The sequence below is a fragment of the Stackebrandtia soli genome (assembly GCF_965137155.1).
Lineage (GTDB): Bacteria > Actinomycetota > Actinomycetes > Mycobacteriales > Micromonosporaceae > Stackebrandtia > Stackebrandtia soli.
This window is the reverse complement of the sequence record NZ_CBCRZX010000022.1, coordinates 35,360-77,255: the sequence shown is the minus strand read 5'-3', so window position 1 is coordinate 77,255 and position 41,896 is coordinate 35,360. Positions and strand designations below refer to the sequence as shown.

37 protein-coding genes, 3 tRNA genes and 2 pseudogenes are annotated in these 41,896 nt (G+C 67.2%); 23 read left to right on the top strand and 19 right to left on the bottom strand.

The window, feature by feature from the left end:
• The first annotated feature begins 101 nt into the window (after positions 1-101).
• From ACM9NP_RS14380 to ACM9NP_RS14370, 3 genes are all read left to right on the top strand, one after another.
• On the top strand, positions 102-308 hold the full coding sequence (locus ACM9NP_RS14380; RefSeq protein WP_415647184.1) for a PspC domain-containing protein: 207 nt from the start codon (positions 102-104) through the stop codon (positions 306-308).
• Positions 309-440: 132 nt separating this feature from the next.
• Positions 441-1,391: a DUF2332 domain-containing protein gene (locus ACM9NP_RS14375; RefSeq protein WP_415647183.1), complete on the top strand. Its 951-nt coding sequence runs from the start codon at positions 441-443 to the stop codon at positions 1,389-1,391.
• A 50-nt stretch (positions 1,392-1,441) separates the two neighbouring features.
• The gene (locus ACM9NP_RS14370) at positions 1,442-2,110 is read left to right on the top strand and encodes a ribonuclease FAU-1 family protein (RefSeq protein ID WP_415647182.1); all 669 of its coding nucleotides are present in this window, start codon (positions 1,442-1,444) and stop codon (positions 2,108-2,110) included.
• Positions 2,111-2,292: 182 nt separating this feature from the next.
• Here the strand turns inward: ACM9NP_RS14370 and ACM9NP_RS14365 are convergent, their stop codons facing one another.
• Positions 2,293-2,712 carry a hypothetical protein gene (locus ACM9NP_RS14365; RefSeq protein WP_415647181.1) on the bottom strand — a complete coding sequence of 140 codons (420 nt, stop codon included), beginning with the start codon at positions 2,710-2,712 and terminating at the stop codon, positions 2,293-2,295.
• Between the two features lie 109 nt (positions 2,713-2,821).
• Positions 2,822-4,903, bottom strand: a complete 2,082-nt coding sequence (locus ACM9NP_RS14360) for a RecQ family ATP-dependent DNA helicase (RefSeq protein ID WP_415647180.1) — start codon at positions 4,901-4,903, stop codon at positions 2,822-2,824.
• A gap of 135 nt (positions 4,904-5,038) precedes the next feature.
• Here ACM9NP_RS14360 and ACM9NP_RS14355 point away from each other — a divergent pair, with 135 nt between their 5' ends.
• Positions 5,039-5,452 carry an SRPBCC family protein gene (locus tag ACM9NP_RS14355; protein ID WP_415647179.1) on the top strand — a complete coding sequence of 138 codons (414 nt, stop codon included), beginning with the start codon at positions 5,039-5,041 and terminating at the stop codon, positions 5,450-5,452.
• A 65-nt stretch (positions 5,453-5,517) separates the two neighbouring features.
• Here ACM9NP_RS14355 and ACM9NP_RS14350 read toward each other — a convergent pair whose 3' ends face one another.
• Both ACM9NP_RS14350 and ACM9NP_RS14345 read right to left on the bottom strand, forming a co-directional pair.
• Complete coding sequence (locus ACM9NP_RS14350) at positions 5,518-5,733, bottom strand: hypothetical protein (RefSeq protein ID WP_415647178.1); 216 nt, start codon at positions 5,731-5,733, stop codon at positions 5,518-5,520.
• 143 nt (positions 5,734-5,876) lie between these two features.
• On the bottom strand, positions 5,877-6,671 hold the full coding sequence (locus ACM9NP_RS14345; protein ID WP_415647177.1) for an exodeoxyribonuclease III: 795 nt from the start codon (positions 6,669-6,671) through the stop codon (positions 5,877-5,879).
• Positions 6,672-6,796: 125 nt separating this feature from the next.
• On the opposite strand from ACM9NP_RS14345, the gene ACM9NP_RS14340 reads away from it, so the two are divergent.
• Positions 6,797-7,252 carry an NUDIX domain-containing protein gene (locus ACM9NP_RS14340; RefSeq protein ID WP_415647187.1) on the top strand — a complete coding sequence of 152 codons (456 nt, stop codon included), beginning with the start codon at positions 6,797-6,799 and terminating at the stop codon, positions 7,250-7,252.
• Positions 7,253-7,257: 5 nt separating this feature from the next.
• Here the strand turns inward: ACM9NP_RS14340 and ACM9NP_RS14335 are convergent, their stop codons facing one another.
• Positions 7,258-7,695 (bottom strand): SRPBCC family protein, encoded by a 438-nt coding sequence (locus ACM9NP_RS14335; RefSeq protein ID WP_415647176.1) that lies wholly within the window; start codon positions 7,693-7,695, stop codon positions 7,258-7,260.
• 122 nt (positions 7,696-7,817) lie between these two features.
• On the opposite strand from ACM9NP_RS14335, the gene ACM9NP_RS14330 reads away from it, so the two are divergent.
• The gene (locus ACM9NP_RS14330) at positions 7,818-9,935 is read left to right on the top strand and encodes a hypothetical protein (protein ID WP_415647175.1); all 2,118 of its coding nucleotides are present in this window, start codon (positions 7,818-7,820) and stop codon (positions 9,933-9,935) included.
• On the opposite strand, the gene ACM9NP_RS14325 is transcribed toward ACM9NP_RS14330, so the two are convergent.
• A complete protein-coding gene (locus tag ACM9NP_RS14325; protein WP_415647174.1) occupies positions 9,915-10,730 on the bottom strand; it encodes an APH(3') family aminoglycoside O-phosphotransferase in 816 nt (271 codons plus the stop codon). The genes ACM9NP_RS14330 and ACM9NP_RS14325 overlap by 21 nt on opposite strands.
• Positions 10,731-10,787: 57 nt before the next feature.
• Between ACM9NP_RS14325 and ACM9NP_RS14320 the strand changes: the two genes are divergently transcribed.
• The 10 genes from ACM9NP_RS14320 to ACM9NP_RS14275 all read left to right on the top strand — a co-directional run bounded on the left by ACM9NP_RS14320 (position 10,788) and on the right by ACM9NP_RS14275 (position 17,626).
• A complete protein-coding gene (locus ACM9NP_RS14320; protein ID WP_415647173.1) occupies positions 10,788-11,456 on the top strand; it encodes a hypothetical protein in 669 nt (222 codons plus the stop codon).
• A gap of 39 nt (positions 11,457-11,495) precedes the next feature.
• Positions 11,496-11,981, top strand: coding sequence for a glutathione peroxidase (locus ACM9NP_RS14315; RefSeq protein ID WP_415647172.1), 486 nt, complete (start codon positions 11,496-11,498; stop codon positions 11,979-11,981).
• Positions 11,982-11,996: 15 nt separating this feature from the next.
• A tRNA-Met gene (locus tag ACM9NP_RS14310) sits at positions 11,997-12,070 on the top strand.
• Positions 12,071-12,137: 67 nt separating this feature from the next.
• Positions 12,138-12,210: transfer RNA gene (locus ACM9NP_RS14305), tRNA-Ala, on the top strand.
• Positions 12,211-12,286: 76 nt separating this feature from the next.
• Positions 12,287-12,362 (top strand) — tRNA-Arg (locus ACM9NP_RS14300).
• A 21-nt stretch (positions 12,363-12,383) separates the two neighbouring features.
• Complete coding sequence (locus tag ACM9NP_RS14295; RefSeq protein WP_415647171.1) at positions 12,384-13,712, top strand: SDR family NAD(P)-dependent oxidoreductase; 1,329 nt, start codon at positions 12,384-12,386, stop codon at positions 13,710-13,712.
• A complete protein-coding gene (locus ACM9NP_RS14290; protein ID WP_415647170.1) occupies positions 13,709-14,848 on the top strand; it encodes a leucine-rich repeat domain-containing protein in 1,140 nt (379 codons plus the stop codon). The genes ACM9NP_RS14295 and ACM9NP_RS14290 overlap by 4 nt, the downstream gene beginning before the upstream one ends.
• A complete protein-coding gene (locus ACM9NP_RS14285) occupies positions 14,845-15,744 on the top strand; it encodes a phosphotransferase (protein ID WP_415647169.1) in 900 nt (299 codons plus the stop codon). The genes ACM9NP_RS14290 and ACM9NP_RS14285 overlap by 4 nt, the downstream gene beginning before the upstream one ends.
• 261 nt (positions 15,745-16,005) lie before the next feature.
• Positions 16,006-16,965 (top strand): SDR family NAD(P)-dependent oxidoreductase, encoded by a 960-nt coding sequence (locus tag ACM9NP_RS14280; RefSeq protein ID WP_415647168.1) that lies wholly within the window; start codon positions 16,006-16,008, stop codon positions 16,963-16,965.
• On the top strand, positions 16,955-17,626 hold the full coding sequence (locus tag ACM9NP_RS14275) for a TetR/AcrR family transcriptional regulator (RefSeq protein WP_415647167.1): 672 nt from the start codon (positions 16,955-16,957) through the stop codon (positions 17,624-17,626). The genes ACM9NP_RS14280 and ACM9NP_RS14275 overlap by 11 nt, the downstream gene beginning before the upstream one ends.
• Positions 17,627-17,894: 268 nt before the next feature.
• Here the strand turns inward: ACM9NP_RS14275 and ACM9NP_RS14270 are convergent, their stop codons facing one another.
• The 9 genes and pseudogenes from ACM9NP_RS14270 to ACM9NP_RS14230 form a co-directional block, all read right to left on the bottom strand.
• On the bottom strand, positions 17,895-18,512 hold the full coding sequence (locus ACM9NP_RS14270; protein ID WP_415647166.1) for an NADPH-dependent F420 reductase: 618 nt from the start codon (positions 18,510-18,512) through the stop codon (positions 17,895-17,897).
• A gap of 45 nt (positions 18,513-18,557) precedes the next feature.
• Positions 18,558-19,538 (bottom strand): tyrosine-type recombinase/integrase, encoded by a 981-nt coding sequence (locus ACM9NP_RS14265; protein WP_415647165.1) that lies wholly within the window; start codon positions 19,536-19,538, stop codon positions 18,558-18,560.
• A gap of 59 nt (positions 19,539-19,597) precedes the next feature.
• Positions 19,598-20,089 (bottom strand): GNAT family N-acetyltransferase, encoded by a 492-nt coding sequence (locus tag ACM9NP_RS14260; protein WP_415647164.1) that lies wholly within the window; start codon positions 20,087-20,089, stop codon positions 19,598-19,600.
• A 113-nt stretch (positions 20,090-20,202) separates the two neighbouring features.
• Positions 20,203-20,655, bottom strand: a complete 453-nt coding sequence (locus tag ACM9NP_RS14255; protein ID WP_415647163.1) for a YiiD C-terminal domain-containing protein — start codon at positions 20,653-20,655, stop codon at positions 20,203-20,205.
• Between the two features lie 258 nt (positions 20,656-20,913).
• A complete protein-coding gene (locus ACM9NP_RS14250) occupies positions 20,914-21,564 on the bottom strand; it encodes a VOC family protein (RefSeq protein ID WP_415647162.1) in 651 nt (216 codons plus the stop codon).
• 156 nt (positions 21,565-21,720) lie between these two features.
• A complete protein-coding gene (locus ACM9NP_RS14245) occupies positions 21,721-24,084 on the bottom strand; it encodes an ATP-binding cassette domain-containing protein (RefSeq protein ID WP_415647161.1) in 2,364 nt (787 codons plus the stop codon).
• A gap of 394 nt (positions 24,085-24,478) precedes the next feature.
• The gene (locus ACM9NP_RS14240; protein WP_415647160.1) at positions 24,479-25,729 is read right to left on the bottom strand and encodes an MFS transporter; all 1,251 of its coding nucleotides are present in this window, start codon (positions 25,727-25,729) and stop codon (positions 24,479-24,481) included.
• A 136-nt stretch (positions 25,730-25,865) separates the two neighbouring features.
• Positions 25,866-26,468, bottom strand: a pseudogene (locus ACM9NP_RS14235) (glyoxalase); the annotation flags it as partial.
• 119 nt (positions 26,469-26,587) lie between these two features.
• Positions 26,588-26,944, bottom strand: coding sequence for a VOC family protein (locus ACM9NP_RS14230; protein WP_415647159.1), 357 nt, complete (start codon positions 26,942-26,944; stop codon positions 26,588-26,590).
• Between the two features lie 139 nt (positions 26,945-27,083).
• Between ACM9NP_RS14230 and ACM9NP_RS14225 the strand changes: the two genes are divergently transcribed.
• Positions 27,084-29,882: an ATP-binding protein gene (locus tag ACM9NP_RS14225; protein ID WP_415647158.1), complete on the top strand. Its 2,799-nt coding sequence runs from the start codon at positions 27,084-27,086 to the stop codon at positions 29,880-29,882.
• A gap of 126 nt (positions 29,883-30,008) precedes the next feature.
• Here the strand turns inward: ACM9NP_RS14225 and ACM9NP_RS14220 are convergent, their stop codons facing one another.
• Complete coding sequence (locus ACM9NP_RS14220; protein ID WP_415647157.1) at positions 30,009-31,502, bottom strand: MFS transporter; 1,494 nt, start codon at positions 31,500-31,502, stop codon at positions 30,009-30,011.
• Between the two features lie 242 nt (positions 31,503-31,744).
• Between ACM9NP_RS14220 and ACM9NP_RS14215 the strand changes: the two genes are divergently transcribed.
• Both ACM9NP_RS14215 and ACM9NP_RS14210 read left to right on the top strand, forming a co-directional pair.
• Positions 31,745-32,116 (top strand): YciI family protein, encoded by a 372-nt coding sequence (locus ACM9NP_RS14215; RefSeq protein ID WP_415647186.1) that lies wholly within the window; start codon positions 31,745-31,747, stop codon positions 32,114-32,116.
• Positions 32,113-33,324, top strand: a complete 1,212-nt coding sequence (locus ACM9NP_RS14210; protein ID WP_415647156.1) for an RNA polymerase sigma factor — start codon at positions 32,113-32,115, stop codon at positions 33,322-33,324. Before ACM9NP_RS14215 ends, ACM9NP_RS14210 begins: the two co-directional genes overlap by 4 nt.
• A 186-nt stretch (positions 33,325-33,510) precedes the next feature.
• Here ACM9NP_RS14210 and ACM9NP_RS14205 read toward each other — a convergent pair whose 3' ends face one another.
• A complete protein-coding gene (locus ACM9NP_RS14205) occupies positions 33,511-33,927 on the bottom strand; it encodes a VOC family protein (RefSeq protein WP_415647155.1) in 417 nt (138 codons plus the stop codon).
• Positions 33,928-34,209: 282 nt separating this feature from the next.
• Positions 34,210-35,562 carry a tetratricopeptide repeat protein gene (locus tag ACM9NP_RS14200; protein WP_415647154.1) on the bottom strand — a complete coding sequence of 451 codons (1,353 nt, stop codon included), beginning with the start codon at positions 35,560-35,562 and terminating at the stop codon, positions 34,210-34,212.
• Positions 35,563-36,408: 846 nt separating this feature from the next.
• On the opposite strand from ACM9NP_RS14200, the gene ACM9NP_RS14195 reads away from it, so the two are divergent.
• The gene (locus ACM9NP_RS14195) at positions 36,409-37,494 is read left to right on the top strand and encodes a coiled-coil domain-containing protein (RefSeq protein ID WP_415647153.1); all 1,086 of its coding nucleotides are present in this window, start codon (positions 36,409-36,411) and stop codon (positions 37,492-37,494) included.
• Positions 37,495-37,944: 450 nt separating this feature from the next.
• The gene (locus tag ACM9NP_RS14190; protein ID WP_415647152.1) at positions 37,945-38,781 is read left to right on the top strand and encodes a class I SAM-dependent methyltransferase; all 837 of its coding nucleotides are present in this window, start codon (positions 37,945-37,947) and stop codon (positions 38,779-38,781) included.
• Between the two features lie 156 nt (positions 38,782-38,937).
• Here ACM9NP_RS14190 and ACM9NP_RS14185 read toward each other — a convergent pair whose 3' ends face one another.
• Entirely contained in the window at positions 38,938-40,125 is a 1,188-nt protein-coding gene (locus ACM9NP_RS14185) for a GyrI-like domain-containing protein (protein WP_415647151.1), read from the bottom strand.
• Positions 40,126-40,490: 365 nt separating this feature from the next.
• Between ACM9NP_RS14185 and ACM9NP_RS14180 the strand changes: the two genes are divergently transcribed.
• Both ACM9NP_RS14180 and ACM9NP_RS14175 read left to right on the top strand, forming a co-directional pair.
• Positions 40,491-41,345, top strand: a complete 855-nt coding sequence (locus tag ACM9NP_RS14180) for a methyltransferase domain-containing protein (RefSeq protein WP_415647150.1) — start codon at positions 40,491-40,493, stop codon at positions 41,343-41,345.
• Positions 41,346-41,403: 58 nt separating this feature from the next.
• Positions 41,404-41,896 (top strand): annotated as a pseudogene (locus tag ACM9NP_RS14175) (GNAT family N-acetyltransferase); the annotation flags it as partial.

Here is a 41,896-nt window from a genome sequence, read left to right as displayed (position 1 = left end):
GTTCTTAGGGGAGGTTTGCGGGTGATCCCCGATGGCGGGGGTGGTGGGTTCGAGCGACGATCGAATCACGTATTCACGGTTACCGGAGGGGAGCAGCCGATATGACACGTTTGAGAAGGCCGCGTTCGGGTCGCATGATCGCCGGGGTTTGTGCCGGCGTGGCGAATCATTTCGACATCAGCGCGACGAAGGTGCGGGTGGTGTTCTTGTTGTCCTGTCTGTTGCCGGGGCCGCAGGTCGTCGCGTATCTGGCGTTGTGGATTTTGATGCCGAGGGAGGAGCGCTTCACGGCGGCGTACGCGCCGTGAGCGTCTCGGCGGCTTGGTGGTCGCCGGTGGACGGTTCCCGCGATGTTGTACGCGGGGGCCGTGTTCGGCGGGGTGGTCGGTTTCACGTCCGTGACGTGATGACGTGGCGGGTGTCCGCTGGGACGATGAGTCATGGACACTTCGACGTCGTACCAGCGGTTCGCGGACATCGAGGTGCGTGGCAAGTCGCCCACGTGGGCGATGATCTGTTCGGGGATCGCCGCTGACGGTGATGTCATCGCGCGGGTGGACGCGCTTCCGGCGCCGAAGCGACAGCCGAATCTTCTGCTCGCGGCGGCTCGATATCTGGGTTTGCCGATCGAGGACTATCCGTCGTTTCGTCGCGTTCTTCTTGATCGGTGGGACGAGGTTCGTGCAGTGATGTCGGCGCGTTCCACTCAGACGAACGAGGCTGGTCGTTGTGCCGTTTTGCTGCCGCTGTTGGCGGGGTTGCCGGGCCCGCTCGCGTTGATCGAGGTCGGTGCGTCGGCGGGTCTGTGTCTTCAGCCGGATCGGTACCGGTACCGGTATGACGACGGGGTGGTGTTGGGCGACGCGGGGCCGATTCTCGACTGTGCGACGGCCGGTCCGGTTCCGTTGCCGTCTCGTCGTCCGGAGGTCGTGTGGCGGGCGGGTCTGGATCTGTGTCCTCTCGATGTGACCGACGCCGACGATGTTCGCTGGTTGGAGAGTCTGATCTGGCCGGGGCAACCGCACCGTCTCGACCGGCTGCGTTCTGCGATCGAGGTGACTCGCGCGGACCCGCCGACTCTTGTTCGTGGTGATCTCACGACCGATCTCGACGCCCTCATTGCCACGGCTCCGGTCGATGCGACCGTCGTCGTGTTCCACAGCGCCGTTCTTTGTTATCTGCCGGTCGATGGGCGTGACGCGTTCGTGTCGACGATGACTGGGCATCCTCGGGTGCGGTGGATCAGCAATGAGGCGCCGGGTGTTTTCCCGGCCGTTGACGCCCGCGTGCCCGTTGTCGACCATCCGGGTGGCTTCACGATCGCTCTCGACGGTGAACCTGTCGCCGCCGCCGATCCGCACGGTGCGTGGTTGCGGTGGTTCGAGCGGTGACGTTGACGACGCGCTCTCCTGGCGACCCTCGGGGCGGGTAGCCTCGTCCGGTGCGTTTTCAACCGGGACAGACCGCCCTGCGGCGGTATATCAAAGGTGACGGCCGTATCGGCTTGGTTCACAGTGGTCGCGTCGTCGCCGACGACGAGAACGGCCTGTTGACGTGGGTCGGTGGTGGCTCGGGCGTCGCCGATCGGGTGACGCTGGCGGGGGAACCGACTCGCAAGATGCCGTTCGAGGAGCAGCTGCACACCGCGACGACCTTGCGGGCGACGTATTGGCACGGCCAGGGCGTCCTTCAGTTGACGCCGGTCGCGACCGCGCATTCGGTGTGGTGGTTCTTCGCCGACGACATGTCCTTCCGTGGCTGGTACGTCAACCTCGAACTGCCGGAGCGCCGCTGGGACGGCGGAGTCGACACCGTCGACCAGGCTCTCGACGTGTGGATCGGCGCCGATGGGTCGTGGCAGTGGAAGGATGAGGACGAGTTCGCCGAGCGCACCGGTCATCCGCTGTATTGGGATGAGGAGACGGCTGCGGGGGTGCGGGCCGAGGGTGAGGCGATGATCCGACTGGCCGAAGCGGGCGCGTATCCGTTCGATGGGACGTGGTGTGATTTCCGTCCGGGGCCCGATTGGGAGCCGACGCCGTTGCCGTGGTGGTGGGATCGGCCGCCGGCGGGTGACGCCCCCACCCGTGTCGACCATATAGGACGATAGGGGTCGTCGGTTGCGGCAGTGTCGTGGCGCTGGTGTGGTCGGACCGACGGTGAAGTGCAGCGGTGTGTGGCGAACGTTCCTCCATAATCGACTCGCCGTGTCCGTTGCCGGCCGCGGTTGATGAACGAGCCGCCGAGCCGATCGTTGTCGACCGCCCGGTGTTCGTGCGTCGCGCCGACGGGCTACTGGCGTGCGGCCCACCAGGTGGCGAGTGACGTCGGCACGACCGGTAGAAAACCGATGATCCAGTGGCCGACGGTCGGCGGGTCGGGCAGGACCCACGCCGACAGCGCCGCGCCGATCCCGGCGGCGACGGTGAGACCGACTATCACGGCGATCTCGATGCGTCCGTATCGGCGGTCGTACACCTTCGCGACGGCGGCGATTCCCAGGAGGAGCGCGCAGGTCACGCCGAGGAGGATCAGGTCCCACGCGTCGAGGAAGGCGGGGAACAGCGCGCGGCCGAGGATGACGGTGCAGGCGAACGCGGTCACGATCCACCAGCCCGCGATCCGCCACAGGTCCGCGCGGCGGACGGTGTCGGCGAAGGTGTCGGCCCGTCGCAGGGTGGCCTCGGGTGAGAGGGGCTGTGGTTCCGTCATGTCGATTCCCTTGTGTTCGCGAAAGGCCACGTGAATCGTGTTCAGGTGGACCGGGCCCGGTCACGGTACCCGGTCGTGAAGTGTTGTGGCCCAAGCGATGGTGTGGTCGTCAGCCGGTGACCGCCAGCGCGAACGGGTAGACCGACGTCGCGCCCGCTCGGCGTAGTGTCGCGGCGGCGGTCGTCATGGTCCAGCCGGAGTCGTAGAGGTCGTCGACGAGGAGCACCCGCGCTCCGGTGACGTCGGTGTCGACGGCGAAGGTGTCGACGACCTCGCGCAGTCGCTGTGCGCTGTTGGTGCCGTCGGGGCGCCGCCGTGTGGGGTCGCCGATACGACGGAGGATCCCGGCGTCGGTCATGCGGCCGGTCGCGGCGATGCGGGTGGCGAGGCCGTTGACGAGCGCTCCGCGGGTTCGTGAGCCCATCGAGATCACGGTGTCGGGGCGTTCGTTCCAGTCCCAACCGGCGAGGACCTGCACGATCGCGGCGTACATGGCGTCGCTGACGGGTTCCGCGCCGTCGATGACTCCGCGCAGTGGGCCGCCCCAGCCGATGTCGCTGAGGCGTCCGAGGGCGCGGCCGGGTTCGGCGGTGATGTCGGCGGCGAGACGTCCGGCGAGTTCGACTCCGATTGATTTCATCGCGGTCGGCCACATGCGTCGGGGAGGGAGGGCGACGCCGGGTCGGTGCATGGCGTCGCGTGCGGCGTCGACGGCCGCGGTGGAGACGGCGTTGTCGGTGGTGACGCCGGTGCAGTTGTCGCATCGTCCACAGGCGACGGCGGTGTCGTCGTCGAGTTCGCGGCGTAGGAACTCCAGGCGGCATCCGGTGTGGTCGATGTAGGCGAGCATGCGGTGTTGTTCGTGGTCTCGGGCGGCGGCGACGCGTTCGTAGCGGGGGGCGTCGTGGTGCCATGGGCGTCCGGTGGCGGTCCATCCGCCTTTGACGCGGCGGACGGCGCCGTCGACGTCGAGTACTTTCAGCATCATTTCGAGGCGGGCGCGGCGCAGGTCGACGCGGGTCTCGATCGCGGCGGTCGACATCGGGCCGTCGGCGGCGGACAGGACGCGGAGGGTGTCGTGGACGGCGTCGGGCCCGGGGAACGACAGTGACGCGAAGTATCGCCAGATCGCGGTGTCCTCGGCGCCCGGCAGGAGGATGACCTCGGCGCGGTCGCAGGCGCGTCCGGCGCGTCCGACTTGCTGGTAGTACGCCACGGGTGACGAGGGCGCGCCGACGTGAACGACGAAGCCGAGGTTGGGTTTGTCGAATCCCATGCCGAGGGCGCTTGTCGCGATGAGGGCCTTGACGCGGTCGGCGAGGAGGTCGGCTTCGAGTTGTTCGCGTTCGGCGCCTTCGGTTTTGCCCGTGTAGGCGGCGACGGTGTGGCCGCGGGAGGTGAGGAACGCGGCGATCTCCTCGGCGGCGGCGACGGTGAGCGTGTAGATGATGCCGGATCCGGGGAGGGTGTGGAGGCGTTCGTCGAGCCACGCGATTCGGGCGTCGTTGTCAGCCAGAGACGCGACGGACAGGTGCAGTGATTCACGGTCGAGGCCGCCGCGTAGGACGAGACTGGGCGCGTCGTCGCGGTCGAGCTGTTCGGCGATGTCGGCGCTGACGCGGGCGTTCGCGGTGGCGGTGGTGGCCAGGACCGGGACGGACGGGGGGAGTTCTTCGAGGAAGGTCCGCAGGCGCCGGTAGTCGGGGCGGAAGTCGTGGCCCCAGTCGGAGATGCAGTGCGCTTCGTCGACGACGAGCATGCCGCACTCGGTGGCGAGTTTCGGTAGGAGTTCGTCGCGGAACTGGGGGTTGTTGAGTCGTTCGGGGCTGACGAGGAGGACGTCGATGCGTCCGTCGGCGATCAGCGCGGCGACGTCGTCCCACTGTTCGATGTTGCCGGAGTTGATGGTGTGCGCGGTGATGCCGGCCGCTTCGGCGGCGGCGATCTGGTTGCGCATCAGCGCCAGGAGTGGCGAGACGATGAGGGTCGGGCCGGCTCCGGCACGTCGCAGCAGCGCGGTGGCGGTGAAGTAGACGGCTGATTTGCCGAAACCGGTGCGCTGCACCAGGAGTACACGCCGGTGGTCGTTGACGAGCGCGTCAATGGATGTCCATTGTGCGTCTCGGAGGGTGGCGGTGTCACCGGCGAGGCGGCGCAGGATGGTCTCGGCGTCGGCGCGAGTGGCACTCATGCGTCATGTCTACCGCACGGCTTCGCGGGCGAACGGCGTGGCGTGTGAGGTGTGTCGGTGGCGTCTGCTATATTCAACCTAGTCGTTAATTAACGAGACGGTTTAATAAGTCTCGTCATCGAGGAAGGCTCCACTATGACCGACACGACCATCACCATCGAACGCGACTTCCGCGCCCCGCGCCAGCTCGTCTTCGACGCGTGGACCACCGCCGAGCAGTTCGCACAGTGGTTCGGGTCGCTGCCCGCGCGCACCAGCCTCGACGTCACCGTCGGCGGCAAGTGGAGCGCCATCATGGAGTACGAGGGCAAGGAACTGACGTTCTACGGCGAGTTCCAGGAGATCGTCGAGCCCGAACGGCTCGTCCTGAGCTTCACCGACGGCTCCGGCCCGGGCTTCGCGACCGTCACCGTCGACCTGACGGAGAACGACGGCGTGACGCACATGACGTTCTCCCAGGTCGGGCCGCTGCCCGCCGAGCAGGTCGACGCGGCCACCGAAGGATGGAAGCTGTTCTTCGACGAGCTCGAGAAGATCGTCACCGCCTAAGAACGACGACGGCGGGCCGTCACCGGGCACCCGATGCCCGGCACGCGCGGCCCGCCTCTGGTCTGTCACTTCTCGGGTTTGCGGCTCTGCCCGACGTCGAACGCCAGACCGATGGTCACTCCGATGCCCAACCCGGCGGCCAGGCCCAAAGCGATGTTGTTCAACAGGGTCAACCCCAGGACGATCCCGATGATCATCCCGAGCGCCAAGCCCTGCGCCAATCCGCTTCCGGCCATGCTCTCGGATTCCGGCTTCGGTTGTCGTTGCTCATCCTCAGCCATGACGCCAGTATCGCTGTCACTGATCGCGACGACCCGGGTTGCGCGAAAACGGCCGATCCGCCGCCGCGCGGGGCCGTCACGTCGATCGGTCGCGTCGGGCCCCAGCGGTCGCGGCCGTCACACCGGCCCCGGCAGCCCCGTCACTACTCGAACGTGACGGTCACGGGCGCGTGATCGCTCCACCGTTCCTCATGCGAGGACGCCCGCTCGACCTGGGCCTTGACGGCCCGCTCCGCCAGGCCCGCCGTCGAGACCACGTAGTCGATCCGCCAGCCCGTGTCGTTGTCGAAGGCGCGACCGCGATACGACCACCACGTGTACGGGCCGGGGCCCTCGGGCTGCAGCTTGCGATGCACGTCGACGTAACCGAGTTCACCGAACAGCGTCGACATCCACGCGCGCTCCCCGGGCAGGAACCCGGCGGACTTGCGGTTCGCCCGCCAGTTCTTCAAGTCGATCTCCTGGTGCGCGATGTTCCAGTCGCCGCACACGACGACCTCACGACCGCGCGCCTCCTCCCGCTTGCGCAGAGCCCCCAGATACTCGCCGAACTCGACGAGAAAACGTTCCTTCTGCTCCTGCTTCGGCGTCTCCGCCTCGCCCGAGGGCAGATAGAGGCTCGCGACCGTCACACCCGGAAGCTCCACCTCCAAATACCGACCCGACGTGTCGAACTCGGCCGAACCGAAACCGACGCGATGGGCGATCGCGGACTCCTTCGAGAAGACCGCGACCCCGGCGCGGCCCTTGTCGGCGGCCGGCGCCCACAACCGGTGCCAGCCCGGCACGTCGATCACGTCCTGCGGGATCTCGGTCTCGGTCGCGCGGACCTCCTGCAGACACACCACGTCGGCGGTCGTCTCTCGAAGCCAGGCGACGAAGCCCTTGCGAGCCGCCGCCCGGATGCCGTTGACGTTGGCAGTGGTGATCGTCAGCATCGAAATCGCCTCTCGTGTCGGTCGCGCCCCGGGGCAGCGTACCCGCCCCGTCCGACGACGCCCACGCGTCACCGCCGCGAGGGCACCCGCGCGCGGGCGTACCCTCGGCGCTTGTGAGCGACGATATGAAACGACCCAGCGTGCGAGTGGTGTGTGTGGACATCGCCGATCGGGTTCTCCTGCTGAGATGGCGCGACCCCTTCGACGGCTCGATCCTGTGGGAGCCACCGGGAGGCGGCGTCGAGGAAGGCGAGACCGACCGTGAGGCGGCCCTGCGCGAACTCGCCGAGGAGACCGGCCTGACCCCGGACGACTTCGAGGACCGGCCAACATCGGTCCACTGTGATCTCTGGTGGAACGGGCGCCACCTCGTCGGCGTCGAGCCGTACTACCTCGCCCGGTTCGGCACGGACCGGCCGCCACTGCAATCCGACGGGCTCCTGGACTACGAGGTCGCCAGCCTCACCGGTCACGAATGGGTGCCGTGGAACGAGGTCGACGACCTGGACGGAACGGTGCAGCCACCGGACCTCGCCGCGGTCCTGCGGCGACTCGACCCGTCGGGACCGTGGAACGCTTGAGGCGGTCAGGGCGTCGCGGTCTCGGCGTAGGACGCCAACCCGGTCACACAGTCGGTGAGGAATCGTCGAACACCGCGTCGCAGCAGCCACCCCGTCAACGGATACCGGGGCGTGAACGAGCTCGACCAGTCGACGCGGCAACCACCGTCGACGGGCGTCAGCGTGACGGTGCCGACATAGCCGTTCACCGGAAGGCCCTCATGGGAGTATCGGAACAACCGCCCCGGCCGCAGCTCGATGATCGTGTCGTAGCCGACCGTGCGCCCCAGACGCTGGCGGCGCACCGACCCGACGCCCTCGGGGTCCCGCTCGCCCGGGCGCTCCAGTTCGCACTCGCTCATCGGCGACCACACGACGACCGCCGCGCGGTCGCACAACAGCCGGTACAACGTGTCGGCGTCCGCCGTCGAGGTCGCGGTGACCGCGACTTCCTGTCGTTTCAAGATCGATGCCCTCCTCGCGTCGCCTCCAGATTAGCGCGATCCCTTACTCGTCAAGCGAAACGCCGCCACGCATGGGACGGTACGCCGAGGCTTCCCCGGCACCGCATACCCTTGTCGACACTATGCGGACTCAACGGCGGTGGATCATCAACGGAGTACGGGCGGCGATCGTGTTGCTGCTGGCGACGATCGCGCCGTTCGTGTCACCGGGCGCGGCGTCCGCCGCCGAGCGCTCCCTCACCATCATCGGCGTACCCGGGCTGCAATGGCGAGACGTCGACGCCACTACGACCCCGGCGCTGTGGGGTCTGGTCGGGCAGAGCGCCGTCGCGTCGATGGCCGCGCGCGCCACCAGCACCGTCTCGTGTCCGGACGACGCGTGGGCGTCGATCTCGGCGGGCAACAGAGCCCGGTCGAACTACGCGATCGGCAAGATCTGCCCACGCGGCTCCGTCATCGGCCCCCCGATTCGGCAGGCCAACGACAACTGGGTCATCGCCGGGAAACCGGAACTCACCCGCTCCAACGCCGAACTGTCGGCCTTCAAGGCGAAACTCGGTCTGCTCGCGAAGACCATCGGCTGCGCGGCGGCGATCGGACCGGGAGCGGCTGTCGCGGCCATGCACCCCGACGGCGCCGTCGACCGGTACCGCAAGGACGTGCCCGAGACCGCCGACGACATGACGTCGTTCACGCGCGACTGCCTCCTGACGATCGTCGACCCCCAGGTCGCCGTCTACGGGACCGGAACCGACCGGAAGGAGGCCGCCGCCGTCGCCGACGCCGCCGTCGCCGCGACGCTCGCCGTCCTCCCCGCAGACGCGCCCGTGATGGTCGTCGGGATCTCGGACGCGACGGCCCCCGCGAACCTCCACCCCATGATCATCCGCGCCGAGGACTACAAGGGACGATGGTTGACGTCGGCTGGCACCCGCCGGGCCGGATACACCCAGCTCGTCGACATCGGACCGACGGCCGTCGCCATGACGGTCGGGGGGCGCGCGCCCGACATGACCGGGCAGCCGGTCTACCCCACCCACCATCGCGGTGGCGACACCGCGCACACCGTGGCCACCAGTGTCAACGCCAACCTGGCCGGGCTGCGCGTACCGCCCCTGTCCGACGGGTACTACTCGACGCTCACCATCATCGGTCTCATCGTCGTCGCGTTGACGGTCGCCCTGTGTCGGCGCCGCGCCGCCCCACGCCGCGGCCGCTTCGGCCGTTTCCTGGCACCCCTGGCGCTCACCGTCGCGGCGCTACCGGTGTCGACGCTCCTCGCCAACGCGTTCCCGTGGTGGCGCACCGACAGGCCCGCGTCCGCCCTATGGGGACTGATTGTCGGCATCAGCGTCGTGCTCGCCGCCGTGTCGCTCGCGGGCCCGTGGCGTCGTTCCCCGATCGGTCCCGCGACGCTACTGGCGGGCATCACCGCCGCCGTCATCGGCGTCGACGCCGTCATTGGCACGCCGCTCCAGTTCAACTCCCTGGCCGGGTACTCCGCGATCGTCGGCGCGCGCTTCACTGGAATGGGCAACTACGCGTTCGGGATCTTCGCCGCGGCGGCCGTCATCTTCGCGATGTTCGCCACCGTACGGCTTCGCGGCTGGTGGCGGATCGCCGTCATGACGGCGATCGCGGGCGCCGCGATCCTCGTCGACGGCTCGCCCGTGTGGGGCAACGACGTCGGTGGCGTCATCGCCATGACGCCCGCGTTCATCCTGGCCGGCCTCCACGCGCTCGGCAAACGCCTGTCCGTCAAGAAGATCCTGTTGAGTCTGCTCATCGGTGGAGCGACGATCACGGTGTTCGGAATCGTCGACTACCTGCGTCCGCCCGAGACCCAGACGCACCTCGGCCGATTCGTCGCCGAAGTGCTGTCCGGCGACGCCGGGGAGACCCTGATCCGCAAGGCCTCGGCGGCGCTGCACACCGTCACCGCCGGGCCGTTGACGCTCCTCGTCATCGGTGTGTGCGTGGCGATCCCGCTGCTATGGCACACCCGCGTCGTCAACGGACTGCTCGCGAAGTACCCGGTCGTGTTGAGCGCCGGAATCGGCGTCGCGACGGTCTGCGTCATCGGCTTCGCGACGAACGACTCGGGTATGGCCGTGCCGGCGTTCGCGCTGTCGGTGGCGGCGCCGCTGTTCCTCGCCATCGCGGCGCGGTACTCCGTCAACACCGCCGCGGAACGCGGTCCCGTCGCCGCCCTGGCGAGCTCAGGCGAAGAAGTCGAGTAGGCGGTACAGCTCGAGACGATGCTCGTCGGCGGGAATCTCGCCGTAGCGGTACATGAACCGCTCGGCGTGCCCCGGCCCGAACTGCTCGTTCAGGTCGGGCCGGGACAGGCTGTACGTCATCAACGCCACATCGACGTACCGGTCCGCGACCCCGAAACGTCCCACGTCGACGATTCCGGTCGGCCGCAAGGTGTCCGGGCAGATCAGCACGTTCGGCAGGCAGTAGTCGCCGTGCGCGACGACGGCCTCCTCCCGACCCGCGATCCGCGCCAGCGACACCAACTCCGTGACGATCCGGCCCACCTGCCAGTCCCGATACGGTCGCGGCAACCGAGACGGATGAACGTCACCGACGGCGGCCGCCTCCTGCGCCGCCGGGACCCGCACACGAAGCCGCCGATCGAACGGGCACGACGCGACGTCGAGCCGGTGCAACTCGGCGGCGAAATCCGCGATGGCATCCACAACGGACATTCGCTGATGCTCGGGCCAGTCATAACTGGCGGGGCGACCCGGCAGCGCCTCCGTCACCAGGTAGTCGTCTTCGTCGATCGTTCCGACGTCGACGACCTTCGGCGCCGGAACATTCTGCTCGGCGAGCCACACCAGGCACTCCGCCTCACGGTGAGGCTGATTCGCCGGATCGGGGTCGCCCGAAGGCATCAACTTGACGTACAAGTCGGTGGGCCCGCTCAACCGGTACACGCGCGCGCCCGAACAACCGAGCTGAATCGTGGTCCAGTCGTAGCCGCCGTACTGGCCGCGCAACGCGGCCTCCGCCGTCTGGTCAAGCATCTTCGTCCCGTCGAAAACTCGTTGAGCGCCACCGTACTGTTTCCGTACCCTGTTCCCGTGGACATTATCGACGGCCTGCCCGAGGCGAACTGGTCAGGGCTCGGTCACCGTGACGCGACGGCGCTCCTGTTGACTCGGGGCTGGAACCTTTGCGGCGTCGGTCAATGGGCCGTCGCCCTGCGATCCCCGTCGGGTCGGTTGGCCGCCCGCGTGTGCCCCTTCGACCCCGCCTACGACGTCTACATGAGACTGTGTCGAGAGCTGCCCGACCATCCCTACCTGCCACGCGTCCAAACGCACCTCGACCTCGACGGCGGCGCCCAACTCACGATCATGGAGTACCTCACCGCGACCGACGACGAAACCGCCGCACTCGTCAAGAAGCAGTGGGACGATCGCGCGAACCCCGAACTCACGCGACTGCGGGACACCGCCGAGCGCGTCAACGACGAGGCCGCCGCCGAGATCGCCTGGTGGGACACGATCGACCTCAACGAAGGCAACGTCATGGCGAGCGCCGACGGTCACCCCAAACTGGTCGACATGTACTGCATGGACGGGCAGGCGCTGTACGCGGCGCTGCTCGACGATCCGGCCGCCATCGCGGCGGCCATCCCACCGGGGAAGCGGCGCTATCTGACCGACATCACGTTCATCGCGGGTCATTCGACGACGGAGGAACTGGCCGCGCTCCGCGCCGCCGCCGCCCGCGTCGACGGCGACTGATACGCCACCCTGTCGCGACGACGACGTACTGTGGATTCCGTGAGCATCTACGACATCGACATCCGCACTCTCGGCGGCGACCCCGCCGACCTCCGCGCGTGGCGCGGCCACCCGGTCCTGGCGGTCAACGTCGCGTCCAAATGCGGCCTGACGCCGCAGTACGCGCAGCTGGAAGAGCTGTGGCGGCGCTTCGACGACCAGGGCCTCATCGTCGCCGGTTTCCCGTGCAACCAGTTCGGCGGTCAGGAACCCGGTACGAGCGGCGAGATCGCGCAGTTCTGCTCGGCGACGTACGGCGTGACCTTCCCCTTGTTCGAGAAGATGGACGTCAACGGTTCCGACCGGCACCCGCTGTACGGCATTCTCACGGAGGCGGCCGACGACGAGGGCAAGGCCGGGGACGTCGCGTGGAACTTCGAGAAGTTCCTGATCGACGGGACCGGTTCGGTCGTGGCGCGATTCCGTCCCCAGGTCACCCCCGACGACCCGGCGCTCGTGGCGGCCGTCGAGAAGCTGCTCGCCTGAGGCGTCGAGTCGCTGGGCCCTCGTAGCGCAGAGGCAGACGCGCCACCCTCATAAGGTGGAGGACATCGGTTCGAATCCGATCGGGGCCAACACTTTCAACCGAGGCACCTATCCACGTATGGCTTTATGTCAGTATGATCGACCGTAGTGCCTCGGGGTCTCGTAGCGCAGAGGCAGACGCACCCACTCTGCAGGTGGGGGGACGCCGGTTCGAATCCGGTCGGGACCACCTCCGGGCAGCGATCGATATCGACGCATGTCGCATCGTTGTTATGATCGGCCACAGTGTCTCGTCTCGCGAGAACGGTTCCGTAGCGCAGAGGCAGACGCACCCGCCTGCGCAGCGGGAGGACATCGGTTCGAATCCGGTCGGAACCACCACGGGCGATCCAAGGCGGAAGCATGAACGACCTCGAGCGTGAACTCGACGCCCTCACCGCGACGATCACGAAACTCCGGGCGCTCCCCGTCGACGACCCCATTCGACTACGGGCGGAACGCGTCGCGGAGTCCTTTGTTCGCGACGGCCGTCACCGACGCCGACGAACCGAACGCGCGCAACGCAGCGCCGCCGACGCGGCCGTCCTCGCCGCGACCGCCACCGGTGCGCGCGACCGCCGTGAGGACGCGCCACTGCGCGCCGCAGGAACGTCCGGTGTCCTCGTCCGGCCCCGCCGCTGCTACGTCTGCAAGGACCGATACCACCGCACCGACGCGTTCTACCACTTGCTGTGCGAAGCCTGCGCCGCCGACAACCACGCGCGACGGACCCTCCACACGGACCTGACAGGTCGCCGCGCGCTGCTGACCGGCGGCCGAGTCAAGATCGGCTTTCAGCTGGCACTCATGCTGCTGCGAGACGGCGCCGAACTCCTCGTCACGAGCCGGTTCCCACGCGACACGATCCGCCGATTCGCGGCCGAACCGGGAAGCGACGCCTGGCTGCCCCGCCTCACCGTCATCGGTATCGACCTGCGAGATCCTCGCCAGGTCATCGGCCTGTGCGACCGACTCCTCGACGAGAACCGGCCACTCGACATTCTCATCAACAACGCGGCACAGACCGTTCGCCGACCACCCGAGTCCTACGCCGCGCTCATCGACGCCGAGCACACCGGCACGACGTCGACGGATCGCATCCTCAGCGCCCCGGGCTACCGGCCGATGTCGCTTCGCGCGTTGCCGTCGACGGCGATCGCCCTGGCACTCGCCGAACCGGACGAGGCGGGTTTGCTGCCCGACCCGTCGCCCACCAACTCATGGTCGACCCGGCTGGGCGGCCTCGACCCGGTGGAGATCCTCGAAACGCAACTCGTGAACGCGTACGCCCCGATACTGCTGTGCGATCGACTGCTCCCACTGCTCCTCGCGTCACCTCGACCCCGCCGGTACGTCGTCAACGTCTCCGCTGTGGAGGGTCGATTCGCCGTCCGGAACAAGACCGCCGCGCACCCGCACACCAACATGGCCAAGGCCGCCCTGAACATGCTCACCCGCACGAGTGGCCCCGCGCTCGCCGAACAGGGCGTCCACATGTGCGCCGTCGACACCGGCTGGATCACCGACGAGAACCCTGTGCCGACACGAGACAGACTGGCGGACAACGGATTTCGCACGCCACTCGACATCGTCGACGGCGCCGCCCGCATCTACGATCCGATCGTGCGCGGAGAAGCGGGCTCGCCCAGCTCCGGCGTCTTCCTCAAGGACTATCGCGAGGCGGAGTGGTGACGGCCGACCGCGACGCGACGGGCCGCTCCATCGACGACCTTCAACCGCTCCTGACCTGGCTGCGCACCGGCGCGCCAGCCCGTTCGCGACTCGACTTCGCCACCGGCACCGCCCTTCCCGACGGCCGCCTCGACATGTGCAAACAGGACATCGGCCCGAACGGCGCGGCCCTGATCGCCGACGCGCTCGCGCCCGGCGCCGTTCGCCACGTACTACTGGGAACCGACAAGCTCGGCGACGACGGTGCCGCCGCCGTCTCCCGCCGCGCGGGCGCGGCGCGCGTCGAGACGCTCTACCTCGGTTGCAACGGCATCACCGCCACCGGCGCGTGCCGCGTCGCCGACAACCTTCGCGCCTCACCGGCGCTCGTGACCGGCGTCTGGCTCAAACGCAACCCGCTCGGCGCCGGGGCGGGCGACGCGGCCGCCGCCCTCGTTGACGCGGCACACCGGCTCCGCACCCTCGATCTCGTCCAAACAGGAATGGAAGCGAACGGCCTGGCGACCCTGTGCGCCGCGATCCTCTCGGCCGCACCGCACGACCGACACATCGACACGCTCTATATCGGAGGAAACCCGCTCGGGCCGGAGAGCGCCGTCGCGCTCGCCGAACTCATCACCGCCGGAACCGTCCGCATGCTCTACGCCTCCGCCGCCGGGATCGGCGACCAAGGCGCGCACGTCCTCAGCGACGCTCTCGTTCGGGCCCCGTACGGGCATCTCACCCGACTCTCGGTCGCCAGCAACGGTATCGGCCCGACCGCCCTCGCGCGTCTCGTCATCTCGGCCGCGAACGCCGGTGTCGAGGTCGTCGACGTCGGCCGGGTCAAGGCCGCCAAGCTGCTCGCCGCGCACGACAACCGTCTCGACCTGACCGCCGTCATCGCCATCGCGACGGCGCTCGCCGCCGCACCGCATCGCCTCGCGCATCTGATCCTGCACCACACCGGCATCGGCAGTCGTGAGGCGCACGCGATCCTTGATCGGGTCGCGCACGCGCATTCGCCCACGCGGTACCTCTTCGGTAAGGGCGTCGCCGACAGCGTCCGACGTCGACTCAACGCCCTGGCGGCCGGGCTGCCGCCGCTTCCAACGCCGCCTCCCGACGCCGCGTCGATCGTGAGCGTGCACCGGTGAGGGTGCCGTCCGATCTCGTCGAACACGTCGCCGAGCGGTGGGGCGTCGACGATCCGGCCTGGGAACCGATCCTCGGCGCCGGGGAGGAGTGCCTCGTCTGGGCGTTGCCGGAGGCCGAGGTCGTCGTCCGGGCGGCGGCCCGTCACCGATCCACGTCCGCGTTGCGTGGTGTGTATCGGACAGTCGCGCGGCTCGGGACCGCCGTCCCGGAGGTCTGCGCGCCGATGCTCGACCGCGACGGCGAATCCGTATCGATGTGGTCGGGTCACCCGGTATCCCTGTGGCCGTTGGTATCGGGGCGACACATCGATCACCGCGACGACGATCGTGTGGCCGCGGCGGCCGCGCTGCTCGCCCGCCTGCACGCCGCGTCCGCCGCCGTCGACGACCTCCATCCCGGGCCGGTCGATCCGCCGATCTGGCCTGAGCCGCTCCGCGACGCGCTACTCGACGAACGCCTCGACGCCCTCTCCGTCGACGCCGCCTACTCTCGCGGCATCGTCCATGGCGACTTCTACCCGCGCAACATCCTGGACGATCCACACGGGATGTTGAATCTGATCGACTGGGACGAGCTCCACACCGACTGGTACGCGGCCGAGACGGCGTGGGCGATTTGGGAGTTCACCCATGACCGCGACACCGGCCTCGTCGACATGAGCCGGGCGCGCCGCTTCCTCGCCGCCTACACCGCCGCCGGTGGGCAGGCCATCGACTGGCCGACTATCACCGTCCTCATCAGACGCCGCCTGCGGCGGGAGATCGCGGACGCGTTCATCGCTGGTACCGCCGACAGCCCGTACACCCGTAAGGAACTCGCCGCCTTCGATCAGCTCGCGAAGTCATCACAGCAGGAGCACGAACCTTCGGTATTACAGCGGATCGTTGCCGTCTGAGGTTGAGGCTGGATTTCGCTCCATGGTAGACCGGCAGTCAGACCGTGAAGATCGATCGGCCATCCGGTTCTGTCGATGCCGTGCGGCGCATGACGTTCACCCGATGGTCTTGCTCGGAATCGATGCCGCGCCCATGCAATGGCGGGCCGCCTGAGGAGCCGGAACCGGACTTGCCCGTTGACGGTTTCGAGACGGTATGGTTCCATAAGTCTATGTCGAAACGAGACGGGCTCGTTTCGGAAGTGCCGAGAGGTGATAGCCATGGCACGGTCCATGACGTCCGATACCGAATCCGGCCGGAAGACCGTCTTGATCACCGGTGGCGCTGGGAGTCTGGGATTCCACACGGCGCAAGCGATTCTGGCCAACAGCGACCGGAACGTGGTGATAGCCGGCCGCACCCCCGACAAGCTCGCCGCCGCCGCCGAGAGGCTGGGCGACCGGGTCACCACATACCGGCTGGACCTCGGTTCGCTGGCAGAGGTCCGTCGAGCCGCCTGCGAATTGCCTCAACTGCACGCGGTCGTGTGCAACGCCGGTGTGCACACCACCTCCGGCGCGAAACGCACCCACGATGGAATCGAGCAGACCTTCGGGGTGAATCACCTCGCGCATTTCCTGCTGGTGCGGGAAGTTCTACCCAAAATGAATGCGCCCGGCCGGGTGGTTTTCGTGTCTAGCGGCACGCACGATCCCGCCAGACGTACCGGCTTTCCGGCTCCCCGATACGCCACCGCGCGTGAACTTGCCTTCCCGGGAACAGACACGACCGAGCGCCCGTTTCTCGTCGGACGTCGCGACTACACCACGTCCAAGCTCTGCAACATACTGACGGCCTACGAGTTCGCCCGCCGGGTCTCGCCGGACGTCGCCACCTTCAACATCTTTGATCCCGGTCAGATGCCGGGCACCGGGATAGCTCGCGACTACCGCGGTCTACGGGCCTTCGCCTGGCGCTACGTGCTTCCGATCCTCACGATCGTTCCCGGTGGCGACATCCGCTCCGCGAAGGAGTCCGGCGCCGCGCTGTCTAGACTCGTCCTCGATCCCGCCCTGTCCGGTGTGACTGGCCGATACTTCTCAGGTGAACAGGAGATCCGTTCCTCGGCCGAGTCCTATGACGTGGCGAAGGCCGCCGACCTGTGGGAGGCCAGCGTCGCCTTGACGGAACCGAAGGGACAGCACCACGGTGCCGGCTTGCGGAACACCGGTGAAGCTTGAGGCGCCGAAGCAGTGGCCATGCGAGCAACGCGCGGTCAAGCATGAAACGAAACGAACATCGGGAGGTCGAGACATCATGTCCGACGCGCTAGCCGCAAAGGGAGGTCGACCGCGCAACGCGAAAGCCGACGAAGCCATTCTCGACGCCACCACTCGGTTGCTTATCGAGGTCGGCTTCGGGCGTCTCAGCGTCGACGCGGTGGCTGCCCGCGCCGGTGTCGGTAAAGCCACGATCTACCGGCGGTGGCGTTCCAAAACCGAGCTGCTGCGTGCGACCCTGGCCAGGTTTAGGGAGACCACCGAGGGCACCGACACCGGTGATTTGCGTAGCGATCTGCGGGCGTTTCTACGCGCGTCGGTCGACCACTTCGCGGGCTCTGAAGCCGGCCAACTCATGCCGCAGTTGTGCGCTGAAGCTCAGTTCGACCCGCAGCTACGTGATCTGCTGTACTCGAATTCCCGTGGGCGGAGAGGCGTTGTGCTTCAGATCCTCGAACGCGCCCGGCAACGCGGCGAACTGTGCGACGGCATTGACGTCGAGGTCGTCGTCGACATGCTGACGGCACCCATCTTTGTTCGCAAACTGATCACCGGGGCGCCGATCAACGCGCGCGCCACCGACGCGGCAGTCGACATGATTCTGCGCGGTATCGCCCGGTGATCCGGGTTGGGCGGACGCTACGCGCCTGTCTGGGAACTGAGTCGCCGAGTCGTCATCGGACGGTAGGGTCGTGGTCGCCCCGCCTGGATCATCCCAACCACCGGCTTCGTACTGATGAGTGCGGGAATGACGGCCGATTCCGACCTGAACGTTCCGGATGCTGGAAGACGCTCCTTCACCCTCGACTATCCACTTCGAACAATGCCGAATGTGGCCCAGCATCGAACACGACGAGGGGGCGCTGCGCCCAGCGCCCCCTCGTCCGGTGTCACCCCTGGTCGAGCGTCAGCCGCGTCGAGAACTGGCCGCCGATCTGCTCCTGCATCTTCATGTTCAGCATCTGGAAGCCCTCGAGATGCCGCGCGTGGTTCAGGTGGCCCACCATCAGCGGCCGCATGTCACCGTCCCGGGCGAGGTCCGCGACCGTCTCACACGCCGACGCGTCATTGCCCGCGATGAACACGTCGAGGGGTTCTTCCTTCACGAGGGTCTTCGCGAACGTCGTGTTGAACGCCTTCACCACTCGCGCGCTCGGCGCCGCGTTCGCGACCTCCTCCGCCGAGGAGTTCCCGTCGCGGGTGACGAGCACGTCGAGCGTCGCGTAGTCCACGGGATTGGCGACGTCGACGACGATGCGCCCGGCGAGCGCGTCCCGGTACTCCGTCGCTATGTTGACGTTCGCGGGGTACGGAACCGCCAGGATGACGATCTTGGCGTCCTCGGGCCCCTCGAACAACTGCCCGGTCGCGTCACCGTCGAGTTCGGCGGCGAGTCGTTGCGCTGCTTGAATGTCGATGTCGGCGATGTGCACGGGGTGGCCACCGGCGAGCATCCTCGTCGCGATGCCACGCGCCATGTTTCCGGCCCCTACGATCATGATGTCCATGCGCCGAATGTAATCGACCCGTCACGTCGACATCGCCGATTCGTGTCACGCCTCGCCCGGCTCAGGCAAGCTCAGCCGGTCGATCGCTTCGCGCCGACGACGACCGGGGCGCCGGTCGTACCGGGCCGTCGTCTCGGGCGAGGAGTGACCGACGATCTGCTGAGCCGTCGACAGGTCGACGCCCGCGTCGAGCAGTTCACCGATGAACGTCCTCCTCAGATCGTGCGGCGTCGCGGCCGGGGCTCCACATTCCTCGAAACGTCGGGAGAGGATGTTCGCGATGGCCTGCCCCGTCATCGGCGCGGGTTCGCCGTCGCGGATCCGGATCCGCCCGGACCGCGCGATGGGTGAGAACAACGCGCCGGGGCCGAGTCCGCGCACCGCCAGCCACAACTCCAGACGCGCGACGGCCTGCTTGTTCAGGTGTACGAGCCGCTGCTTGTCGCGTTTGCCGAGGACGGTCAGGGAACGCTCGCCGCTGTCGTAGTCGGCGAGCGCCAGTCGTGCGACTTCCCCGCGTCGACAACCGGTGGACATGAGGACCGCCAAGAGCGCGGCGTCGCGACGTCCGGCGGGGGAGGTGTCGGCGTCGCAGACGGCGAAGACGGCACCGCTGGTCTCGGACGGCACGTGCCGTCCTCTGGGGAGTCGGACGTTACGAACCGACGAGATGTCGGTCGCCTTCTTCCAATCGTCGGTCGACATGAGACCGAGTCGCATCGCCTCCGTCAGAACGCGACGAAGCGCGACGAGGTGCTTGTTGACGTGGGCGGGCGACCAGCCCTGGTCGGTGAGGAGCGCTTTGATGTCGGTGGTGTCGCGGTATCGGAGAAGGTGCCACGGTTGGCCGTGTCCGGTCGCGGTGTCGATGCCGGTGCGAAGCCGCACGATCCGGTCGAGACACGCGGCCATCTCGCGACGGGATGCCGGACTCACCAGCTGCGACAGGTAGGTCAGGTACGGATCGGCGGGCGCGCGATGGGTCGTCTCGCGGGAGCCTTCGATGTTGACGAGTTCGTGCGACACGTCCTATCGTAGGCCGTCCCGGTCGGTAGTGGACGGCCCGCCGAGGGCGCGCGGTTCGATCAGCCGGACGCGGGTCCGAGGTCCAGCCGGTACCGAATTCCCGGCTGGCCGCTGATGTCAATGTCCCCGGTCACGGTGAATCCCGTGCGCTCCAACACTTTCTGCGACGCGATGTTGTCCACTGTCGTCCTTGCCTCGATCGTCGTGAGGCCGTAGTCGTCGCGGGCGAGCGCGCACACCTGACGGACGGCGCTCGTCGCGATCCCGCGTCCGGCGACGTGTTCGGCGATGCGGTATCCGAGTTCGGCGGTACCGTCCGTGATGTCGACGAGGTTGACGCGCCCGATGACGGAGCCGTCGTCGACGATGACGTGGAAGCGATGCAATCCGGCGTCCTGTTCGGACAGGATCTCGCGGTGCCGGGCGTCGAACTCGCTGAAGTACGCGTCACCACGGTCGGGAATCGACGCGGCGAAGAACGCCCGGTTGGCGCGTTCGAACGTGAGCAGCGCGGGCCCGTGGTCATGGCGAAGACGGTGAAGATGCGGCACGAGACACGACGGTACCCGCGAGCGCTTGCTCCGCCAACCCTCAACCGGTTCGACCTTGGTCCGATGTTCGACGTTACGTTGCGGCGCTTAGGAACATGAGACGTCGGCGCTCGTCACCTCGTGTTCGGCCGGAGGGTCCATTCGACGGTCATGGTCGCGACGGTCGTCCCGTTCTCGGTGGTGATCTCGACGGCGACGGGGAAGGTCGGCCGTTGGCCCGCGTCGAGTTCGGCGATGACCTCGGCGGGGGAGCGGTCGAATGTGGCGGTCGCGGTAACGGGACCTCGGGCGGTCTTGGTGTAGGTGATCTCGGCGCGGGTCGTCAGTGGGGTGGCGCGGGACAGTTGTTCCCCGAACGCGGCTAGGACTATCGCTCCTGAGGCGGTTTCGGCGAGCGTGAACATCGCTCCCGCGTGGGGTCCGGCGATGTGGTTGTGATGGGCGGGGTTGTCCGGAAGCCGGACGACGGCGCGTGTGGCGGTGAGTTCGAGGACCTCGATGCCGAGTGTTCGGACGAAGGGGACGGTGGCGCGCAGCCCGTCGGCGAGGGCGGAGAATTCGTTCACCCTGCCATATTACTGACCAGTAGCATCCTTCGCCACGGTCTGAGGCCCACGTGAGTCGCGCGCGATGTTATGTCAAGTGTCGACTATTCGCGCCCTTGGTGAAGTACCACGGAACAGGGTGGTCATTCGCTGCGGATGTCGTTCGGAGGCAACGATTCCTTCGATGTCGATGCGCGCTCGGTCGAGCTACGAGTGTCCCACGCCATCGGATCGCCGTCACTTCAAGTCCACAATGCTCAAGCTCGACCGGTGGCGGCGTCAGTCGCGACCCATCCAGGTCGCGACGCACGCCTCGGTGCCTTCGGCGTCGGCGAGCACCCACCTGGCGGGAGCGTGTTCGTCGGTGACCAGTTCGCCGCCCGCCTCGACCGCCGCCGCGACACGCGCCTCGGCTTGGTCGTGAGGCACCGAAATGTCGATGTGTACGCGGTTGCGCTGCTCACGGGGTTCGCTGATCCTCTGGAACCAGATCGACGGACCCCGCCCACGCGGATCCACCAGCTCCTCGTCTCCAAGGTCCTCATAGCCGAGCACGGCCCGCCAGAACGGCATCACCTCGGGAATCGAGACGGCGTCGATCGATACCCGAACGGCCTGCGGGGTCGCGGGTTCCGCCGGAATGTCCAGTTCCTTCGCCACCATCGAGATCTGCCGAGCGAGCTCGACGTCACGCCCGCTCAAGCCGTCGACCTCGTGGGTCATCATGCGCACCGTCACGCCCGCGTATCGCAGGTCGACGTCGGGGTGGTGGTTCGCCGCCTCCGCGAGCGTCCCGATCGCGGCGATGAGCGCGACCCCAGTCTCGAAGGAGTCCGTACGGAAGTAGGCGCACGCGCCCCCGAACAGAACACGCCAGTCGTCGAGGCCGTCGAACTCGTGAAACTGCCACGGCGTGATCTGTTCGGTCATGCCGTTCAACTTACCGCCATGCGTCCGATCCAGTGGGGCCTTGGACGAGCCGAAATGCCCCACTCCGACATGGACGTCGGCCGTTTGGTGACGGCGCGAGGAGGGCCGGTCGAATCCCGCGATCGACGTCGACCCGCCCTCCTCGCGAGGCCTCTGTCAGCTCCCGACGTAATCCGCCAGGTGCTCTCCGGTGATCGTGGAGCGCGCGGCGACGAGATCGGCGGGCGTCCCCTCGAAGACGATCTTTCCGCCGTCGTGACCGGCGCCCGGCCCCAGGTCGATGATCCAGTCCGCGTGCGCCATAACGGCCTGGTGGTGCTCGACGACGATGACCGACTTACCGGATTCGACGAGCCGATCGAGTAGGCCGAGCAGCTGCTCGACGTCCGCGAGGTGCAGGCCCGTCGTCGGTTCGTCGAGGATGTAGACGCCGCCCTTCTCGGCCATGTGGGTGGCCAGCTTGAGCCGCTGTCTCTCGCCACCGGACAGGGTCGTCAGCGGCTGACCGATCGTGAGGTAGCCGAGGCCGACGTCGGCGAGCCGATCGAGGATCTTGTGCGCCGCCGGAGTACGCGCCTCACCGCTTCCGAAGAACTCCTCGGCCTCGCTCACCGACATCGCGAGGACCTCGCTGATGTCACGACCACCGAGGTGGTACTCCAGAACCGATGCCTGGAAACGCTTCCCGCCGCACTCCTCGCACACGGTCGCGACGCCCGCCATCATCGCCAGGTCGGTGTAGATGACTCCGGCGCCGTTGCAGGTGGGGCAGGCGCCCTCCGAGTTGGAACTGAACAACGCCGGTTTCACGCCGTTGGCTTTCGCGAAGGCCTTACGGATCGGGTCGAGCAGCCCGGTGTACGTCGCGGGGTTGCTCCGTCGCGACCCACGGATCGCGCCCTGGTCGATCGACACGACCTCAGCGTCGTCCGGGATCGACCCGTGCACGAGCGAGCTCTTGCCGGAACCGGCGACGCCCGTGATCACGGTGAGCACACCCAACGGAATGTCGACGTCGACGTCGCGCAGGTTGTGGGTCGACGCCCCACGGATCTCGAGCGCCCCGGTGGGCTTTCGCACCTCCTCCTTGAGCACCGCCCGGTCGTCGAGATGACGACCCGTGGTCGTGTCGCTGGCGCGCAGTTCCTCGACGGTGCCCTCGAAGCAGACCGTGCCGCCGGCCGTCCCCGCGCCGGGGCCCAAATCGACGACATGGTCGGCGATCGCGATGGCCTCCGGTTTGTGCTCCACGACGAGAACCGTGTTCCCCTTGTCGCGCAGTTGAAGTAGCAGTTCGTTCATCCGCTGGATGTCGTGCGGGTGCAGACCGATGGTGGGCTCGTCGAAGACGTAGGTGACATCCGTGAGCGACGAGTTGAGATGACGGATCATCTTGGTGCGTTGCGCCTCGCCGCCGGACAGGGTGCCGGCCGGGCGGTCGAGACTGAGGTAACCCAGTCCGATCTCGACGAACGATTCGAGAACCTCGCTCAAGGCCCCCAACAGCGGCGCGACCGACGGCTCGTCCAGCCCACGCACCCATTCCGCGAGGTCGTTGATCTGCATCGCGCAGGCGTCGGCGATGTTGACGCCCTTGATCCGTGAGGAACGCGCGCCCTCACTGAGCCGGGTGCCGTCGCACTCGGGGCAGACGGTGAAGGTGACGGCGCGGTCGACGAACGCCCGAATATGCGGCTGCATCGCCTCCCGGTCCTTCGAGAGGAAGGACTTCTGGATCTTCGGAATGAGCCCCTCGTAGGTGAGGTTCACGCCTTCGACCTTCACCTTGACCGGTTCGTGGTACAGGAAGTCCTGCATCTCCTTCTTGGTGAACTTGCTGATGGGCTTCTCCGGGTCGAGGAAACCCGACTCGGCGTAGGTCCGCACGGTCCACCAGCTGTCCGACTTCCAGCCCGGGATCGTGAACGCGCCCTCCGCGATCGACTTCGAGTCGTCGTAGAGCTGTGAGAGATCGATGTCGGAGACCGAGCCCCGCCCCTCGCAGCGTGGACACATGCCACCGGTGAGGCTGTACGTCTGCTTCACGGCCTTCTTGTCGCCGACCGTTATCGCGCCGCTGCCCTTCACCGAGGGAATGTTGAAGGCGAACGCCTGCGGCGAGCCGATGTGCGGATCCCCGATACGGCTGAAGAGGATTCGCAGCATCGCGTTGACGTCGGTCGCGGTGCCCACGGTGGATCGGGAGTTGGCGCCCATCCGCTCCTGGTCGACGATGATCGCCGTGGTCAGACCCTCCAACAGGTCGACCTCCGGTCGGGCCATCGACGGCATGAAGCCCTGGACGAAGGCGCTGTACGTCTCGTTGATCATCCGCTGCGACTCCGCGGCGATCGTGCCGAACACGAGCGAGCTCTTTCCCGAGCCGGAGACACCGGTGAACACCGTCAGCCGGCGCTTCGGGATCTCGACGCTGATGTCCTTGAGGTTGTTCTCGCGCGCACCCCGCACGCGGATCAGATCGTGGCTGTCGGCGGCGTGCGGCTTGTCCCTCGTGGCCATGCTTCGTGTCTCCATCTTGTACGTGGTCCGCCTGGGGCGGTCTCCGTCGTGATCGCCTCTGTCGCTCGATCCAACAGGCTTCGAGCAGGGCGTCAGGGTCTTTCTCGCCGACGCGTTCGCGGCGACGAATCATTGTCTACATGATCGAGCGGGCCGCCCGTGGCGGTCTCGTCCGTGCTCACCGGTCCGCCGTGCCCGGCTCAGTTCACGCGCGGCATCACCGAAGACTCGGCCGCGAACGCCGTGTCGTCGCGCGGGCGGACCGTCGAGTGGATGGTGATGTCCATGAAAATCAGCCTAGTTGGCACCGCCCGACGAACGCTTCTCGATTCCTGATGGCTCCGGTCACCCTCCACGCGTGACGGGCGCCGTTTCGCCGGAGGCGGTCGACGGCCTATGCCTTCCGTGACTCGGCGCGATACCCGGTCCCGTTGTGTCGGGCCAACAGCAGGACACAGGCGATGACGCCGAGCATCACGGTGGCCAACCCCGATGCACCTAGTGTCATGCGAGGGCCCAGCGTCGTCGCGAGCGGTCCGCCGAGCGCGGTGCCGAGTGGGGAGGCGGTGAGCAGGACCGCGCTGCGCGCCGCGAGCAACGCGGCGAGGTGCTGCGGCGGGGACTTCTCCTGCATCAGCGTCACCGACAACGCCACGAACGGACCGTAAATCGCGCCGCCGAGCGCGAAGGACACGAGGGTGACGACGGTGGGTGCGTCGAATCCGAACGGCAACAATAGGAGACCCCAGGCGGCGACGATGGAAATCGTCACTGGCCACAGTGGAAGTCGTTGCAGGACGCCGACTGTGAGCCCGCCGAGGACCGCGCCGACACCGAACAGCGTCCAGTAGAGGCCGAGCAGTGTTCCCGACCCGTTCAGGTCGTCGATGACGTGGAGCGGCAACGCGACTTCGACCGGTCCGTACAGGAGATTGAAGAACCAGGTGAGAGCGAGCAGCCCGAGTAGTTCGGGGTGCGATCGCAGCAACGTGAGTCCGCCACGGGCCGCGGTCCGATCGATCGGCGAGACGTGCGCCGACGTCGGGAGGCGAAGTCGCGCGATGAGCACGGCGAGGAACACGTAGGTGAGCGCGTCGAGGCCGAGCACGAGCGCGGAACTGATGTACGTCACCAGGACACCCGCGATGGCGGGACCGGCGATCGTGGCGGCGAAATTGAGGGAGCTGACGAGCGTGTTGGCGGCGAGTCTCTGTTCCTTTGGCAGGATCTCCGCGAGCAGGGTGTACTTTCCCGCGTTGCCCCACGCGTGCAGCAACGATGAGATCGCGAGCAACCCGACATACAGCGGCAACGTCAGGAATCCGGCGAGCCAGGCGAGCGGTATCGCTCCCAGGAAGACACCGCGCACGATGTTGTCGGCCAGTAGGAGCCGCTTCGGGGTCATCCGGCGAAGACGGCGGCCGAACACCAACGCTCCGACCACACCGGGCAGCACATACGCGGCGACGGAACCGCCGACCCACAGTCCGACGGTCCCCTGCGGCGCCAGTTCGATGGCGAGCCACGCCACCGCGACGAAGCTCATTCCGTCCCCGAGGTACGAGACGCAGAATCCGAGAATCAGTCGCCGGAACGACCGGTCGGCCAGCAGGGGCCGGTAAGCGGAGGGGATGAGGTGAGGCATCGAGGCACCTTGGGAGTCTGTCGAGGACGAGTCGGGGGGAGGGTTGGGCGGCGAACGCGTCCACCACCCAACCACTGTGGATCATCGAGCGACGTCGGGGCGCGCGGAGCCGTCGGCGCGCTAACCGCGAAGAGGTTGACGTGTTCTCCCAATCGAAGGCGTCCGGGTCGGTGAAGGTCCCGATATCGCCGCCGATGACGATCCGGTGTGATCCGGTGCCGTCGGGCGGGACGCCCGCGTCCTTCGCGGCGGCGCGGCGGCCGTACAACGCCAACTTGATGTTCGCGGTCGCGAACTCGACGTACTTGCGGCCGAAGCTCTTCGCGACGGACAGGCCGCGTTCGACGTAGAACCGTTTGGTCGCGGCGACGTCGTCGACCCCCAGCAGGAGTACGAGCTCGTCGACGTGCCGAGTGTCCGGCCCGGTGTTCTTCTTCGACGACGTCGCGATCTTCCAGATCGTGCCGTCGGGGTCGCGGATGACGCCGCCATAACCCCAGAAGCTCTTGGCGGCGGGCTTCAGCGTCGCCGCGCCCCCGTCAAGCGCGGTCCCGATGAGACTGTCGACGGTGCTCGGCTGCGACACGACGAGCGACAGCGCGAAGCCGCGAAAGCCGGTGGTCGGTGCCTGTGAGGCGCGGGTGCGAACCCGGTCGCCGAGCCCGAAGGCCTTGGCGTAGAAGGTGTCGGCGGCGGTCGTGTCGGAGACTTCGAGGGTGATGGCTTCGATGGTGGACATGGCGGAGTCCTTTCAGGAGGTGGGTTCGTGGTGCGGTTCGGGTCCGTCCCGTCGTGGACGGGACGGGCGGGTGCGTGAGCGGCGATTCATCCGAGGCGGAGGCGGCTTCCGCGTGTCGGTCAGCGGTCCTGCATCAGTCCGAGGACGTTGCCGTCCGTGTCGACGACGGTGGCCACCAACCGGCCCGCCCCGACGTCGTGCGCCGCTTCCTTCACCACGGCACCGGCCGTGATCAACTTCGCCAGCGTCGTCTCGATGTCCTGCACGTGCCAGTAGGCGACCGGGGAGGACATGCCCTGCGGGCCGCCGCCCGGCACCAGGCCGATGTGCTGACCCTCAGCCTCGAAGCCGACGTAGTAGGGACCGTCGGTCTGCGGTTGGACACCGAGCAGGGCGGCATAGACCGCCTTCGCCTTCGTCAAGTCCGAGACCGGGTGCAGCACGGTCTTGATTCCCAGGGTTGTCGAACCGGTCATTTTCTCTCCTCAAGTCGCGGGCCGCTTCGACCCGGTGTGTACAGCTAAGAATTCCCGCGACGCCGCCGATCCACATCCGTGGTGACCACGGAACCCACCACGGAACCGGGGCACTGAGGAGGTACGGGAGAATGGCGTCGTGACGGTGGAGATCTCGGCTCGGGAGGCCGACGTGCTGGCGTTGCTGGGGGAACACCTCAGCAACGCCGAGATCGGTGCGCGCCTGTACATCTCGGTGCGCACCGTGGAGAGTCACGTCTCCTCACTCCTGCGCAAACTCGGGGCACCCGACCGTCGGGCGCTCGCTCGGCGCGCGTCAGAGTCGGCTCCCGTCGACGAAGCCCGCGCGACCCCGGTGCCGGTGCTGCCGACGGCGTTGACCTCGTTCGTCGGCAGGACGCGGGAGCGCGCCGAACTGACTCGGCTGATCAGGGCCCATCGACAGGTGACGGCCGTCGGACCAGGCGGAGTGGGCAAGACCAGGCTGGCGTTGACGGCGGCCGCCGATGTCGTGAACGCGTACCCCGACGGGGTGTGGTTCGTCGACCTGATCTCGACCACCGACCCGGCGATGGTCGCCGCCGCCGTCGCCGGCGCGCTCGGCCTCGGGGAGTACCCGGGGCGTGGCATGGACGAATCGGTGGCCGCCGCCATGACGGACCGCCACGCCTTGTTGGTGCTGGACAACTGCGAACAGGTCCGCGACGGGGTGGCGCCGTTTCTCGAACAGTTGCTCGCGACGTGCCCACGAGTGACGGTGTTGGCGACCAGCCGGGCCCGATTGATGGTGCCCTTCGAACGCGTATACCCGGTTCCGCCGCTGTCGCTGTCCGGCGAGGGCGAGTCGGACGCCGTCGCGCTGTTCATGGACCGCGCGACGGCGGTTGGCCACCCGCCTGATCCGGCGCTGCGCGACCACATCTCATCCTTTTGCGAGCGGCTAGACGGGATGGCGTTGGCGATCGAGCTGGCGGCCGCCCGATGGCCCACTCTCGGGCTGGACGGGCTCACCGCTGGCCTGTCCGACCCGCTTCGCATGCTCGCCGGTGGCTCACGCGCCGACGACCGGCACCGTTCGGTGCGCGCGGCGCTCGACTGGAGCCACGCCTTGCTGGAGCCGGACGACCAAGCGCTCCTACGGCGGGTGTCGGTGTTCGCGGCGCCGTTCACCGCCTCGGCCGCGGCCCAGGTGACCGGTACCGACCCGGGCGGCGTCAACGTCGGGCTCGCCGAGCTCGCCGAACAGAGCCTGCTGGTGGTGATGGCCTCCCCGAACGGGACCGAGTACCGGGCGCTGGAGACCATCCGCCAATACGGGACGGAACGGCTCGTCGAAGCCGGTGAACTCGTCGACGCCCGATCCAGGCACCTGCGCTGGTGCCTGGCCAACGCCGCCGACCTGGCGGTGGCACGACCCGACTGGCGGGCCCGGTTCGACCGGACGGCCGACGACCTCCGCGCCGCGTTGACCTGGGCCGCAGGGCAACCGGACCTACGCGCGGACGCCTACCGACTCGCCGTACGCATGGCGGAGCTGACCTTCACCCGCAACCTGATCGGCGAATCCCAACAGCGCTACGAACAGGCCGCCGACCTCGCGGACGACCCGGCCGACGCCGCGTCGATGCTCCGAAGCGCCGCCGCCGTCGCGGGATGCCGAATGCGCGGCGACGACATGTACCGCCTCCACCGCGAGGCCGCGGACACCGCGCTCCGCTCTGGAGACAACGCCGGTGCCGCCACCGACCTGGCGACCGCCGCCACCAACGCCTACCGGTTCTCGACCAAGTTCGAGCGGATCCCGCCGCAGGAGGAGGCGATGGCGCTCATCGCCGAGGCGCGAGACCTGGCCGGCGACAACGCGATCGCCGAAGCGGCCGTGGCGCTGGCGGAGGCCGGGGTCATCACCGACGCCTTCGGTGCGGCCCAGGGACCACCCGAAAACGCCGTACCGGAGACGATCGCGCGAGCCGAGCAAGCGGTCGACCTCGCCCGCCGGACCGGCGACCCGCTCGCCGAATCGGCCGCCCTCGACGCGCTCACCGGCGCCCGCAGCTGGGAGGGTGACTCGTTCGCCGCCGCGACGACGGCACGGCGCCGAATCGCGCTGCTCGCCTCCGTACCCGACAGTCCGGCCAAGACCCACGAGCTGATCGACGCGCTCGGCATCGCGACGGAAGCCGGCCTCGGCGCGGGTGACCTGTCCGGCGCCCGCCGGTGGGCGCGGCAGCTCGCGGATCATCCGATGCTGGCCGAGGTCGGTCACCGTGCCACGAGCTGGCTGCTCGTGGCAGATGCCTTGGTGGGTAACGCAGACGAGGTCCTCACCGGCAGCGAGCGATTCCTCGAGGCGTGGCAACGCGCCGGAAGTCCCGCCCGCTCGGCCCTCGGCCCCGCAGTGGCCGGGGTGTCGATGATTCACGGTCTCCGGGATGACCACGAGGCCCAACACCGGTGGCTGGCGGTTCTCGCTCAACTCGGCACCCCACCGGAGCACACCTACGGCTACGGGGCGGTCTTCGACGCGATACTTATGCTCCATCATGGACAAGCGGAGTCGGCTCTGGAACGGATGGCGCCCGAACCTCGCGACGTGTGGAAATGGATCACCTGGATCTGGCTCCACTGGTACGTGGCGCTGCGCGCCGAGGCCGCAGTCCTCGCCGGGAACCCCGACGTCGACGACCACCTGGCCGAGGCAAGGGCCATCGTCGCCGGGAACCCGATCGCCGCCGCCATTGTCGAACGAGCGGAAGCCATGCGCGACAAGGACCCCGAACGACTGCTCGCCACGGTCGACGCGTTCGACGCCGCCGGTTGCCGCTACCAATCGGCGCGAACCCTGATACTCGCCGGCGGCGACCACGCGACACGAGGAACGGCGGCGCTCGCCGAACTGGGTCTCACCCCGATGGCCCGCCCAAGCACCGTCGCCTGAACGGGCCGATGTGGAGTGCCGTTTCATGGACCCGAGCGCGACCGACTTCGAGAGTCACTGAGCCGCGAGCGTTCCGTCTCGCCTCGTTGCGCAAGGGTCGGACTAGGAGCCGATCGCCCGATAGTCCTATGTGGAAACAGTCTCGTATTCCGGCATTGCGGACCGCGTCGTCCGGGGAGCCGCGCACAGCCTCAGGATCAGGACGGCCAGCCCGGCGAAGATGACCGCGGAGATGACGCCGGTGACATGCAGGCTGGTCGTGAACGCCGCCCGTGCCGAAAGCAGCAGTTCCGCGCCCTCCCCGGAGGGAAGAAGCTCGCTGGCGGCGACTGCGCCGGCAAGGGAGTCGGACGTGCCGTCCATCTGCCCGCGGTAGACCACCGCGGCCACCACCCCGAGCAGCGCGAAACCGAGCGAACCGCCGAAGTAGTTCCCGGTCTCCGACATCGACGCCGCAGAACCGGCGCGTTCCGGTGGAACGGAGTCGATGACCAGGCCGGTGCCCAGTGCGAACAGCGGCCCGGTTCCCAATGCCAGCACGGTGATGCCGATCATCACCAGCGGTAGAGCGAGGGCGCCGTCGACGCCGACCAGCAACAGGCTTCCCAGCGCCGACACCACCAATCCGCCGACGATCGCGGTCGTCTGCTTCATATGCCGGGTCAACGCCGGAGCCACCATGGTTCCGAAGGCCACGCCCAAACCCATGGGCGCGAACAGCACCGCCGACATGGCCGGAGAGAAGCCGAGCACGCTCTGAAGGAACTGCGTCACCAGCAGACCCGTCCCGGCCATGGCGATTCCTGCGAACGCCAGTCCGACGATGACGGCCGTGAACGGGCGATTGCGAAACAACCGCAGGTCCATCAGCGGCGCCTCCAATCGCAGCTGCCGACGGACGAACAAGAATCCGAGGCCCGCCCCGACGATGAGAGTCAACGCCGGAACGACTGCCACACCCTCGACGGTCAACTGCTTGACGCCGTGGACCATCAGTAGGACCGCCGCGAGCGACAGTCCGACGCTGACCGGGTCGAGCCGCCCGGCCTGGTCGCTACGGAACTCCGGCAACAGGATCGGCCCGGCGATCAACAGCACCGCCATCGCCGGCACGGCGACCAGGAACACCGACCCCCACCAGAAGTACTGAAGCAGGAAACCGGCGAGCACAGGTCCGAACGCACCGCCCGTGAACTGGCAGGTCGCCCAGATCGCGATGGCCTTCCCACGCTGTCGGTCGTCACGGAACATGTTGGTGATCAAGGCGAGTGTGGAGGGCGCCAGGGTCGCGCCGGCGACGCCCAGCAGCGCCCGCGCGACGATCAACGTCAACGGGTCGGACGCGAAAGCGGCCACGACCGACAGAATCGCGAACGCCGTCCCGCCGATCATCAGCAACCGCCTCCGGCCGATCCGGTCGCCGAGCGTGCCCATCGTAATGACCAGCCCGGCCACCATGAGTCCGTAGCTGTCGCTGATCCACAACTGCTGGACGTTGTTCGCTCCGATGTCGGCGCTGAGCTTTGGAAGGGCGAGGAGCAGCGCCGTCATGTCCATCGCGACCAGCAAGGTCGGCAGCATGAGGACGCCCAGTCCCAGCCATGCCCGGTTGACTCGCATATTCGAAACTTCCCGTTCTCTCGACGTTTTGCCGGTTGGTCGGAGCGATCGAGAGTTTCTTGACATCGGAACGAATATTTTTCGTCCCCGACGTACCGTCAGCGTCATGTCCGGCCGCGTTCCAAGGCCCGGCGGACGAGACTCATGCGAAATGTCCGGCGAAGGATGTCAAGACGACGGCGATGGCTCCGACCAAACGGACGAAGAGCCCGTCGGGGCTCGCCAACAATGAGGAGTACGAGATGAAGTTCTTGATCAGCATGCACATCAACCCGGCCGTCATGGACGCGCTGAGCGAGGAGGAGCGATCAGCGATCGGCGCCGGTCACGGCGAGTTCATGGAGGCGCTGAAGAAGTCCGGCGAGTTGATCAACACACAGGCGCTGGTCGACCCGTCCCAGGCCGTCGTGGTTTCCGTTCGCAACGGACAACCAGTCGTGACCGATGGTCCATTCCTCGAATCCAAGGAATTCCTGGGCGGCTTCTACCTGATCGACTGCGAGAACAAGGAGCGAGCGATCGAACTCGCCTCCCGGATCCCGGACGCCGCGATCGAGGGCTTCGGGATCGAGGTGCGGCAGGTGATGTTCTTCGAGGGACAATTGGAGGCATGACGAGATCGACCACCGAGGACCTGCTGCGTGAACTCGCGCCGCAGGTCCTCGGCACGTTGGTCCGGCGACACGGCCAATTCGAAGGCTGCGAGGACGCCGTGCAGGAGGCCGTCCTCGCGGCCACCGTGCAGTGGCCGACCGACGGACTGCCGAGCAACCCGCGCGGCTGGCTGATGACCGTCGCGACCCGCCGACTCATCGACCAGATGCGCAGCGACAACGCTCGCCGCGAGCGCGAGGCGGCGACAGCGGCCGAGGTGGCGCCCGAAGAAGTACCGGACACCGACGACACACTCGTCCTGCTGTTCCTGTGCTGCCACCCGACATTGACCCCGGCCTCCCAAACCGCCCTCACCCTGCGAGCCGTCGGGGGTCTGACGACCGCCGAGATCGCCCGCGCGTTCCTGGTGCCGGAAGGCACCATGGCGGCCAGGATCAGCCGGGCGAAACAGCGCATCAAGGCCGCCGGAAGCTCGTTCAGCCTCCCGACCGGCGCGGAACGCGAGGAACGCCTGCGCGTCGTCCTGCACGTGCTCTACCTCATCTTCAACGAGGGCTACACCGCTTCCTCCGGCACCGAACTGCACCGCACCGACCTCGCGCGTGAGGCGATTCGACTGACCAGGATGGTGCACGCGCAACTCCCCGAGGACGGCGAGGTGACCGGGCTCCTCGCCCTGATGGTGCTCACCCACGCCCGGCGGGACACGCGGACGACAGCGACCGGCGACCTCGTGCCGCTGGACGAGCAGGACCGGACGAAGTGGGATCGCGAGCTGATCGCCGAAGGCAACGAACTGGTCAAAACGTCACTGGCCTCCCCGGCACTGGGGCCGTATCAGTTGCAGGCCGCCATCGCCGCCACGCACGCCGATGCGGCCACCGCGGAAGAGACCAACTGGGCCCAGGTGCACGCGCTGTACCTGATCCTGGAACGGATCGCGCCCAACCCGATGGTCACCCTGAACCGCGCGATCGCGCTCGCCGAGACCGAGGGCCCCACGGCCGGCCTGGCACTTTTGTCCACGCTGGACGATGACGAGCGAATGGTCGGGCATCATCGTTTGCTGTCCGTGCGGGCGCATCTGCTGGAGTCGACCGGCGCGACGGGCGAGGCGTACGAGCACTACCGGCGAGCCGCGAAGTCGACCGCCAGCATCGCGGAGCAGCGGTACCTGGAGTCCCGAGCCAAACGGTTGAAAAGCTAGAGGTTTGGACGCGGCCTCAATGAGCCACCCGCCACACGATGGCCGCTCCTCACCGAGGACCGGCCATCGTCATGTCGGTGATGTTGAGTCGAAGGATCGCGTTCGGAGTCGGCTTGGTTTCGTCGGCCCGAGGAAACCAAGCGCCACGCCCTGTTCATCGTTTCGGCAGATCGCCTGGGGCGATGGTCAGTCGACCTTGAAGTCGTCGGCGGTGAGTCCGTCGCCGTGTCCTTCCGGCCATTGCACGAGCTCGATCAGGTAGCCGTCGGGGTCGCGCACCATGGTGACCAGCGGGTCATCGGGCCCCGCCGTCGGCCGTTCCGGATCAGCCTGGATGCCGTGGCTAGCCAAGGTGGCGATGGTGGCCAGCAGGTCGCCGGTCTGGATCGCGAGGTGGTTGAGGCCGCCCGTCTCGGTGACCGGACGGTCGGGGTCGTGTACGAGTTCGATGGTGACGAACGGGTCGTCCGGCAGCTGGATCATGGTCAGGCTGCCGAACGGTGTGTCGGGAACCGTTCCGACGACGGTGTAGCCGAGTGCCTGATAGAACGCGAGAGAGCGATCTATGTCGGTGACTCGAAGACCGACGAGCAAGGTGCGCACGATAATTTCCTTAATGGTCGGACGTGGTCAGTGCTCGACATCGTAGAGCAGGCGCATGACGTGGTTGCCTTGGGCCACACTGGATGGTTCGTCGTTGTCGGCCATTTCCGCGCCAGTTCAACGAATCGCGCATTGTCCGTTCTCAGCCTTGTTGGCATCGCTTCAAGGTCCCGACCTGCAAGGTCACAAAATGACTGAGAGTCTTCGTACGGTCGATTCTCATCCAGCTCGGCAAGTGAGGCTCAGATCATGAGCGGACCTGCCGGATGGCAGAGTGCGGCGTCAGAATGGGGGATCGGAGAATGTGTCCGTCCAGACGGGCACGAACGGCTCGGATTTGCGTTGCTGAAGGACCGCTACCGCGTCGGCGACCCGGCCGAGGTCGATGAGGTGGCCGGCAAGAGCGCTGCGGTTGTCGGGGGCGTGCGGTTCAAGGACGGCGACGGCCTCCTCGACCCGACCACTGTCGGCGAGCAGGTCGGAGATGGTCTCGGCCGTGTACCAGGTGTCGCGTTCGGGGTGCACCCGCGCCTGATCGAGGGCCTCATCGAGCAGGCCGCAGTCGACCAAGAGCTGAAGTCTCAGCCGGAAGAACTCCCATTCCTCCTCACCGTCACGTCGCGCTTTGAGGGCGTCGAGGTAGGCCAATCCGTCCCGGGCGCGGCCGTGGTCGGCGTACAGGGTGCACAGCATGTCCGCGATGAAGTCGTCCGCGCCGCCAGGTGAGTCCGCAAGCGCGCGCATCACCCCGATCGCCTCGTCGCCCCGACCGTGCCGGGCCAGGAGCTGCGCCAGAAGCATCGCATGGTGACACTGCCGAGCCGGTGAGCCGCCAGGCTGTCGGTACACGGCGATCGCGCCTTCCACGTCACCGCGCTCTTCCAGTGCCTCGGCGAGTCGTTGCGTGGCGTGCCCGAGGGACTCGGACGCGGCGTACGCGCGCAGTTCCTCGATCCGGTCGTGCCTCGCCAACAGGTCGGCCAGTTGATCACGGCTGTTGACGGAGTTGAAGCGCCGGGTTCTCAACAGGTCGATCGCTTCGTCGACGCGTCCCTGGCGCTCACGGATCACGGCGAGCAATTCGATTGCCGTGTCGGGGTCGAGACCGCGGCAGCACCACGGACTGTCGCACCGATGCCCGGCTGGAATCCGGGCGGCCAACAGCGCGGCGATGTCCTCGTCCCGCCCTGACCCTTCGGCTATGTCGACCAGAGTGGTGGCAAGGGACCTGTTCTCCATTCCAGCGCTCAGCAACTCGATCGCCTCGTCCTTGCGGCCGTGCCGGGAAAGCAAGCGCCCATAGGTCTCCAGCGCTAGCTGTCCGGCCTCCGCGTACGGCCTGACCAGCGCGATCGCTTCCACAGCCCGGCCCCAGCCCTCCAGCAATTCTGCCTGGGCCTGGACGGCCGGCCACCAGCCCGTGCCGACGTACGGAGCCAGCACCTCCAACGCCGCTGCCTGACGCCCCTGGTCACCGAGAAGCCGTGCCCACTCACGCGCGCAGAACCATTCCCCCCGGCCAGACTGGAACTCCACCTCCTCCCTGTAACCGAGCTCAAGGAGTCGGGAGACCAAGCGCGGAGGAATGCACCCGGACTCAGTCCGGGTCCGGTAGTCAAGATCAGCAGCATCCATGGCAGGGCACCCTAGCCGCCTCCGTGACACCAACCCATGCCGGTACGCCGTAGTTGACCCGCCACCCAGCTCTATCGACGTCGACAGCACCGAGCACTCGACCGCAAAGACCTTCCCGCCATATCTACACAACGGGACGTCCTGATCCAACATCAGGTGAGAATTCACCACACCCGATGCCAAGTACACGGCGAACGAGCCAACTCAACTGAGAACGGACTCGTGTGACCCAAGCCATCGACCGGATGACCGGGACCTGGCACGGCCACCAGGTTTGCGAAGGGTTCAGGTACCACTTTGACCGCAGACGCTCTCAGAATCGCGCTCAAGGCGTCGTGCCTGGTCAGGCGGTTGAGACAGTGCGGGGATTCGCCCGGTTCGCGATCCCCGTTCTACCGGCTTAAGGCAATGTTCGTTTCATTGGGTGAAGAAGGAGGCGGTGGCCGCCGGCGAACCCGTTCCCACCCAGCGAGGGATGTCGTTGGGGCGCTTCGGATCGCGCGAGGAGCTGCTTCCCCCCAATCGCCGCCAGACACGAGCGTTGATCTTGTTCACTAGGTCCACCAGGGCCAGTGGCTGAAACCGATCCGGGCGTCTCCCACGCTTGTTCACGGTTGCTCGCCGGTCGCCGTTCACCAACGTCCTGTTCGGCAACGGATCCTCTGGAGACCACTCTTTGCCACACGCTCCGCCCCCCTTGACGTTGGGGCCCGGTAGGCGGGCATCGATTTCTCAAGTTACGCGAACTCGAATTCGCGTGAGTTACTTTCAAACCCACGGGATATTTTATTTATATTTTATTATTTTCTGTTTCCAGAAAACCGGATATTAATATACACTGGTCACATGAAGACAGCTACTACCTGCCAACGGTGCGGCAAACCGATACCCCAACAGCAGGGCCGGGGGAGGCCTCGCCAGTACTGCGCAGAAGGGGATTGCCAGACAGCGGCTAAACGCCAGCGGCAATTGCGGCGGGAGACACCGGGTCTTGAGGGAGCGCTGGCCCGGGCCGAAGATCTGTACGAGCGAATGGAATCCGGGTTGGCCGCCGCCATCGCTCCACTCGCTGAGAGCCTCGCGGCGGAACTCGATCCCGCGCGGGTCGAAGCGACGATCGCCGCCGCGAACCGCGCCGCTGACGATCGGGTCGCGGCGGCGCGAGCGGAACGCGATGACGCGATCGCGCGCGCCCGAGAGCTGGAGGCCGAAACGCAGGCGGCGCAACGAGCGGCGGAGGCGGCGAACACGAGTCGAGACGAGGCGCTCGAGATGGCTCGCGCCGCGACGACGGCGGCCGCGGATGCTCGCGCCGAACGCGACCACGCCGTGAAGCGGGTCGAGGAGGCGCAGGAGCATCAGCGCCAAGCGGAACAGTCGACCGCCGAAGCGTTGACGCGCGAACGTTCGGCGCGGTTGGCCGCCGAGGCGGCGACGGCAGAACGGGACGAGGCACGCACCGGTGAGGCCCAGGCGAAGTCCGCCGCTGTCGAGGCCGAGCGGCAGCGGCAGCGGTTCGAGGTGGAGCGCGATATCGCCCGTCAGTCGGCTGGCGCGGCCGAGACCGCGCGCCAGGACGCCCTGACGACGGCCGCGATGGATCGCGCCGAAGCCGAACACGCCAAACGCCGGGCCGAAGAGGCGACGGCCGAACGTGATCGCGCTATCGCCGATGCCGCAAGGGAAGTCGAGGCTGCGCGGGGCGCCGTCGCCAAGGCTGAGGCTGAGCGGGCGGAGTTGGCGCGCCGGTACGAGGACGAGAGTCGACGTCGGGCCGAGTCCGAAGCGGATCGGGAACGTGCGCGTCAGGAGGCGACCGCTTTGATGGAACGCGCGGTCTCCGCCGAGCTCGCGAGGGACAACGCCCAAGCCGAACTCGCCGAAGCCAGGTCCGCCGCTCAAGCAAAGGCCACAGTGGAACAATCGCGTTAGCTGAGGCTTCGCAGTATCGATAGGGGTTCTCCGCCGGAACATGCGAGTCCGCGTTCGTATGTTCCGGCGCGTTGTTGAGCAATGACGAGCGCTGCATCGTGGACGAAGCCGTGTCGACGTCGCACCTTCGTTGCCCTCGCGTTGACGACAAAGGAGCAATGCTCTGGGGTACCTCTATCAAGGGCCACGATCGACCGTACTTGACATAACATCTCGCGGAATCTGGGGCGCCGCCCCGAGTTCATCCCTGCTGTAACAGGCCCCGGAGTCCTAGCCGGACACCGGGGAACAAGCAACAGTCGGTCGTTCTCCGACGTTGATTCCGGCGCGAGTTGCCGACACTGCCCACCTCCGGATTCGCTATCTCCAGCCGGAGTGTCGACAGACGATCGATTCTCAAGACCCACCGGGTGTCGGCACTCGCTCGAATCGGCCTGCCACACTGCGGACATGAACGGAAACCCTCCCGACGACGGGCGCGACGTGAACCGGGCCCTTTGGGATGCCCGTGCCCGAACGCATGGCACGACTCCCAACGACAAGCTCTACGACGTCGATTCGTTCCTGGCGGGCCGGCAGACGCTCTATGGGATCGAGCTGGAACTGGCCGGTGACGTGACCGGACAGGATGTGCTGCACCTGCAGTGCCACTTCGGCATGGACACACTCAACTGGGCTCGTCTGGGTGCCAGGGTCACCGGTGTCGATTTCTCGTCGACGGCGATCGTCCGTGCACGCGAGCTGGCCGAGCTCGCAGGGCTGACCGCCGATTTCGTCGAGGCGGACACGCAGAACCTACCGTCGGGTCTGGCGGCTAGGTTCGATCTGGTGATCGCCACCTACGGGGTGCTGTGCTGGATCGGGGACCTTGGCGCGTGGATGCGTGGTGCGGCGATGGCAATGCGGCCGGGGGGAAGGCTGGTGCTGGTCGACCTGCATCCCGCCTACCAGACCCTGGCCACCTACGAGCCGTTCGTGGCCGACTGGCCCTACGGCGGAGGAGAGCCCCAGCGTGAGGTCGTAACGGACACATATGCGGACCCGGACCTGCCGATGAACGCACAGGAGGTGGTCCAGTACCCGCACTCGGTGGGCGAGATCGTGACAGCGGCCGCTGGATCGGGATTGATCGTCGACCGGCTCGCCGAACACACCGAGGCCGAATTCCCCGGGCGTCGCATCCTTCCGCAAGAACCCGACGGCACTTGCCGGTTCCCGTTCGGTGACACCTACCTACCGATCCTCTACTCGCTCCGAGCGAAATCACCCCGAACGGCCACTGCGTAGCCTTCGGTTCTGGGCCGACCGTATCCGTGATGAGGCCGCCCACCCGCAGCCCGGTGGGTGGCCGAATCCTCCGACCGCGCCCCAGGTTCCCGGTGTCCTGTTCCGCTCGGCGCCTTCGGCAAAGGCGTTCATCACCATGGCGACAGTCGCAGGGCCTCAGGCGTTCACGGGTTCCACCGGCTGACGCAGTACGGTCCTCAGTTTCTCGGGCGCGGTCTTGCGGGGGTCGCTGAGGTAGACCTCGTGGTGCCGACCCGACGGACGGAGGGAGTTGGCATCGAGATAGGTGTGGTGGAGCTCGTTCATGATCCGAGTTTCGTCGTCATAGGAACCGATGTGCAGCACCTGAGCGCTGGGGCCTTCGTGGAGAGTCAGCTGCCGGACCTGGGAGATGGCCGGAAGCTTCTTCTTCTCCAACGCCGTCGTCACACCGTCGTCGATCATCGCGTCGGTGATCCACGACGGCAGACTGATGAACATGGTCCAGTTCCACGCGGACTTGTCCCGCGAGACGAAGACGTCCGGCCGGTCCGACCACCACAGTCCCTCCAGCGGACCGACGACGAAGTCACGGCCACCGTCCGCGCGTTTGCTCGCGAACTTCAGGGTGTACGCGACGGCGTAGAGCGCCTCGACCGCGTGGGTGTAGTCCTGTGAGGTGTTCGGGTCGCCGGTGCCGTCGACGGCGATGAAACGCTGTTCGGGAATGTCCACGATGGCCCACTTGGTGTTCTTGGGTGCGTAGAGCGCCTTCAGATCGCGCTTGACGTCGTACGGTGTCATGGGCGTCTCTCCTTCTCGATGGTGCGTGCCTTCCAGTGATGTGCGATAACGAGACAGCCACGCCTGTTCGGCCGTCAATTGACCGAGGGAGTAGTCGAAGATCGCCTGAACGAATTCCGGAGCGTGTCCCTGTGCGTCGGCCGCGCTCTGAATGTGAGCGATTCGCTCGCCGAGCGCTGTGGCTCGCTGACCCAACGCGCGGAGCAGGTGTACGCGGTCGACGGCCGGTTGGTTGGCGAGCCCGGCTAGGACGCGGGGGAACGTCGGGTGGAGTTCGGCGATCGCCTGCTCGACGGCGATCGCGCACATGCGGCGACCCTCGTCGGTCGCGGCATACACCTTGCGCGCCTTGCCTTCCGCGGATCGAGCCTCCTCGGTCGGTTCGATGAGACCGCGCTCGCGAAGCTTCGTGATGAGGTAGTAGATCGAGCTGAAGCCGATCTCCGTCCACTCGCGCATACCGCGCTCGGTGATGACCTCCTCGAGCGCGTAGCCGTGTCTCGGTCGCTCAACGATGAGGCCGAGGAGAGTCAGTTCGGCGGCGGTCAAGCGGGAGCCCATGACGGTATTCTAGCGCTAGAATAATCACTGGGCGCCGTCGGCTCCTCAGTCACCCGGAGTCCCTCCCGCCAGGTAGGTTTCCGAATCCGGCCGGCAACCATAACGTTCGGCGTGGTTGACCGCCGAGGCGGTGACGACGGAACGGGACAACGCCCGAGCCGCACTCGCCGAAGTCAAGTCCGACATCGAAAAGACAGCCACGGTGGAAAAGTCGCCATAAATGGTTGATTCCTTATGCCGGGTGGTCCGAGAGATTCGGCTTTGAACTGGTAGGGCTCGACCGCCGCCCTGTCTGGAATCTGCCTATGAGGTAGGGCTGGAATATTGAATTGCTTCGATCGTGGGGCCGACTTAGGTTGGCGGACATGATTATCAGCAATGCATTGGGATTCCTGCTCGGGCTGGAAGGGGTGGCATTGCTGCGCGCGAGCGCGGGAGACTTCCCCGACGGTGCGGCGTTCGCTGAAGCCAGGCTCGCCGAGATCAGGGCGATGCTCGCCGCTGACCAGGCAGAGTTCGGTGAGGTCGTCGAACTCGACGCGCTTGATGTCAACACCGGCTATCGCGACTGGTCGAATCGATATGACGAAGAGGACAATCCGCTCATCGCGGTGGAGCAACCGGTTGTGCGATCGATCCTGGAAACGCTGCCCGTCGGGAAGGCACTGGACGCGGCCTGCGGCACCGGACGTCATGGCCAGTACCTCGTCAAACTGGGACATCAAGTCGTTGGGGTGGACGGATCGGCGGAGATGCTGGCGCTCGCCCAAGACAAGATGCCCGACGCCAGGTTCCATCTCGGTGACATCAACGCGATGCCGCTGGCAAGCGCCGAATTCGATGTCGTGGTCTGCGCTCTGGCCCTGACTCATCTGACTGAACTGGAGTCGGTGTTCCGTGAGTTCCACCGAGTCCTCAAACCTGGTGGTCATCTGGTGCTGTCCGACATTCACGTCGCATCGCTGTATTTGGGTGGGATCGCGGGAGCCACCGACGCTGAAGGGCGGCCGGGCCACCTGCCTGCCAGCCGATGGCTGCCCAGTCACTACCTCCAGACCGCGCTACCGCTTGGCCTGCAGGTGCGCGGCTGTGTCGAACCACGATGGGGCGGCGACACGGGACATGGCGGACCCCAGGCCCGGCGCTGGTGCCCGGAAGCGGCTACTGCGGCATACCGGGACACCCCGGCCGCCATCGTGTGGCACTTCCAGAAAGGATGACGCCGCCCCCGCAAGAAACCGGTTGCCGACGGTCGCCCCTGTCGCGTGAGATTCAGGTATGACGATTGTTCTGGGTGAGCCAGAAGTCGGTCAGCTGAACGAAATTGCCGGAGTGCTGCGAGAGTGGCAGGCCGAGGGAGCACCGACGCAACTACATCCCGGGGACCGGGGCTGGTTCCAGCGGTTCGGCGCGCAGACCACGGCGGCGGCCGTTCGAACATGGAGCCGGGACGGACGGATCCTCGCCATCGGACTGTTGGACGGGTCTTGCCTGTTGCGACTGACGATCGCTCCCGCGGCGTCGGGACGAAGAGGTGGCGCGGGCGCTCGTCGATGACGTGACCGCCCCGGAGTGCAGCGTCCTTCCTTAGGGACGGGCCAACATCGAGGCGCCGATGGACGCATTGATACAAGATCTGTTGCTTGAGAACGGTTGGACCATCGACGAGCCGTGGACGCCGTTGCGTCGCCGCCTACAGTTCGGCCGGAACCGAACCGCTCGCCGAGGTCCGAGACCTGGCCCGCAGCGCATAGGGCACCACGGGATCGGT

Bases quoted from the DNA above. Each gene is read 5' to 3' on its own strand.
- ACM9NP_RS14380 (WP_415647184.1), top strand. From the start codon at position 102: ATGACACGTTTGAGAAGGCCGCGTTCGGGTCGCATGATCGCCGGGGTT.
- ACM9NP_RS14185 (WP_415647151.1), bottom strand. From the start codon at position 40,125: ATGGGCTCCCGCTTGACCGCCGCCGAACTGACTCTCCTCGGCCTCATC.
- ACM9NP_RS14245 (WP_415647161.1), bottom strand. From the start codon at position 24,084: ATGGCCACGAGGGACAAGCCGCACGCCGCCGACAGCCACGATCTGATC.
- ACM9NP_RS14345 (WP_415647177.1), bottom strand. From the start codon at position 6,671: ATGCTGACGATCACCACTGCCAACGTCAACGGCATCCGGGCGGCGGCT.
- ACM9NP_RS14340 (WP_415647187.1), top strand. From the start codon at position 6,797: ATGAAACGACCCAGCGTGCGAGTGGTGTGTGTGGACATCGCCGATCGG.
- ACM9NP_RS14280 (WP_415647168.1), top strand. From the start codon at position 16,006: ATGGCACGGTCCATGACGTCCGATACCGAATCCGGCCGGAAGACCGTC.
- ACM9NP_RS14360 (WP_415647180.1), bottom strand. From the start codon at position 4,903: ATGAGTGCCACTCGCGCCGACGCCGAGACCATCCTGCGCCGCCTCGCC.
- ACM9NP_RS14180 (WP_415647150.1), top strand. From the start codon at position 40,491: ATGATTATCAGCAATGCATTGGGATTCCTGCTCGGGCTGGAAGGGGTG.
- ACM9NP_RS14250 (WP_415647162.1), bottom strand. From the start codon at position 21,564: ATGACCGAACAGATCACGCCGTGGCAGTTTCACGAGTTCGACGGCCTC.
- ACM9NP_RS14215 (WP_415647186.1), top strand. From the start codon at position 31,745: ATGAAGTTCTTGATCAGCATGCACATCAACCCGGCCGTCATGGACGCG.
- ACM9NP_RS14375 (WP_415647183.1), top strand. From the start codon at position 441: ATGGACACTTCGACGTCGTACCAGCGGTTCGCGGACATCGAGGTGCGT.
- ACM9NP_RS14350 (WP_415647178.1), bottom strand. From the start codon at position 5,733: ATGGCTGAGGATGAGCAACGACAACCGAAGCCGGAATCCGAGAGCATG.
- ACM9NP_RS14190 (WP_415647152.1), top strand. From the start codon at position 37,945: ATGAACGGAAACCCTCCCGACGACGGGCGCGACGTGAACCGGGCCCTT.
- ACM9NP_RS14270 (WP_415647166.1), bottom strand. From the start codon at position 18,512: ATGGACATCATGATCGTAGGGGCCGGAAACATGGCGCGTGGCATCGCG.
- ACM9NP_RS14355 (WP_415647179.1), top strand. From the start codon at position 5,039: ATGACCGACACGACCATCACCATCGAACGCGACTTCCGCGCCCCGCGC.
- ACM9NP_RS14325 (WP_415647174.1), bottom strand. From the start codon at position 10,730: ATGCTTGACCAGACGGCGGAGGCCGCGTTGCGCGGCCAGTACGGCGGC.
- ACM9NP_RS14295 (WP_415647171.1), top strand. From the start codon at position 12,384: ATGAACGACCTCGAGCGTGAACTCGACGCCCTCACCGCGACGATCACG.
- ACM9NP_RS14365 (WP_415647181.1), bottom strand. From the start codon at position 2,712: ATGACGGAACCACAGCCCCTCTCACCCGAGGCCACCCTGCGACGGGCC.
- ACM9NP_RS14200 (WP_415647154.1), bottom strand. From the start codon at position 35,562: ATGGATGCTGCTGATCTTGACTACCGGACCCGGACTGAGTCCGGGTGC.
- ACM9NP_RS14195 (WP_415647153.1), top strand. From the start codon at position 36,409: ATGAAGACAGCTACTACCTGCCAACGGTGCGGCAAACCGATACCCCAA.
- ACM9NP_RS14230 (WP_415647159.1), bottom strand. From the start codon at position 26,944: ATGACCGGTTCGACAACCCTGGGAATCAAGACCGTGCTGCACCCGGTC.
- ACM9NP_RS14240 (WP_415647160.1), bottom strand. From the start codon at position 25,729: ATGCCTCACCTCATCCCCTCCGCTTACCGGCCCCTGCTGGCCGACCGG.
- ACM9NP_RS14210 (WP_415647156.1), top strand. From the start codon at position 32,113: ATGACGAGATCGACCACCGAGGACCTGCTGCGTGAACTCGCGCCGCAG.
- ACM9NP_RS14330 (WP_415647175.1), top strand. From the start codon at position 7,818: ATGCGGACTCAACGGCGGTGGATCATCAACGGAGTACGGGCGGCGATC.
- ACM9NP_RS14220 (WP_415647157.1), bottom strand. From the start codon at position 31,502: ATGCGAGTCAACCGGGCATGGCTGGGACTGGGCGTCCTCATGCTGCCG.